The sequence below is a fragment of the Selenomonas sp. KH1T6 genome (assembly GCF_900108415.1).
Taxonomy (GTDB): domain Bacteria; phylum Bacillota; class Negativicutes; order Selenomonadales; family Selenomonadaceae; genus Selenomonas_B; species Selenomonas_B ruminantium_A.
The window spans coordinates 1-53,017 of the sequence record NZ_FNWN01000022.1 but is presented as its reverse complement, the minus strand read 5'-3'; the positions used below and the strand labels follow the sequence as shown (position 1 = coordinate 53,017).

The window sequence follows — 53,017 nt, the reverse complement described above, 5'->3', positions numbered from 1 at the left end:
CAGCAGCCCATGATGCAGCAGGGGCAGCAGATGCAACAGACGCCCCAGGGGCAGCAATCAATGTCACAACAAAATCAGACTCTTCAGCAGGAACCGTTCTTTATGCAACAGCTGCGGATGCAGCATCAGCAGGGGCAGCTCACCCAGCCAAATTCTCCTCAGCAGGAGGCCATGCAGCAGGCCAAGGCACAGCTTATGAGCCAGACTATGGAGAACACTCCTCAGACCATGGAAACCATGAAGGATCTGGCTCAGCTGCTCTTGAAGAACGCCCAGCTTACCCAGCGGGATGCCCAGCTTCTGCAGAATTTTGTCAATGGCCGTCAGAGCACCATGGGGGAGCAGGAGGCCAGACAGCTGCAGCAGCTTATCCGCCTTTGCCAGCAGAACGTGCCCGTCACTGTCCAGCAGGCGGCTTTGCAGCAGAATATACCCGACCTTCCCAGGCTCTATGCCTTTATGCAGCTTTGCGATATGGCTAATACCCGCCAGATGAATGGCAAGCAGCTGAAAAATGCAAGCCGTGACGTAGCGGCTTTCGTGCTGGCCATGCGGGGTTCCATGTCAGGGGATAATTCCGTGGTGCAGGGGCAGCGGGCCCTGAGTTTTATGATGCCCATGTATTTAGGGGAAAATGAGCAGAGCTATCCTTCCTATATTCATGTTTACGACGAGGCCAGGCAGGATCCGGAAACTGGTTATCTGAAAAAGGAAACCTGGCTCAGGCTTTGCGTGCTGACGGAAAATATCGGGGCAGTGGAGCTTACCTGCCGGGTCTTTGACGAAAACCAGCTGGATATGAGGCTTTTCTTCTCGGATTCTGAGATTGCTGATGAATTCCGGGCCAGCATGCAGGATATAAGGCGGGCCCTTAGAGGCTCAGATAATCTGAAACTCAATGAGCTGAAGGTAGGGGCTGTGGGAGAGCGGCGTTTTATCTGAGAAAAGTCTGCCAGCAGGCAGGAATAGCGGGCTGGGAAGCGAATAAGAGCAGAGAGGAAATGGGATAACGAGGTAGGTGAGAGATATGCCCAGGAGGGGGAGCCGTCCCATAGAGGAGCCGGAAACTGATCCTAATGCAGAAGCCAAAGCGGTGGCTCTGCGCTATGATATGGAAAGGGACAGGGCCCCCAAGGTGGTGGCCAAGGGCAGGGGCTATGTGGCGGAAAATATCATGGCGGCGGCTCAAAGGGCTGCTGTGCCGGTATATCAGAACAAGACCCTGGTGAATATGCTGATGGCGCTGGATATAGACAGGGAGATACCCCCGGAGCTCTATCGGGCCATTGCAGAGGTCATGGCTTATGTCTACCGCATAGACAAGCACGCCGGGGAGCGTCGCAAGAAAAACAACCAGAGGTAGAAAAAGAAGGTCCTGCGGATGGATAACAAGAGCCTGGGGAGCCGCGGCGAGGAAGCTGCGGCTCTCTATCTGAAGCGTCACGGCTATGAGATACTTGAGCGGAATTTCAGAGTGCCCGCAGGGGAGATTGACATTGTGGCGGGCATAGGGGATATTCTTGTCTTTGCAGAGGTGAAGACCCGCCGCTCAGGGAAATGCGGCCAGCCTGCCCAGGCTGTGGGCTATCGCAAGCAGCAGAAGATCATCATGACAGCAAAATGGTATTTGAGGCAGAGGCATCTGGAAGAGTGCCCCTGCCGTTTTGACGTGCTGGAAGTCTATGCTCATGGCGAGACCTGCCATATCAGGCATTTGCCGGGAGCCTTTGAAGCGTAGAGGAAAGGGGGAGTAGGATTGTTTGCCAGAACATTCGGAGCGGCTACCCTGGGGGTGGATGGGGTGATCATCACCACGGAGGTTGATGCAAGCTCCGGCTTGCCAGGCATGGATATAGTGGGCTTGCCGGATGCAGCGGTGAAGGAATCAAAGGAACGTGTGCGCACCGCTATCCGCAATACGGGCATCAAGCTGCGGCAGGAGCGTGTCACTATCAACCTTGCCCCGGCAGATCTGAAGAAGGATAGCTCAGGTCTTGATCTGCCCATCGCTGTGGGACTTTTGACGGCCTATGGGACTGTCACCCAGGAAAGTGTGGAGAAGAGCCTTTTTACAGCGGAACTTTCTTTGGAAGGGAAGTGCCGTGGAGTAAAGGGTGTCCTGCCTATGGCGGTGAAAGCCAGGGAGGCGGGCTTTGAAAATATCTTTGTGGCAGAAGAAAATGCAGAAGAAGCTTTGCTGGTAGATGGACTGACGGTGTATGCCCTGAGTGATTTGGGCCAGCTGGTGCGCTACCTGAATGGCCAGGAGGCGCTGGAGCCGGCCAGGCCTCAGCCAGAGGAAAGGGCAGACCGGGATTTTGCGGATGATTTCGCCGATGTGCAGGGGCAGTATCAGGCCAAGCGGGCGCTGGAAATCGCTGCTGCAGGAGGCCACAATGTGCTCATGGTGGGGGTGCCGGGTGCAGGCAAGACTATGCTGGCACGGCGTATGAGTTCTATCCTGCCGGAGATGACCAGGGAAGAAGCCTTGGAAGTGACAAAAATCTACAGCATAGCAGGGCTGCTCTCGGGTAAGGGGCTGGTGAAGGAGCGGCCTTTCCGCAGTCCTCATCATACCAGTTCCATGACGGCCTTGATTGGCGGCGGCAGCGTGCCGAAGCCAGGAGAGGTGACGCTGGCTCATCATGGCGTGCTCTTCCTGGATGAGCTGCCGGAGTTCAGCAAGAAGACTCTTGAAGTGCTGCGCGAGCCCATAGAAGACAGGCAGATCACCATTTCCAGAGTGCATGCTTCCCTGACCTTCCCCTCCAGTTTCATCCTGATCGCAGCTGCGAATCCCTGCCCTTGTGGCTGGGCTGGGGACAAAGAAAAGGACTGCAGGTGCACGCCTGCGGAAATCAAGCGTTACAATCAAAAGATTTCAGGCCCGCTGCTTGACCGCATAGATATCCATATCAGGGTGCCCAGGGTGAAGTATGAGGAGCTTTCTTCCAGGAAGCGGGCGGAATCTTCCAGCCAGATACGCAAGAGGGTCTTGGCGGCCAGAGAGGTACAGCTGAAGCGTTTGGGAGCGTACCATCTGTTCTGCAACGCCCAGATGAATCATGCTCTTTTGCAAAAGCTTTGCAACCTGGAACCTCAGGCGCAGAAGCTTCTTGAGCAGGCTTTCAAAAGCCTGAACCTGTCTGCCAGGTCATATGACCGCATTGTGAAGGTGGCCAGGACGATAGCTGATCTGTCCGGGGCGGAAAATATAGAGGCCGGTCATATAGCCGAAGCCATACAGCTCAGGAATGACAGCGACAGTGAGTTTTAAGTGCATTTGCCTATGGAAAAATCTGAAAAATTATGTTATGCTATTAGCTGATGAGACATCGCTCTTTGAGGCGGGGAGAATTTCCCCACCGGCGGTATAGCCCGCAAGCTCCTGATGGTTGGAGCACGACACGGCGAGATTCCGTGGCCGACAGTGAAGCTTTGCTTCTCCGTAGCAGCTGTTGCGGAATAGTCTGGATGAGAAAAGGCATGTTAGGCTTTATTTTGCATGCAAAGACCTCGCAGAAGAGTTTTCTCCTGCGGGGCTTTTTGGTTTGAAGAACTTTGCCTCATTAAATGATTTATAGCGAGGTGAGTTTGGTGACGGATGAAGATTATATGCGGGAGGCTCTGCGGGCGGCGGAAAACGCCCGGGGTCGCACTTCGCCCAATCCCCTGGTGGGGGCGGTGATAGTCCGGGAGGGGCGCATCATTGCCACGGGCTGGCACCGTGAGGCAGGGACGCCTCATGCGGAAATCCATGCCCTGCGCATGGCGGGTGAGCTGGCCAGGGGGGCAACGCTCTATGTGACCTTGGAACCCTGTGCCCACTACGGCCGCACAGGTCCCTGCGCCAAGGCAGTGGCTGAGGCGGGCATCGCCCGGGTGGTGATAGCCCTGCAGGACCCCAATCCCAAGGTGGCAGGCAAGGGCATTGCCATTCTGGAGGAAGCGGGCATTGAAGTCAAGTGCGGCGTGCTGGCCAGAGAGGCAGCACGGCTCAATGAAGCTTTCCTGAAATGGATTCAGACGGGGCTGCCGCTGGTGGCCATGAAGACTGCCATGAGCCTGGACGGCAAGATTGCCACCTTTACGGGGGGTTCCCAGTGGATTACCGGAGAGGAGGCACGCCGCAGGGTGCACGAGTACCGGGATGTGTATGACGGCATCCTGGCAGGCATTGGTACGGTGCTGGCTGATGACCCCAGCCTCACCACACGGCTGGAAGGCGGCCTGGGAAAAAATCCCGTGCGGATCATCGCAGACAGCATGGCCCGTACGCCGCTTGATTCCAAGCTTTTAACAGATGGTGCGGCACCTGTCCTTATTGCGGTGACGGAAGCTGCCCCTAAAGAAAGAGTGGAAGCTTTGAAGTCGGCTGGCGCTGAGATAATATTGGCCGGCCCCGGTCCTCAGGTGGATATGACTTTGCTCATGAGGGCACTGGGGGAGAGGGACATCACCTCTGTTTTTGTGGAAGGCGGTGGCACAGTAAATTTCTCCCTGCTGAAAGCCGGACTGGTGGACAAGGTTTACGCCTTTGTGGCTCCAAAGATCATTGGGGGCAGGGAGGCCAAGACACCTGTAGAAGGGGAGGGCTTTGCAGAGCTTTCGGAAGCTGCAGAGCTTACCCGCCTGGAGGCCGAGACGGTGGGCATAGATGTGCTGCTCACCGGCTATGTGCAGAAGGAAGATATGCCCCTGTGGCTGCAGATGGACGTGGAAGAAAGCTGAGGTGGGAAGGTTGTTTACTGGCATTATCGAAGAATTGGGCAGGGTAGACAGCATCGGCTCGGGCCGCCTTTCCATTTTTGCTGACAAGGTGCTGGAGGATGTGCAGTTGGGGGACAGCATTGCCGTCAATGGCATCTGCCTGACGGTCACCAGCTTTGACAAGCGGCACTTCACTGCCGATGTGATGCCTGAGACCATCAGGCGCACGGCTTTGCGGGAGCTGAAGAAGGGCAGTCCCGTGAATCTGGAACGGGCCCTGACTCTCTCCAGCCGCCTGGGAGGCCATATCGTCAGCGGCCATATTGACGGTACCGGGGAAGTGGAATCCTTTGTTAGTGAGGGCAATGCGGTCCTGCTGAAGGTGCAGGCGGCGCCGGAAATCCTCCATTATATTGTGGAGAAGGGTTCTGTGGCCCTGGATGGCATCAGCCTGACGGTGGCGGCGGTGACGGAGACGGATTTCACCGTGAGCCTTATCCCCCATACCCGTGAGGTGACCAACCTGCACGCCAAGCAGAAGGGCAGCCCCATCAACATCGAGACGGATGTGCTGGGCAAGTATGTGGAAAAACTCCTGCGGGGGAGCGAGGCTAAGGAAAAGCAAAGCGGCCTTACCCGGGAGTTTTTATTGCAGAATGGATTTTGAGATAGGAAAGGAGCCTAAAAACATGTCTGAACAGGCTGCTGATTACAAGGATAAATTTGCCACGGTGGAACAGGCCATCGAGGACATCAAGCATGGCAAGATGGTAGTGGTAGTGGATGATGAGGACAGGGAGAATGAGGGGGACCTCATAGTGTCCGCCGCTACTGTGACTCCCGAGGATATCAACTTCATGGCGAAATTCGCCAAGGGCCTAATATGCACTCCTATTGACGGCCAGCGCCTGGATGAGCTGAACATCGGCCAGATGGTGGTGAACAATACGGACAACCACGAGACGGCTTTCACCGTGTCCATTGATGCCTTTGATACGGATACGGGCATTTCCGCCTTTGAACGCTGCCAGACCATCAAGAAGCTTCTGGACCCCACCGCCAAGGCCTCCAGCTTCCGCCGTCCCGGCCATGTGTTCCCCCTGCGGGCTGTGGAGGGCGGCGTGCTGCGCCGGGCAGGCCATACGGAAGCCACGGTGGACCTGGCAAGGCTGGCGGGCTTCTATCCTGCAGGTCTCTGCGTGGAGATTATGGACGATGACGGCCACATGATGCGCACCCCGCGCCTCATTGAGTTTGCGGCAGAGCACGGGCTGAACATCATCACTGTCAAGGCCCTCATTGAGTACCGCAAGCGCACGGAGACCTTTATCCAGCGGGTGGCAGATGTGGATTTCCCCAGCAAGTTCGGCCATTTCCGCATCAAGTCCTACGAAAGCAAGCTGGACGGCAAGTGCCATCTGGCCATCGTCAAGGGAGATGTGGCTGGCAAGAAGGATGTGCTGGTGCGCGTACATTCCGAGTGCCTTACGGGAGATGCCCTGGGCTCCCTGCGCTGCGACTGCGGCGACCAGCTGGCCCTGGCCCTGAAGAAGATTGAGGCTGAGGGCGAGGGCGTGGTGCTCTACATGCGCCAGGAGGGCCGCGGCATCGGCCTGGCCAACAAGATGCGCGCCTATGCCCTGCAGGACAAGGGGGCAGATACGGTGGAGGCCAATGTGGAACTGGGCTTTGCCCCGGATCTCCGGGATTACGGCATCGGTGCCCAGATTCTTTCCGACCTGGGCCTCACCAGCATCCGCCTTATGACTAATAACCCGGCGAAAAGGGCAGGCCTTGAGGGCTACGGTCTGGAAATCGTGGAGCGGGTGCCCCTGCAGGTCAAGGCCAACAAGTTCGACAAGCGCTACCTCAGGGTTAAGAAGGCCAAGATGGGCCACAAGCTTTCGGAAGAGACTTTGGAAGGCAAATAAATTCTTATTTCATATACTTAGGAGGAAAAGAAAATGGCAAATGTACTGGAAGGCTATATAACTGGCAAAGGCCTGAAATTCGGCATCGTAGTAGCCCGTTTCAACGAGTTCATCACTTCCAAGCTGCTGGGAGGCGCGCTGGACACCCTGCATCGCCATGAGACGGCTGATGAGGATGTGGACGTGGCCTGGGTGCCGGGAGCATTCGAGATTCCCGTAGTGGCCAAGAAGATGGCTGAGAGCGGCAAGTATGATGCTGTCATCTGCCTGGGTGCGGTTATCCGCGGTTCCACGACCCATTATGATTATGTGTGCAACGAGGTTTCCAAGGGCGTGGCCCAGGTGGGCATGAACAGCGGCATTCCCACCATCTTCGGTGTGGTCACTACCGAGAATATCGAGCAGGCCATCGAGCGTGCCGGCACCAAGGCTGGCAACAAGGGCTCCGACAGCGCCATGGCTGCCATGGAGATGGCCAACCTCTTGAAGAAGATTGGCTAAGGTTTTCTCTGCTGGTGTTTAGGAGGCAATTCCATGAAAATAGGCATTATCAGCGATACCCACGGCCATGAAGGGGCCTGGGCCAAGGCTTTTGACAAGCATTTCCATGATGCGGATATGATTCTCCATGCCGGGGATGTGCTCTATCATGGCCCCCGCAATCCCATGAAGGAGGATTACAATCCCGCAGGCCTGGTGCAGCGTATCAATGAGTGCCCTGTGCCGGTAATCATCGCCAAGGGCAACTGCGATTCCTCTGTGGATGCCAGCTGCCTGGAGCTGCCGGTGCAGGCTCCCTACGCCTATGTGGTGCAGGAGGGACGCCGCATCATCGTCACCCATGGGGACAGCGTCATGTCCAATGAGGAAAAGGACAAGATGGCATCTCACCTGAAGGCCGATGTCTTCATCAGCGGCCATGTACATATCACGGTGCTGGAGAAGCGCGGCAATACCATTTTCCTCAATCCCGGTTCTGCGGCCCTCTCCAAGCGGGAGGACGGACGCCAGACGGCAGCGGTGATGGACGATGAGGGCATCCGCATCTATGATTTGGATACGGACGAAGTTTTGCAGGAGTTGAAGTTTTAATATAATGAAAGACCATTTAGTAAAAGCTACCGCCGAGGGCGTGCGCGTCTATGCGGCGGTGACCACGGAGCTCGTGAATGAGGCAATTTCCCGCCATGACTGCTACCCAGTGGCAGCAGCGGCTCTGGGGCGCACCATGACCGGGGCGCTGCTCATGGCGGCCAATCTAAAGAATGAGGAAGCCATCACTATCAAGTTCAACGGCGGCGGCCCTCTGGGCACTGTGACCGCCGATGCTACCCCTGAGGGCTATGTGCGCGGATGCGTGGGGGAACCCCATGTGAACCTTCCTTTGAACAGCCTGGGCAAGATCGATGTGGGGGGCGGCGTAGGCACGAACGGCCTCGTCACCGTCACCCGCTTCACGGGGCTCAAGGAGCCTGTCTCCGGCAGCTGCGAGCTGACGGACGGGGAGATAGCCGATGACCTTATGAATTACCTCTATGTGTCTGAGCAGACTCCTTCCTCCGTGGGATTGGGAGTGCTGGTGGACAAGGAATTCAAGTGCATCGGTGCCGGCGGCTTCATCATCCAGCCCCTGCCCGGGGCCTCTGATGAGGTTATTGATAAGCTGGAATCGAATCTCAGGAAAGTCAATTCCGTTTCCAGGATGGTGGAGCGGGGACTTGATGCCAAGGGCATCATTGAGGAACTGCTGGAAGGCTTTGAGGTGAGCTGCCTGTCCACCACGGACCTGGCCTTCCGCTGCCACTGCTCCAAGGAGCGCATCGGCGGCGTGCTGGCCAGCCTTGACAAGCAGGATATTGACAGCCTTATCCAGGACGGCCAGGCAGAGGTGGTCTGCCATTTCTGCGGTGAGAAATATCAGTTCGATAAAGAAGAGCTGCAGGCCATAGCATCTTCTTCTAAAAGAGATTAACAAGCGAGGGGCAGGGGCATGGCAGAAGCGGAACGCGTGAAATTTTGCCCCAGGCAAAATTTCAAGTGAAGCTCTGTCATGCCCCTGCCCCGAACGCCTTAGAATGCTTTTTGACTTGTGATAAAAAAGTTTCTGGTAAAACAAAAAAACTCTTGACTAGCATAACCCTTTTCTGTAGAATAGTTCTATGTGATGTCAAGGCAAAGGTTGATCCATTAGCCCCGGACGCCAGTGCTAAGGCAGCGCAATCGAAATGATATTTGAAAACCAATAGGGGGGAAATCGCATGAAGACAACGTTTATGGCAAACGCATCCAATATCGAGCGTAAATGGTATGTTGTAGACGCTGAAGGCCAGACTGTCGGCCGCCTCGCAGCCGAAGTCGCAAAAGTTCTTCGCGGTAAAAATAAACCGACTTTTACTCCGCATGTTGATACGGGTGATTATGTCATCGTCATCAATGCAGAGAAAGTTAAGTTCACTGGAAAGAAGCTCATCAACAAGACTTATTTCCGTCATTCCGGCTACCAGGGCGGCACTACCTTCACCCAGGCAGGCCACATGCTGGAGCGTTTCCCGGAGCGCGTTCTGGAGCACGCTATCAAGGGCATGCTGCCGCACAACCGCCTCGGCGCTCAGATGTACCGCAAGCTCAGCGTTTACGCTGGCAGCGAGCATCCGCATGCAGCTCAGAAGCCCGAGAAGCTCGAGCTTAACATTCGCTAATCTGGATAGGGAGGAACATATTACATGGCACAAGTAAGCTACTACGGCACCGGCCGCAGGAAATCCTCTGTTGCCCGTGTTCGTCTGGTTCCAGGCGAGGGCAAGGTTACGATCAACGGTCGTACCATGGAAGAGTATTTCGGTCTCAAGACTCTCGAACTCATCGTTCGTCAGCCTCTGAACCTCACTGAGACTGTTGACAAGTATGACGTCATCGCCAACGTTGCTGGCGGCGGCGTGTCCGGCCAGGCAGGCGCCATCCGCCACGGCATCACCCGTGCGCTCATGGAGATGGATGCTGAGCTCCGTCCGGCTCTGAAGAAGGCTGGCTTCGTCACTCGCGATCCCCGCGAGAAGGAGCGTCGCAAGTACGGCCTCAAGAAAGCCCGCAAGGCTTCCCAGTTCTCCAAGCGTTAATCCGCTTACAAGAGAATATTGCAAGATCCCGTCAGACATGGTTTGGCGGGGTCTTTTTTATGCTTGTCAGGCCATGGGGCTATGGCAGTCAGTGCTGATTGTTGTGCATGCTGACGAATGTTTTTGTAGAATTTACATCTATTTACAAAAATTAACCCTTGACAAAAGGAGTTAAGGCAGGTATTATAAAGACCATCAGTTGAGGTTACAACTTTACAGCGTTTAAATCGTAGAGCAGAAAGAGTAGTCAGATTGCAGTCCTTCAGCGAGTCGGGGACCGGTTTTCCGGAGGTGGGAGGCCCGATGGACGAGGTTTGATGAATGGTTCTGTGAGAGCTCACCGAAAGCATTGCATAAATGCCAGTAGGCTGGGACGGCTGCCCCCGTTACAGGGCTAGGGCATCGAGCTTTTCTCCGTGCCTGAAATGAGGAGCCTTTCTTTAGGTTTGAATCGGGTGGCACCGCGAAGATATTTCGCCCCGGCAGGAAGAGATATTTCCTGCCGGGGCTTTTGTTTTTAATAATTCCTCTTAGCCTGCCCCGCTTGCGGGGAAGGTGGCAGCCCGCAGGGCTGACGGAAGGGGGAGGAGGCTGTGAGATGATAGTCAAGATATGCGGGATGAAGACAGAGGGGGCTGCCTTGGCGGCAGAAGCTGCCGGGGCTGATCTTTTGGGCTTCATCTTCTACAAGGGCAGCCGCCGCTATGTGGCGCCAGAGATTGTGAAAGAGATTTCCACCGGGATCAGGCATAGCAAGAGAGTGGGCGTCTTCGTGGATGCTCCCTTATCCGAAGTCAATGAGATTGCAGAGTTCTGCAGCCTTGATTACGTACAGCTGCATGGCCATGAAGATGAGGCTTATGCCAGACGGGTAGCAAGGCCGGTCATCAAAGCTTACCGTTATGGAGATAACTTCAACGCTGATGAGGCCGGGCATTATCCAGCAGAAATCATACTGCTGGACAGCTTTGTGAAAGGTGAGGCGGGAGGCACGGGCAAGACCTTCGCCTGGCAGGAAGCCAGCCGGGAGGTGGCCAGCCTTGGGAAGCCCTTGCTGGTGGCAGGGGGGATTTCTGAGGAGAATCTTTCCGAGGTGGCGGAAACCTTTCATCCCTACGGCGTGGATGTGTCCGGCAGCCTGGAGGAGCAGGGAGAGAAATCAGTGAGGCTGATAACTTCCTTCCTGCGGGAGGCAGAGCGATGGCGGGGCTGAAGGCCGTTCCCCCTTCCACCACTAGCGTGGTCCCCCTCCCCCGTAAACGGTGGAGGCTAAATTAAAGACAGAGAGGTGCAAGACCATGAAAGATATATTAGCCGAGATTGTGGCAAAGAAAAAAGAGATTGTAAATGACGCCCGCAGGGAAATGCCTTTGACGGAAATCAAGGCCAGGCTGAATGAGGGCAAGGGGCAGTTCGGACATTTCCGCATGTCCCACAGCTTCCGCCAGCGGGATTGGAATCTGATTGCCGAGTGCAAGCTCCAGTCCCCGGCCAAGGGGAGGCTGAACAAGACCCACTCCGTGGTGGAGATGGCCCATATCTATGAGGCCAACGGGGCGGCCATGCTGTCCGTCCACACTGACCCGCACTTCCTGGGCAGCAATGAATCCTTCAGGGAAGTGCGCCAGGCGGTGGAGCTTCCCCTGCTGCGGAAGGATTTCGTCATTGACGAGTATCAGCTCTATGAGGCCAGGCTCCTGGGGGCGGATGCGGTGCTGCTGATAGCCCGCATCCTTTCTCCCGCCCAGCTCAAGGAGTACCTTTACACCACCTGGAGCCTGGGCATGGATGCCTTGGTGGAGGTCCATGACGAAGAGGATATGGAGGCGGCTCTGTCCACTCCTGCTGAGTACATCGGCATCAACAACCGCAATCTGGTGACCTTTGAGACAGATATCCAGAATACGTTGGAGCTGCTGCCCTATGTGACGGGGGAGCGCAGCCTTATCAGCGAAAGCGGCGTCTTCACCCAGGAGGATGCGGAAATCCTGCAGCAGGCGGGCTGCAAGGGCATCCTGGTGGGGGAGGGACTGGTGAGGGCCAATGATATAGCCCGCCAGACCCGCCTGATGGCAAAGGTTGGAGAAAAGGCCGAGGCTTCGGCTTGACTATATTAGGAAATGAGGAATATCTGATGAATACCAAGGGCAGATTTGGCAAGTTTGGCGGACAGTACGTGCCGGAAATCGTGATGCCGGCTCTGAATGAGCTGGAGGAAGCTTATCTCAAATACAAAGAGGATCCTGAGTTCCAGGAGGAGTTCAGGAGCTACCTGCGGGAGTATGCAGGACGTCCCACCAATCTCTACTATGCAGAGCGGCTGACAAAGCACTATGGCAGGGCCAGGATCTTCCTCAAGCGGGAAGACCTGCTGCATACAGGCGCCCACAAGATCAACAACGCCCTGGGCCAGGCACTCCTGGCCAAGCGCATGGGCAAGAAGCGGGTGGTGGCTGAGACAGGCGCAGGCCAGCACGGTGTGGCCACGGCTACCGTGGCAGCCCTTTTCGGCATGGAATGCCACGTATTCATGGGGGCGGTGGATGTGGAGCGCCAGAAGCTCAATGTGTTCCGCATGAAGCTCCTGGGAGCCAAGGTCATTCCCGTTTCCTCCGGCACCGGCACTCTGAAGGATGCCACCAGCGAGGCCATCCGCTACTGGGCTACCAATATCCAGGATACCCACTACATCATCGGTTCTGCCGTGGGGCCCCATCCTTATCCGGCCATGGTCAGGGATTTCCAGAAATGCATTGGCGAGGAAATCCGCCAGCAGTCCGTGGAGAAGCTGGGGGGGCTGCCGGATTATGTGGTGGCCTGCGTGGGTGGCGGCAGCAATGCCATCGGCACCTTCTATGACTTCCGTGATGATAAGTCAGTGAAGAAGATCGGCGTAGAGGCCGGTGGCCGGGGAGAGGCTGCCGGGGACAACGCCAAGACCCTGTCCGGCACCGGTGAGCCGGGCATCCTGCACGGGGCTTTCAGCTATCTCCTGCAGGACGACGACGGCCAGGTGGTGGAGGCCTACAGCATTTCTGCCGGCCTGGATTATCCCGGGGTAGGCCCGGAGCATTCCTTCTACAAGGACAGCGGCGTGGCCCAGTATGTATCTGTCACCGATGAGGAGGCATTGGCAGCCTTCCAGCGCCTCTCCGGCATCGAGGGCATCATCCCTGCGGTGGAGAGCTCCCATGCCCTGGCATATCTGGAGAAGCTGATGCCTGAGACCAGCCCGGAGGAAACTGTAGTGGTGACGCTTTCCGGACGTGGGGACAAGGATGTGCAGATGGTGGCAAAGGTATTGGGGGAGGAAGCATGATGGCTACGAGGCTGGAAAATAAATTTGCAGAGCTGAAAGACCAGGGCCGCAAGGCGCTGATCATCTATATCACCGCCGGCATGCCCGATGCAGCCGGCACCATCGAGGCAGTGCGCCGGGCTGTGGAAGCCGGGGCGGACATCATCGAGCTGGGAGTGCCCTTCTCTGACCCCATGGCAGACGGTCCTGTCATCCAGACTGCTTCTGTGGAGGCATTGAAGCATGGTATGACCCTGCCCAAGGTTTTTGAAATCGTGAGGGAGATCCGCAAGTTCTCCGAGGTTCCCCTGGTGGCCATGGGCTACATCAACCAGATGCACCACTACGGCTTTGAACGCTTCGTGGAAGATGCCATGGCAGCAGGCATGGACGGCCTCATTGCCCCTGATGTGCCCCATGAGGAGGCCGGGGACATGAGGAAGATAGCTGCTGCTCACAGCTTCCACTTCATGGAGTTCGTCACTCCCGGCACCACAGGGGAGCGCATGAGCGCCACCTGCACCGAAGCCACCGGCTTCGTGTACTGTGTGTCCAACTACGGTGTCACCGGTGTGAAGGAGATTGACTACAGCGTCATTGGCAGAGTCTGCGCCGAGGCCCGCAAGCATACAAAGGTTCCTCTGGCCATCGGCTTTGGCATCGGCACCCCGGAGGCGGCTGCCGCCGCTGCTGCCCATGCAGACGGGGTCATCGTGGGCAGTGCCGTGGTGAAGCGCCTGCTGGACGGCCGGCAGGACGAGGCCATGGAGCTGATCGGCAATATGCGCAAGGCTCTGGACAAGGCTTTTGGCTGAGGTCCTGACAGGAAAATCCTGCTCTCATGACGAATACTCCTGCATGTGGATTTTTGACAGACAGGAGGCAGCAAGATGAGTATTTTTGAGGATTTTGAAAACAAGAAGAAAATAAATATGCAGGATGACCCGGTGGAGCTTTTGAAGAAAGTAAGGGTCAAGGATGGCAACCTCATCACCCGCCGCCATGGCCGCCACACCCAGGAAATCCTGGCAAAGTACAATCAGTCTATTATCCAGTATCAGGAATATATGCGCAGTCACGATGACAACAGGGAGCAGCGGGTCATGCTGTACTCCGAGATCAAGACCCTGGGGTGGGTGCTGGGCAAGCCTGAGAAGGATATCATCAAGGATATCAATACTGCCAAAGTTTAGGGGCGATGTCTATGGAGCTGAAGCCTTCAAGAGAAGAATTCGTAAGCATGTCTGAAAGGGCAAATCTCATTGCCCTTTCTACGGAAATAAATATGGATATGGATACCCCGGTATCGGTCTATGCCAAGCTGGTGGAGGGCAGCCGGGGCTATATCCTGGAGTCGGTGGATACCACCCACCAGCAGTTCGGCAGGTACTCCTTCATAGGAGCGGAGCCCTTCGTGCGTCTCCAGGTCTTCAAGGACCACCTCATGGTGCAGCAGGACGATGTCATGCGCTGCATACAGGGGGAGCCGGTGGCGGCTCTGAAGGAGTATATGAGGGAGTTCCGTCCCCTGCTGACAGATGAACTGCCCTTGGTGAACGGGGGACTGGTAGGCTATTTCAACTACGAGATAGCCGCTGTCTTTGACCGGGTGCGGGGCCTCTCCATTGGGGAAAATGAGATCCTGGGCCAGTTCATGATCTGCCGCCTGCTGGTGGTCTTTGATGCTCTGAAGAACTCTGCCAGGTTAGTGTATCTGGCAGAGTCCCAGGGCAGGGAAGCAGCGGAGGTCTACGACGAGGCTGCCGCCCGCATGGAAGAGGTGGTGAAATGCCTGGAGGGGCCTGTGCCCCGTACTGCTGCAGAAGAAAAGCAGAGGGAACAGAAGCTGGACTTCCAGGCTCTCTATGGTCAGGCACCAAAGGATTTCCTGGAGGCTATCGGCAAGGCCAAGGAGCATATCTTTGCCGGGGATATCTTTCAGGTAGTGCCTTCCCGGCAGTTCCGGGCGTCCATCACCAAGCCCTGCTTTCATTTCTACCGCAGGCTGCGTCAGGTGAATCCCTCTCCCTATATGTTCTATCTGGACTTCGGCCCGGTGAAGCTGGTGGGAGCGTCTCCAGAGATGCTGGTGAAGGTGGCGGGGAGGACGGTCTATACATATCCAATTGCAGGCACCAGGCGCAGGGGAGGCAGCCTCAGGGAGGACGAGGCGCTTTCTGTTGAGCTGAAGGCCGACGAAAAGGAATGTGCTGAGCATTCCATGCTGGTGGACCTGGCCCGCAACGATCTGGGTCGCATCAGCGAGGCTGGCACTGTGCGGGTGACGAAGCTGAAGGAAGTGGAATACTTCAGCCATGTCATGCACATGGTATCAGAGGTGCAGGGAAAGCTCAGGCAGGAGTACGCTCCCATGGATGTGCTGCGGGCTACCTTTCCTGCAGGCACCGTCAGCGGGGCGCCGAAGCTTCGGGCCATGGAGATCATCAATGAACTGGAGCCTGTGCGGCGTGGGTCCTATTCCGGCACTGTGGGCTATATGGACTTTGCCGGGAATATGGACATGTGCATCACTTTGCGCACCATGCGCATCGAAAAGGACAGGGAAGCGGTCATTCAGTCCGGTGCGGGCATTGTGGCTGATTCCGTGCCGGAGAAGGAATATCAGGAAATCCTGCAGAAGTCCAGGGCGCTCTTTGAAGTAGTGGAGGAGGTGGAAAACGGTGATATTGCTTTTAGATAACTACGATTCCTTCACTTACAATGTATATCAGCTGCTTTCGGAACTGGGGGCGGAGGTAGAGGTCATCCGCCACGACAAGATCACGGTGGATGAAATCCGCAGGAAAGGCTATGAGGCCATGGTCATCTCCCCCGGCCCAGGGGTGCCAAAGGACGCAGGCATCAGCGAGGAGGCTGTCCGTGAGCTGGGGAAGGACTTGCCCATCCTGGGCATCTGCCTGGGCCATCAGGCTATTGGCGAGGTATACGGCGGCAAGGTGGTGCGGGCTGGCGAAATCGTCCATGGCAAGCCGTCTCCCATCCATCATAATGGCAAGGGCCTCTATGAAGGCCTGCCCCAGGATACGCCTGTGGCCCGTTATCATTCTCTGATAGTGGAGAGGGAAAGCCTGCCGGACTGCCTGGAAGTCACCAGCGAGCTCTCTGATGGCATCATCATGGGGCTCAGGCACAGGGAATATCCGGTGGAGGGCATCCAGTTCCACCCGGAATCCATCCTCACACCAGAGGGGCACAGGATGCTGCAGAACTTCCTTGGGCAACTTAAGAAAATGTAACTTTGTAACATAATTTTTGCCTTTCTGAATATTCCATGCAGGAATTTTTCAGATTCTCGCGGAATAATATAATCATAGAGAATCGGGGTAACGAGGGATGATTCAGTGACGAAAGCGAGGAGATAGGCTTGGAGAAATTCTACCGATGGCTGCTGTCTAGCGAATGGTCGGAGCGTTTGAAGGCTTATGCTTACATCGAAACGGATTTGCGGCTTCGGGATTGTTATGTCCTGAATGATGACAAATGGAATGATATGAAGATGCTGGTGGGCCAGATACTCTCCATACATTTCAAGAAGTATCCCGCTGAGAGCGTATTGGATTTTTCAGAGCGGATCGTCAGGCTCTATGAAGTGCTGATAAGGCCCCTGTCTGAGGAGCAGAGCAAGCATCACCGTTTCACCATGAAACTGTTGATGGATATTTACGACGAGGATGATAAGGCAGCTCAGCAGGAAATCCGCCAGTATTTCGTGCGGAAAGACCTTGATGAGAATAAATCAGTTCTGGAAAGCCTGTTCAACTGTTATGAAGCGATGATGGAGCGCGTGCGCAGCCGCTATCAGATGACTGCCATGGCCTAGGGCGTGTTGATTAATTCACTAAGCCCATCTTCACGGGTCTTGACTGTCCCTGCTTCGTTGACAAATCCTCGACATAGCACCGCTATGCCTCCGGTTTGTCGCCTTGCAATGGACAGCCAATCCCCGCAAATCTAGGCCAAGTTCATTTAATCAACACGCCCTAATGCGCTGACCATAAGATGTGCCGGAGGAGACCTTCGGCACATTTTCTTTATCAATAAGGTCAAAAAGTCAAGAAAATCATTTGACTTTTTGACCTTATTGTGTTTTAATGAGTACATAAGGAATTGAAATCACTCTTGCAATCAAGATTGGAGGCATATATATGGGACAGGAAAAATTCACGGCCCGCACTTTGGCGGCCTTGCAGTCGGCACAGCAGCTGGCTGCCATGAAATATCATCAGGAAATCACTTCGGCCCATGTGCTGCTGGCGCTGGCCAAGGAGCCGGAGGGGCTTTTGGACACTATCTTTGAGGACTGCCAGACGGATCTGCCTTTGCTGAAGGCCAAGCTGGAGCAGGTGCTCAGCAAGATTCCCGGGGTGAAGGGCACGGACCGCCTCTCTATGGGCATGGATATGGTGCGAGTGCTGGGCAGGGCGGAGGAACTTTCCAAGTCCATGAAGGACGAGTATGTTTCCACCGAGCATCTGCTGCTGGCTCTGGTGACGGATGGCTCAGAAGAGGTGCAGTCCGTCTGCCGGGAGTTCAAGCTCACCAAGAGCCGCATCCAGGACTCCATCAAAAAGAACCGCAAGCAGAATGTCACCAGTGACAATCCTGAGGAGGGCTACAAGTCTCTGGAGAAATACGGCCGGGACCTCACGGACCTGGCCCGTCACGGCAAGCTGGACCCGGTGATTGGCCGTGACGAGGAAATCAGGAGGACTATCGAAATCCTCTCCCGCCGTACCAAGAACAACCCGGTGCTCATCGGTGAGCCTGGCGTGGGCAAGACCGCCATTGTAGAGGGGCTGGCCCGCCGCATTGTGGCAGGGGACGTGCCGGAATCCCTGAAGAACAAGACCCTTTACTCCCTGGACATGGGTGCTTTGGTGGCAGGAGCCAAGTTCCGCGGGGAATTCGAGGAAAGGCTCAAGGGTGTGCTGAATGAGATTGCCAAGTCTGATGGGCAGATTCTCCTTTTCATCGATGAAGTGCATACGGTAGTGGGGGCAGGTGCTGCCGAGGGGGCCATGGACGCAGGCAATATCCTGAAGCCCATGTTGGCCCGGGGCGAGCTGCGTTGCATTGGCGCCACTACCCTCAATGAGTACAGGAAGTACATCGAGAAGGATACCGCACTGGAGCGCCGCTTCCAGCCTGTGCTGGTGGGCCAGCCCAGCGTGGAGGATACTATCTCCATCCTGCGCGGGCTCAAGGAGCGCTATGAGGTGCATCACGGGGTGCGCATCCGTGATGCGGCTCTGGTGGCGGCAGCCACTTTGTCTGACAGGTATATTTCCGACAGGTTCCTGCCGGACAAGGCCATCGACCTGGTGGATGAAGCTGCTGCCAAGATGCGCACGGAAATCGAGTCCATGCCCGGTCCCCTGGATGAACTGCGCCGCAAGATCATGCAGCTGGAAATCGAGGAGCAGGCTTTGAACAAGGAGACTGACGAGGCTTCCAAGGAGAAACTGCAGGGCATCCGTGAGGAAAAGGCCCAGCTCCAGCAGCAGGAGAAGGAACTGCAGGGCAAGTGGGAAAGCGAGAAACAGGCTATCCTGCGGGTCAGGGCCATCAAGAAGGAGATCGACGAGGTAAACGGCCAGATGGAGGCCGCCGAGCGGGCCTATGACCTGAACCGCCTGTCGGAGCTGAAATACGGCAAGCTGCCCCAGCTGCAGAAGACCTTGCAGGAGGAGGAAGCTGCTATTGCCGCCCGCGCCCAGGGTGAGCAGCTCTTGAAGGAAGAAGTGGGTGAGGAAGATATCGCCAAGGTGGTGAGCCGCTGGACGGGCATCCCCGTGTCCAAGATGCTCACGGGCGAGAGGGAGAAGCTGATTCATCTGGAAGATGTGCTCCATGAGCGGGTAGTGGGCCAGGACGAGGCAGTGAAAGCTGTCAGTGAAGCTATCCTGCGGGCCCGGGCCGGCATTAAGGACCCCAACCGTCCCATCGGTTCCTTCATCTTCCTGGGCCCCACGGGGGTGGGCAAGACGGAGCTGGCCAAGACTTTGGCAGAGGCTCTTTTTGACGATGAGCGCAGCATGATCCGCATTGATATGTCCGAGTACATGGAGAAGCACTCCGTGGCAAGGCTCATCGGTGCGCCTCCGGGCTATGTGGGTTACGATGAGGGTGGTCAGCTGACGGAAGCTGTGCGTCGTCGTCCCTATAGCGTCATCCTGTTGGACGAGATAGAGAAAGCACATCGTGATGTGTTCAACGTGCTCCTGCAGATCCTGGACGATGGCCGCCTCACTGATGGCAAGGGCCGGGTGGTGAACTTCAAGAACACAGTCATCATCATGACCAGCAATCTGGGTTCCCATGAAATCCTCAACAAGGATTACGAGGAGGCCAAGGGGGCGGTGAAGGAACTGCTGAAGGAATACTTCCGCCCCGAGTTCCTGAACCGGGTGGATGACACCATTGTCTTCAAGGCCCTGGAAAAGGAGCAGGTAAAGGGCATTGCCGCCATCCTCTTGAAAGCCTTGGACAAGCGCCTGGAGAAGCAGGTGGGCATCACCTTAGCCTGGAGCGAAGAGGCTTTGAACGCTCTGGCAGACAAGGGGTTCGACCCCAACTTCGGTGCCCGCCCCCTGAGGAGGCTCCTGACCCATACTGTGGAGACAGAGCTTTCCAAGGAAATCATCAAGGGCGAAGTGCAGGAAGGGGATACGGTAAGGATCGAGGCAGAAAACGGCGAGTTCGTGTTCCGCAAGGGCTGAGATGTATAGCATAAAATAATGAAGGTTGATTTTGCTGATTTGTTCTTCTATACTGGAAGCAAATCAGCAATTTTTTTTGCAAGGGAGGGGGGAAGGTGTTTCAAGGTATAAGGCATCTGCTTTGGAAACATGGAGCTGAAGGACTTTTTGAAGAATTGTTCGCAAGGTTCCCACTCGTCCTTGCTGGCAAGATATACTACGCGCCTACAGGCTATCCCGGGCAGAAGGCGTATACATTTTTTGATGATGACGGCTCTTACCGCATAGTCATTGACCTTGGTGAGCACACTTCCCAGGAGGATGTGGAAAATTCCGTTTACCATGAGTTCCGCCACCTCATGCAGCATGAGATGCTGGAGGAGGGGTATATCAGGCGGTGCAACAGGCTGAAGCGGGATATGGCCTGGTATCTCTTTTCTCCCACGGAAATAGATGCGCGGGTCTTTGCCAGAACCAGGGGGGAGATAGCAGATAGGCGCATCTTTGAGGAAATTGGCAGGCTGGATGATTTTGCTAATTCCAAGCTGTTTTTATACCGCTGCATGGAAATATCGAGAAAGTATGACGTAGGATAAAGGAAGGAGATCTTGCTGAGATGATACAGGATATATCACCCATGAAACTCAGGAACGAGTACAGGCCGGAAAAGGCGTGCGGACCGAAGGATACGGTAATATGCGTTCAGGGGGGCAGCTTGCTGGTGCGCGAGGGGGTAGCAGAGATATGTTTCCCCCTGCGTGAGGAACTACCGGCAGATGCGTCCTGCCGCTATTTGTTTTCCATAGACGAAAGGGACTTCTATCTGGCAGAGAGTGTGGCAGAATTGCCCTGGTATCATTACCTGAGCCTGAGGGATATACGTTACAAGCTGAAGGGACCGCGTTTTCTGATGTATGCAGCTTATACAGCCTTCCATCTGGCTGTATGGTACCGGGACAACAAATTCTGTGGGCGTTGCGGCAGCAGTACGGTTCATTCAGAAAATGAACGGGCCCTGAAATGCCCAGATTGCGGCCATGTGATTTATCCCCGGCTGATGCCTGCGGTGATTGTGGGGGTTATCAATGGCGACAGCATTCTCATGACGAAATACGCCAACCGCCCCATGTCTTTTTACGCCCTGATTGCAGGCTTCACGGAAATCGGCGAGACCCTGGAGGAGTGTGTGGCCCGGGAGGTCATGGAGGAAGCAGGGCTGAAGGTGAAGAACCTGCGCTATTACAAGTCCCAGCCCTGGGGCAGCGTACAGGATCTCCTGATGGGGTTCTACTGTGATGTGGACGGGGATACGGAAATAAAGCTGGAGAGAAATGAGCTTAAAGAAGGCCGCTGGGTGCCACGGGCAGAAATAGAGGGGCAGACAGATGATTTGAGCCTGACAAATGAGATGATGATGGTGTTCAAGGAAGGCAGAGAGCCAGGCGTGCGCTGAATATACGCAGAAACAGAGTGTGCCTGTTGACAGCTGATACAGGCTGCTCTATAATGAAGATAGCGTAATCGCTTGGTGTGTCTTTATCTTGTGGGGATGTAATGGTCTCGACGGGGATAGATGGTATGTCGATAGCGAGCCGAGACGCCTGATCTCGTTAAAATTGGCAACTAGCTTAAATATAAAAGCTAACGAAGATTACGCACTGGCTGCTTAAAGCCACCTCTCTCTGACTGACTCCCACTAGGACAGAAGAGAGGCCAAATGTGGGATACTTGGCAGGTTTTGTCCGAGGGCCTGCTGGGGAACTTTTTATCGGAATCGGGATGAGGTTCCTTGTTTGTGGGGTGCTGATTCCTTAAACTAATCCACAAACTGCGCTCGGAGAAGTCGGTGTAGCAATATTTTCGGACAGGAGTTCGATTCTCCTCATCTCCACCAAAAGAATAGTACAGAGCCGTCCCGGCAGGGGCGGCTCTTTGACTATGGAAAAATTTGCGGACGTCAAAGCGGCCCCCGGATCTACACTCCGGGGGCCGTTTTGATATGTGTATATGTATATATGGGGCAAGCAAATGTTAGAGAAGCACCTTAGATCTTGAGCTTGGCCTGGGCGGAAACGTGGCGGTTGAAGCCTACATCTTCCTTGCTGAGGCCCAAGGCGAAGCCTACCAGCTGCTGCATGTGCAGGATGGGGACTTCAGCCTGGCTGTGGACGGCCTCGCGGCCTTCCGGCTCGTACATATCAAGCTGCATCTGACAGAGGGGGCAGGGGGTGACGATGGCATCGGCCTCTGCCTTGTTGGCGCTGTCCACAATCTGGCCAGTCACCGTGAGCACGTCGTGCTCTGCTGCCAGCTGGGCGTGGAAGCCGCAGCACTTGCGCTTGGCATCGAATTCCACGCTCTTGGCGCCCAGGGCCTCGATGAGGCGTTCCAGGGATTTGGGATGTTTGCCATCCTCGTGGTTCATGATTTCCTGGGGGCGGAGGATATGGCAACCGTAGTAGCCAGCTACCCGCAGGTCGCTCAAGGGCTTGGTGATCTTGCCCTTCAGGAGGTCAGGGTTCTTGTCCAGCACCCAGAGGAAGTGGGTGATTTCGGAAGTGCCCTTGTACTCGTAAGGATGGCCGCCCTCCTTCAGGATACCGTTGACTTTCTCACGGAGCTTCTCATCCTTGTCCAGGCGATGCTTGGCGGTGCGCAGCTGCAGGGTGCAGGTGTTGCAGACCGTCATGATGGGCAGGCCCATATGCTCGGCGATGGAGATGTTGCGGGCATTGACTGCCAGGGCTGCCAGATCATTGACACCCTGGGCGTGGGAGGCGCCGCAGCAGGTCCAGTTCTCGATTTCCACCAGTTCGATGCCCAGCTTCTCGCAGACTTTGCTCATGGAAGTATAGGCCTCGGCAGCCGCTCCTTTCAGGACACAGCCGGGGAAAAATGCGTACTTCATATTATTCTGCCTCCTTTTCCGCGGCCTTTACAACGGCTTGGATGGTCTTGATATCGGGGTTCACGGGATGGGATTCCAGCGGATTCATCTTGCCCGTGTTCATGAGGCGCAGGGCCATGGGCAGGCGCAGGCCGGCCATGATGAAGCCCTCGGACTTGATGTTGAGCTTGGCTTCATCCAGCATGCCGGAATCGGAGATGTCATCGTAGATGGCCTTGGCGTGCTTGCCGCCTACATCCTGGCTGAGGCCCATCTTGAAGGTAGCCTCCTTGAGCTTCTCGATGGCACCGGCGGGGTCCAGGCCCTTGGGGCACTTGGCAGTGCATTCCTGGCAGTTGAAGCAGCGCCAGAGACCGGCATCCTGCACGGCCTGGAGATGCTGCTTGGGGTCGCGGTTGCGGCTGTCTGCTACCAGGCGCTCTGCCTTGACGAACACGAAGGGATCCAAGAAGTCGTCCTGGTTCAGGGTGTTCTTGTTGCACTCGGAAACGCAGGAGCCGCAGAGGATGCAGCCTGCGTATTTCTTGAATTTGTTGAACTCCTCAGGGCTCTGCTTGCAGCCGGTCTCCTTGGTGAATTCGGGTTTCGGCTCCAGGGCGGGCTTGATCTTCTTGAGGCGGGCATACTTGGGATCCCAGTCCACGATCAGGTCGCGGAGCACCCGGAAGTTGCCCAGAGGCTCGATGGTGAGAGTGTCGGTGTCATAGCGCTTCAGCAGGTTCTCCACGAGAATCTCGCAGGCCAGCTCGGCATTGCCATTGACCTTCACGGCGCAGGCGCCGCAGATGCTGGAGCGGCAGGAGCAGGTGAAGGAGAGGGTGGGGTCCTGGGTCTCTTTGACCACAGTCAGGGCTTCCAGGACAGTCATGCCCACAGTCACGGGCAGCTTGTACTTCTGTACCCACTGCTTGCCCTCTACGGAGCGATGTATATTCAGCGTTACGTCCATTTTAGTACTTCCTTTCCTTCGGCTGATACTTCGTGATGACAACGTCCTTGTACTCGGTGTGGTAGCCGCCATCCTTCTTGAAAATCAGTGTGTGCTTGAGGAAATTCACATCATCGCGCTTCGGATAATCCCGGCGGGAATGGCCGCCGCGGCTCTCCTTGCGGGCAATGGCTCCCTGCACGATGCTGTGGGACACCTGCAGGAGGTTGCCCAGCTCGATGTACTGCTCGAAGGCGGTATTGTACACATGGGAGGTGTCTCCCACATAGCAATGCTCATATTCTTTCTCCAGGGCGGTGAGTTCCTGGGCTGCTTCCAGCAGCTGGTTCTCTTCCCGGAAGACGCCCACCTTGTACCACATGGTGTTGACCATGGCATCACGGATCTCCGGCACAGTCTTGCCTGCGGAGCGGTCACGGGTGGTGACTTCAGTGAACTTGTCCTGCCACTTGGCGCAATCCTGGGCCATCTTCTCCTGATTGCCTTCGTACTTGTGCTCCTTGGCATAGGCTGCGGCGCCGTCGCCTGCGGTATGGCCGAAGACCAGCACCTCGGAGAGGGAGTTGGCACCCAGGCGGTTGGCGCCATGGATGGAAACGCAGCTGCACTCGCCTGCTACGAAGACGCCGGGCACACGGGAGGCGCCGGTGTGGAAGTCGGCCATCTCCAGGCCGCCCATTGAGTAGTGGCAGGTGGGAGCGATGGGCACCATTTCCTTCTTGATGTCCACGCCGGCAAAGCGCTTGGAGAGATCCAAGACCTGGCCCAGGCGCTCGTCGATGCGCTCGGGAGGAATGTGGCGGAAGTCCATGTAGACGCCTGCATGGATGCCTTCGCCGATGCCGCGGCCCTCCAGCATTTCCGTGGCAATGGCACGGGCCACGATATCGCGGGTGGCCAGCTCTTTCTTCTCAGGGGCGTACTTGCCCATGAAGCGCTCGCCGTCCTTGTTGATGAGGAGAGCACCCTCAGCGCGGCTGGACTCGGAGAGCAGCACGCCGTTGGCGGAAAGGCCAGTGGGGTGGAACTGCACCATTTCGGGATCCTTGAAGGGGATGCCGATGTTCATGCCGGCCACGATGCCGTCGCCGGTGGAACTGTAGGGATTGGAGGTGCGGATCCAGTAGACCCGCCCATAGCCGCCGGTAGCTATGATGACGGTCTTGGCAGCCACGCCCAGGAGGTTGCCGCTGCGCATATCCATGGCGATGACGCCGTTGAGTTTGTCGCCGTCCATGCTGATTTCCAGCATCTGGCACTCGGAAATGAAGTCGATATTGTTCTTCAGGCACTGCTCAAAGAGGGCATGCACCATGGCATGGCCTGCGCGGTCCTCGAAGTAAGCAGCCCTGGGGTGGGAGGAACCGCCCATCTTGCGCTGATGGAAGGCGCCGTCCTTCTGGCGGTTGTAGGGATAGCCCATGAAATCCATCTCATATATGTTCTCGCCGGCCCGCTGGGCGAAGTATTCCACTGCATCCTGGTCGCAGAGGTAGTCGCCGCCCTTGATGGTGTCGAACATGTGGGATTCAACACTGTCCTCAGGGTCGGTGACGCCGGTGACGCCGTTCATGCCGCCCTGGGCCATGGTGGATGCGGAGCGGGTGGGGACCAGCTTGGTCATGACGGCCACTTTCAGGTTCTTGTTCTCGGCTGCTGCCAGAGCTGCGCGCATGCCTGCGCCGCCGCTGCCGATGATCAGCACGTCGTAGGTGATATCACCTTTTTGCACAGATTTGGGAATGTTCTGCCCATTCCAGGTGAAGTATGACCCTGCAGCCAAAGCTACGCCCGCAGCTGCCGCACCTTTTATGAATGTGCGGCGTGAGATGGTAGTTGACATAGTACAAGCCCTCCTGTTGCGAAAAAATCATGCAACTCAAAATAACAATACAAAATAAATCGGCTTTATTGTAGCATTCATTATTGTCTATGGTAAAATACATCTTTCTTATATGAGGTATTTGATTTTTCAATAGGTTTGGGAAGGGGCTATTGGAAATTAAAAAGCCTTCCTCTGAGAGGAAGGCGGGTTAGCGTATGAACTGCAGGAATACCTGGGCAGCTTTGGACAGGTGCTGGTTTGCTCCGTAGGCTGCTACCAGTTGCCTGGCCTCTATATTTTCCTTCAGTGCGAAGAAGAAAGGAGTCTCCTTGCGGGCACCAAGCCTGATGAGCATATCCGTGATGAGGGTGGCTCCCATGCCACGGGAGCAAAGCTCTGCGGCGCTCAGGACGCTGTCTCCCTCGAAGACCTCACGGGGCTTCACGCCGGTGGTCTTGCAGAGATGGTCATAAATGGTCCTCATGCACCGGCTGGGTTTCAGGATGATGAAAGGCTCGTCCTGGAAAGCCTTGAAGGAAATGACCGGATAGGGCAGGGGCTGTACCCCGTTGTACTGGCTTACCATGGGGTGGTGCCGCGGCACTGCTACGAACACGCGCTCCTCCATGAGGGGAATGGTGCGGAAAGTATCCGGCAGAGGAGTGTAGAGCAGGGAAAAGTCCACGTGCCCCTGGAGGATATGCTCCTGGAGCCTGGAAGTTGAGCCTTCGACTACGGACAGTTGGATATTGGGATAGCGCTGGTGGAAGGCTACCATGGCATCTGCCAGAACACATACAGAGCGGGTGCGGGAACTGCCTATGCGCACCTGCCCGGAGCGGAGCTCCGAGAGGTCGTCCACCCGGCTCAGGAGATTCTTGCGCAGGTCTTTCATTTGGTGGGCGGCTTCTATATAGATGCGTCCCGCCTCTGTCAGCTGCAAAGGGCTCTTGCTGCGGTCAAAGATCTGCATGCCCAGCTCTCCCTCGATTTTCTTGATGCATTGGGAAAGGGAGGGCTGGGAGATGAAGAGGTGTTTGGCGGCCAGGGAGAAAGTCCCGTCTTTGGCCACTTGCAATACGCTGCGCCATTCGTGTTCATCTATCATAATATCCCTTCCTGTTTTCTTGATTTAAAATCGGCTGGCAGACAAGGCCGCCAGCCGATGGGGGAGCGATTCGGTTTCAGACCTTGAACTTGGTGACGGCCTGGCGGAGTTTCTCAGACATATTGGCCAGCTCCCGGCAGGAGTGAGCCATATCCTGCATGGAGGCTGACTGTTCTTCTGTGGCGGCGGAGACGTTCTCGGATTCTGCCACCACGTTCTTGCTCATATTGTCGATCTCCTGGATGGACTGCTGGCAGCCCGTGGCATCTTCCGTAGCGGAGCGGGAAGCCTGGGCAATGCGGTCAGACTGCTTGGAAATGCTCTCGATGAGCTGGGCAATATCCTGGAATTCGGAGCCGGTCTGGCTGACGCTTTCTTTGGTGGTGACCAGCTGCTGGGTGCCGTCGTTCATGCTGGACACAGCGTGCTTGGTGTCTTCCTGGATCTGCCCGATGAGCTGGGCAATCTGGGAAGCTGCTTCTTCGGACTGGGCAGCCAGTTTCCTGATTTCCTCAGCTACTACGGCGAAACCTCGGCCCTGCTCGCCAGCCCTGGCTGCCTCGATGGCGGCGTTGAGAGCCAGGAGGTTCGTCTGCTCGGCGATGCTGGAGATGGTATCCGTAATCTGGCCGATGGTGTCGGAGCGAGCCCCCAGCTCCCGGATGCGGGCGGCGGAACTCTCCACGGCCTGGCTAAGATGTTCCATGTCGCTGACGGTGCGGGAGACCACCTGCTGGCCGTTCTGGGCGGCCTGGGCAGCCCGGCGGGTATTGGCGGCGGTGTCTTCGGCGCTGCTGGAGACCCGGTTCATGGTCTCTGCCAGCCGGTCGATGGACTGGGTGGCGTCATTGACGGCGTTCAGCTGGTTGTTAGCGGCTCCGGCCACATCGGTGATGGATACGGCTACGCTGTGGCTGGCCTGGGAAGACTGCTCGGTGCGCTCTGTCAGGTCAGCAGCATCGGAGGCTACCTGCTCGGCAGAACTGGTGATGGTGTTGAGAAGACCGCGCATGCTGCCAGCAAGATTGCCTATGGAATGCATCATGCCGCCGATTTCGTCATTGCGGCTCACCCAGTCTTCACGGATGGGTTCCTTGCGGTAGTCGCCTTCGGCAAACTGCCCCAGACGGCGGGTGACGAAGACGATGGGGTCAGCAAAGGCCTGGGCCAGACGCATGCTGATGACCACCACCAGCACTTCAATGATGGCCAGCAGGACAATGGAAATGATAATCTGGCTGTTCAGCTTGCTCTGCATCTCATCGGCGTATGCGTTGGCCCTGGCATCGATGTAGTCGATGTAGGAGCCGGTGTCGATGACCCAGTCATAGGGCTTGAAATAGCCTACATAGGTGCGCTTGGGGGAGTCAGTGCTCTCGCCGGGCTTGGGGAAGGAGTAGTTTACGAAGCCGCCGCCGGCGTCAGCAGCCTTGAACATGTCCTGCATGTACATGACACCCTGGCTGTCCTTGTTCTGGGAGCGGTCCTTGCCCTCTACCTTGGCCCCCTGGATGGGGTGCACCACGCAGATGCCTGTGCGGCGCTCATCTACTGAGAAGTAGCCCTTGCCCTCATCGAAACGGGTGTTGCGGATGGCTTCCATGGCCAGCTTCTTGGCCTCGGCCTCTTGTATGCGGCCGGCCTGCTGTTCCTTGTAGATGCCTTCGATGGCGGAGATGATGCCTTCAGTCTGCATCTTCAGTTCCCGGTCATACTGCTGGGCAAGCTCGACCCTGTAGGTTTCCACCTGCTCATTGTTGCTGCGTATCTGGGACACAATGAAGAAAGCGCCGACGGTCAGGGTCGATGCTGCACTCAGCAGCACGAACAGCACAGTCAGCCTGTCCCGGACGGATTTGAAGTTAAACATAGCCATCCTCCTAGTATTAAAAATGAAAAACGATTCCGTGGTAATGTGGAATAATTCGTTTCAGATGGGAGAAAATCCTTCACCAGACAAAGAAAAATGGTAAATTAGGCAGAATTTTAAGGGATTTTATGTTGGGAATCGTATGTGGTATCATAGATGCCATGGAGGTGGAGAAATGCTCTCCGAAAGACTGAGGAAAATCAAAGCGCAGCTCTTACGCCTTTGGGCCAGGGGCAAGCGTTTCGCAGAAAAAAATCTGGGGCTTATCATGGCCTTGTTCCTGTTGAATTGGTTCACCATCTGCTATCTGAACCTGCAGCATTACAAAGACCAGCAGCTGGGAGTGCTGCTGGTGGATGGCGTCTTCGTGCTGGCGGGGGCAGCTCTGTATGTGGGGCTGCTGGGGCTGGTACCTGCAAGACCTGTCAGGCGCGCGCTGGCCGGCCTGTCCTTTTTTGTCGCGGCGCTCTTGGGAGGGCTGGAGTGCTTTGCTCTATGGAATTACCGCGCTCAGATTGGGGCGGGCATCATCACGGCGGTTATGCAGACCAATCCTCAGGAGGCAGGGGAGTTCTTTGCCCGCTATGTGGGGATTTTCGGTATTGTCCTGGCCTTTGGCTTCTTTGTCCTCTGTGTGGGCATTTGGCATTATATGCAGGCATTGCGCTGGAAATATCCCTCGGGTCACTGGCGCAGTCGTTTGTTGCTGGCTCTGCTGGTGGCGGGAGCCGGGGCGGGAGGCGTGCTTTTACAGCAGTACCACAATTTCATCGTCAACAATGACCTGGATATTCCCGTGGTGAGAGTGGGACTTTCCCTTGACACGGCCATGAACAATATTCGTTCCTATGAAGAAATCATCACTCAGGCCGCCACAGAACCTGAGCTTACCCGCAATAACAGTTCTGTACCCTATGTGGTTTTCATTGTGGGAGAGTCCACTAATCGCCGCCGCCTGCATCTTTACGGTTATCCACTGGAGAATACGCCTAATCTCGATGACCTCTATGGCAAGGGGGAACTGGCAGTCTTTCGCGAGGTCATTGCCCCTCAGGGGGCTACAGCGGCGGTGCTCAGGGAACTCTTCACCTTTGCAGATGCGGAGAACACTGATACCTGGTACAAATACAACAATCTCATAGATATCATGAAGGCAGCAGGGTATAAGACCTCCTGGCTTTCCAATCAGGAAAGCTCTGGCATCTGGGGAAATGTCAGCCAGTTCTACAGCCAGCGCAGTGATTTGAGCCGCTATACCCAGATAAGAGAGTCTCACGAAGAAAGCGGCAGGCTGGATGAGGAGCTTTTCCCTTTGGTGGATGAAGCTCTGGCAGAGGCTCAGCCCGGGCAGAAGCAGTTCATGGTGCTGCATCTGATGGGGGGCCACAGCCTCTACTATCTGCGCTTCCCCTATCTCTTCACAAAATTCAGGGCGGAAGATGTACCTCCGCCCCAGGATGGGCTTTCTGAAGAAAAGCGCACGGAAATCGCCCAGTATGAGAATGCCCTGTTCTACAATGACTTTGTGGTCAGCTCCCTCATTGGCAAGTTCCGGGATAAGGATGCTCTCATCATCTATCTGCCAGACCACGGGGAGGCAGTTTACGACCACGGTTACCGCAGCGGCCATGTGGAGGAGAACCCCACCCAGGAAATGCTGGAGGTGCCGATGGTGTTCTGGGGCTCACCTGAGTTCCGCAGCAAGCACAGTGATAAATGGGAACAGCTCCAGGCAGCAGTGAACCGTCCCTATATGACAGACGATATGATTCATACTGTATTGGATCTGCTGGACATTGCCACGGCAGAGTATGACCCTGCCAAGAGCATTGTGAATCCTGCTTTCAATGAAAAAAGGCCCCGCATGGTGCAGGGCCGGGATTTTGACAAGGAGATATTGGGGAAGTGAATTAAAGTTCGATAACCTGCCTAAACCTATCCAACATACTCAATTCGTGTGTAATAATTACCAGCGTCCTGCCCTGTTCCTGCACTTTTTCAAAGAGTGCCTCAAGCAGCCGGGACGCTGTTTTTTTGTCCAGTCCTGCGGTGGGTTCGTCAAGGAGCAGCAGGGGAGAAGGGGCGGCAAGGGCCAGGGCGGTGAGCAGGCGGTTGCGTTCCCCGCCTGACAGGCTGCTGCCGTCAAAGCCCAAGGGGGTATCAAGTCCCTGGGGGAGGCTGGTCAGGCAGTCTGTAAGTTGTGCTGTTTCCAGGCAGGCCATCATTTCTTCCTTGGGCAGTCCCGGATGCAGCCGCAGGAAGTTCTCCCTGATGGAACCGCTGAAAATGAAGCACCCTTGCAGATTCCCGGCGGGCGGGGCGGAAAGCTTGATAGTCCCGTCCTCTGGCTGGTAAAGTCCTGCCAGCAGATAAGCCAGGGTGGTCTTACCCCTGCCGCTTTCGCCCATGATGGCTGTGTGCTGATGGGGGGCGATGGTGAAGGAGAGGTTATGGAAAAGGGGCTTGTCATTGTAACCAAAGGTCAGGTTATCAACCTGCAATAAATCGCCTTTGCAGGCTGCATTTGAGGCGGAAGTTGAAGCAGCGACTGCAAGAGACTTGCCTGCTGCCCTGGCTTCTTTCATTTGTTCAAGTGCGGGCAGCAACCCGTTGTAATCCTGGCAGAGGGTCAGCAGGAGCAGCAGCCAGACCGCCAGTTCGATGTAATTTATTCTGGCGGGGACCAGCAGGCGGAGCTGGTAGAATAGCAGGGTGAAGCCGGAGTATTTGACAAGGGAGAGGAGAAGCTCCAGCCAGCAGCTTCGCTCTTGCTCCTTTGCCTGTTGCAGCTGCCAGCGTTCAGCACGCTTCTGCAAGCGAATCAAGGAAGGCGGAGCAGAACCTGCTGCCAGCAGTTCTTCCCTGCCTTCTGCCATTTCCAGCAGTTCCTGCCTGTAGGCTGACTTGGCAGGGGATGACCTTGGTTCCCTGGTCAGAAGCCAGCCAAGGGCTGCCATGACTGCGAAGGTTAGGAGCAGGGTCAGGGACAGCAAGGGGTGACAGTCATACAATATCCAACAGAAGGCAATGGTTATGACAAGGTTCAATGCCAGGGGAAGCAGGGCGCGCACATAGGCATCCCGCAGCTGGCTGCAGTCCTTGATAAGCCGTTCCAGCCACAGCCCTTGGGACAGGGCGCCTGATTTCAAGGGAAGTATTGACAAGGCAAGGGCATAAACCGATTCCTGCAGCTCACAATAGGCGTTGAAGGCCAGCTTATGGCCTGAGTACCTTTCCAGATAGCGGAACACTGCCCTGAAGATGCCGCAGGCTCTGACACAGGTAACGCCCAGGGCAAGGGTATAGAGGGGCGGCTGGAGAGCAGCCTTGGCGATGAGCCAGGCTCCGGCACCCATAAGGCCCAGCGCTGTAAGGCTGGCCATCAGCCCTGCCAGCAGGGGAGGGAGCAGGGCCTTCTTTTCCGTATGGGAGAGCAAGAGTTTCAAGGTTTCTGTCATGGCAATAGCTCCTCCCATGTGAATACTTGGTCAGCCCAATCCCTCAGGGCAGGGCGGTGGGAAACTATCAGCAGAGTGCGTCGGTGGCTGAAGGCTTCAAGAGCACGTATTACGGCTGCTTCTGTCTGGCTGTCCAGTCCGTTGGTAGGCTCGTCCAGGAGCACCAGGGGGCGGTTTTGCAGGATAAGACGGGCCAGTCCCAGCCGCTTGCGTTCCCCCTGTGACAGGCTGATGCCTTCTGCGCCCAGCCTGGTAGCAAGCCCCTCAGGCAAAGACTTATGCCAGTTTTCCAGGGAGGCCAGACGCAGGGCCTGCACCATTCTTTCCTTGGGAACGTCCTGAAATAAGGCCAGATTTTCTGCCAAAGTGCCAGAGAAAATCTTTGGCTCCTGGGGCAGATAGCTGATGATTTTCTGACGGCTGACGGGAGCCAGCTTCAGCACATCGCTGTCATTCAGCAGGATTTCTCCAGTGAGGGGCAGGCTCAGTCCTGCTATGGCCTTTAGCAGGGTGCTCTTGCCGCAGCCGCTGGGACCGGTGAGGAGAGCTTTGCAGCCTGCGGGGATAGCAAGACTTAGTCCCTTGAATACAGGCTGCTGACGTCCCTCATAGCCAAGGGAGAGATGGCTTATGCGCAGGGCGGGGGGAATCTGCAGCTGTCCCTTGTGACCTGCAAGTTCGGGAGGTTCTGCCAGATACTTTTCCAGCTTCTTTTCGGCAGTCCGGGCTTCCATAGCCGCATGGAAGGAGGCGCCAGCCTGCCTCAGGGGCTGATAATATAAGGGCGTGATAAGCAGCAGGAAGAAGGCCGGCTCGAACTCCAGGCCGCCTCTCAGCAGGCGGAAGCCGATGCTGACGGCCACAATGGCGATGGAAAGGGTGGTGATGAGCTCCAGGGCAAAGCTGGAGATAAAGGCGGTCTGCAGTACCTGCAGGGAAGCGGCAGAAAAATCACGGCTCAATTCTGCCAGCCGCGACTTTTGTCCTTCACCCTGCCGGAAGAGCTTGATGGAAATCATGCCTGCCAATAGTTCGCGGAATTCACTGGTCAGCCGCAGCAGTTCCTGCCATTGCCTGGCAGTCCGCTCCCTGGTGACTGTGCCAATCAGGTAGAGCAGGAAAGGGGCGATGGGCAGGGTCAGGAGGAACAGTCCTGCTGTTACATAATCAAGGGCCAGGGCAGAAGCCAGCATGATGGGCATGAGAATCAAGATGCTCAAGATGTTGGGCAGCACAGCGGAGAAATACCTGCCCAGGGCTTCCGTGGTTTCCAAGGCAGCGGCTGAAATCTCCTGTATATTCTCAGCGGGGGAAAAGAGACTTTCGTGTAGTTTCTGGCGGCAGTCCATGCGGCAATGGTGGCTTAACGCATTCAGATATTTCCTTTGCTGCCATCGTGCAGGGCTTCGCAGGCACAGCACAAAAAGCAGCACCAGCAAAGCCGGTGCTGCTTCCATATTGCCAGCTCCCAGGGAAAGCTGTCTGGCAGATTCCATCAAATGTGCCAGTGTTCCTGAGGCTCCAAGCAGCAGCAGACTGCCCACAGCTTCAAGAGCGAAAAGGCGGAAGGTTATGTTTTTGTGTTTATGGCAGGTCTGGTAGAGCAGATTGTTTTTCATGGTTCAGTGGTTTCCTAAATCCTTGCCCGTAACCCTGTGCCTGAACACCCAGTAGCACCAGCCCTGATAGATCAGCACGATGGGCACCAGCACCAGGGCTGCCACGGTCATGATGGACAGGGTGTAGGGAGTGGAAGAGGCGTTCTCAATGGTGAGGCTGAAAGCCGGGTTGATGGAAGATACCATCAGCCTGGGGAAAAGTCCCGTGAAGAAGGAGCAGGAGACAGCTACGATGGCCAGGGAGGAGCAGATGAAGCTGCCCCTGAACTTACCCTGTCCCATGGAGATGTAGCCGGCAATGAAGAGCACTCCTGTCAGCACCAGCAGCAGGGCGGCGGGGAAGCTGTGGAAAAGGTCAGTCTTGGTAGCCGTGAGCACGAAGCACAGCACAAAGAAGAAGATGGCTGCAGCCCCGGTTTTCAAGGCAAAATCCCTGGCCCTTAGCACCAGCCCGTAGTCACCCAGCCGCTGGGTGAGGAAGGCGGCCCCGTGGAAGAGGAATACTGTCAGGAAGGTGAAACCTCCCACGATGGTATAGGCGGAAAGCAGATCGTAGAAACTGCCCAGGTAATGCATTTCATTGTTGATGGGCAGTCCTGCGATGAGATTGGTGACCGCCACACCCCAGAGGAAGGCGGGCACGATGCTGCCGAAGGCGATGCAGCCTTCCCAGAACCTGCGCCAGCAGAGGCAGTCAGCCTTGCCCCGCAGCTCGAAGGCTACCCCACGGAGAATCAGGGCCACCAGCATCAGGAACAGGGCCAGGTAGAAGGTGGAGAACATGGTGGAATAAACGTGGGGAAAAGCGGCAAAGAGGGCGCCGCCGGCTGTGATCATCCACACTTCATTGCCGTCCCAGACGGGGCCGATGGTGCGGATAATCATGCCCCGTTCCTCATCGGTGCGCCCCATGAAAGGGGCAAGGCCGCCCACGCCGTAGTCAAAGCCCTCCAGGAAGAAGAAGCCCGTGAAGAGCACGGTAATCAGCACGAACCATAAGACGTTCAGTTCCATCATCCATTCCTCCCTTCTGTCTGCAGGACCTTGGTGCGGTTGATGAAGCGGAAGGCCGCATAGAGGGCGGCCATGGCCAGCAGGAGATAGATTACAGTGAAGCCAATCATGGTAAGCCACACCTCGCCTCCCGTGATATTGGGAGAAACGGCATCGGCAGTTTTCTGCAGGCCTACCACTATCCAGGGCTGGCGCCCTCCCTCGGCGATGAACCAGCCCACGGAATTGGCTATGAAGGGCAGGGGAAGCAGCCAGGGCAGCAGCTTCAGCACGCAGCTGAATCTATCCAGCCTGCCAGTCCAGGCCAAAAAGCCCATGGCACCGGCGATGAAAGCCATGAGGCCGCCCACACCCACCATGATGCGGAAGCTCCAGAAGAGACCTGTCACATCGGGACGGTAGTCGCCGGCCCCGTACTTGGCTACAGCTTCTTTCTGCAAATCGTTGATGCCTTTGACTTCGCCCTCAGGCGCATTGTAGAGCATGAAGGAGAAGAGGGCGGGGACTGCAATCTCAAAGTCATTCTTGCCCTGTTCCTGGTTGATATCCGCCATGATGGCGAAGGGGGCGGGATTTTCCGTCTCCCAGAGTGCTTCCATGGAGGAGAGCTTCATGGGGTTGGCTTCCCGCAGGTACTGGGCATGGAGATGGCCAGTGCCCATGACGCCAAGGGTGCCAACCAGCATGTAGACAGCCCCGGCTTTCAGGGTCTGCTTGAAGGCTTCTTTGGAATCATAGTCATGGGCAATCTTCCAGGCGGATACCGCCAGCACCACGAAGCCGCCGGTGGCAAGACCAGCGCAAAGGGCGTGGGTGTACTCGCCAACCACATAGGGATTGGTCACCAGGGCGAAGAAATCTGTCATCTCAGCCCGGCCGTTGTTCACGGCATAGCCCACAGGGTGCTGCATGAAGGAGTTGGCCACCAGGATCCAGAAGGCGGACAGGTTGCTGCCGATGGCCACCAGCCAGATGCAGGCACAGTGGGCTTTCTCTGACAGCTTATCCCAGCCGAACATCCAGATGCCCAGGAAGGTGGACTCCAGGAAGAAGGCGGTGAGGGCTTCCAGGGCCAGAGGTGCGCCGAAGATATCCCCCATGAAGCGGGAATACTCTGACCAGTTCATGCCGAAGTGGAACTCCTGCACGATGCCTGTGACTACGCCCATGGCAAAATTGATGAGGAAAATAGTGCCGAAGAATTTCGTGAGCTTCTTGCATACGGGCTTCCACTCCGGGTGCTGAGTCCGCACATAGCAGGTCTCCAGCAGAGCCGTGAAGATGGAAAGCCCCAGGGTAATGGGGACGAAGAGAAAATGGTAAACCGTGGTGATGGCAAACTGCCATCTGGATAGCAGCAAGGCTTCCATAAACAACCCTCCTCATAGATATATATGAATAAGTCACGCCCTGAAGGAAATAAGGAGAATGAACACGGCAATCAATAGATTGCCAAGTATTGAAACTACAGGGTCAACGAAGGGAACTCCGAAAGGCGTCAGGGTGTTGGTAGTAGGAAGCATAAGTGCCAGGCAGAGCACCATGGCAATCCTCCGTTGCTGCTTCACCAGTTTCATGCCCAACGCCGCCCTGTTGCGCAGCCTGGCCAGTGCCAGGAAATTGCCTTGGGGAATGCTGATATGGGGCTTGACTGGTGACTGTGCAGCAGCGCTGTCCTTCACCTCCGGCTGGGGAGGCTCATCGGGGAAGTCCGGGTCGGGGCCGGGAGTTTCTTCCTCTGCTTTGCCTTCGGCAGGGGGAGTTTCGCTTTTTTTATCCTGGGCAGGGGGCAGCCAGGCAATGCGCACATCTGCTGCTTCCATAAGTTCTTTGTCCAGTTCACAGTCCCCCAGCACGGCGATGACGTCTTTTCTGGTGCGCATAAGGTGCAGTTCCCGTGTTTTTTGCTCCGGGAAAATCTCGAAGCGTATGTCGTCAATGTTGGTCTGCTTCTTGATATAGCTGGCATTGCGCTTGTTCAGCCCTGTCAGCAACATGAGCTTCAGTCCCAGCTTTTGCAGCCTGTGCAGGGCTGCGATGGTGTCGAAGCTGATTTCCCTCTGAACGGCGATAAGTCCCCGGGAGTATTTGCCTGAGCAGACAAAGACGGGAATCATGCCCTTGAGGGAAAGCTGGTCTGCCCTGGTGAGAAATTCTGCGCTGATATCAGCTTCCTCGCTTTTCAGCCAGGCAGCATTGCCCACCCGTACGGGAATGCGGCTGATGATGGCCTCCGCCCCCTGCCCGGGAAGCTCGTTGAAATTCGTCACCGGCTGGAGCCGCAGACGGCGGTCGGAAGCAGTCTGGCAGATGAGTTGGGCAATGGGGTGAGTGGAGCCTGATTCCACACTGGCAGCCATGGACAGCAGTGTTCCCTGGGAAACGCCCTGGGGAATGAGCTCCGTGATGAAGGCCGCGCCGCTGGTGAGGAAGCGGCTGTGGGTGAGTACCAGCGTAGAGGCAGAAGCCAGCTCCGAAAGGCTTCCTTTCTTATGCACCTTGATGCCCAGTTCCTCAGCCCGGCAGCCAATGCGGTACATGACCAGAGGGCGGGAGGCAATCAGGGGCAGGGGAAGCCCTGCCAGCAGTACAGAGAGGGTAGTGGCTATCACCATCACCAGAGGTGACTGCTGCATCTGTTGCCAGTAGCCTGCTCCAAAGGCAATGAGGATGACAAAGGCCTGCCAAAGTTTGATGATAAGACTATGTCCCATGTTTATGACCTCGATTCTTACTAGGTTTGGGGTAGTTATTCAACTTTTATGCCTGTTTATCCTGCCTGTTGTGTCATTTGCCAGCTGCCTTTTTCTTTTGAAGCTTTTCCGAGCTATCTATTTTTTATAGCCATAGCTATGCCGTTTGTGTTATAATACAGGGACAGTTTTACGGATAAGTTATCAATAAACAGGCAGGAAAAGCCGCAGGGCATGTCAAATAGTAGATATACAAGTGTAATAGAATTGATTTGTGTGACAACTTTGATAAAGGAGAGAAATCAGTTTGGTTGGAATTGTGATAGTCTCCCATAGCCAGACTTTGGCTGAGGGCGTTAGAGAACTGGCAGAGATGATGGCCCGTGAAGTGAAGATTGCCTGCGCTGGCGGACTGGAAGAAGGCCTCAGCGGCGTCAGCTACGAGCGCATCATAAATGCAGTGGAAGAAGTCTGCGGCCGTGATGGTGCAGTGATTTTTGGCGATATGGGCAGCGCTATGCTCACCAGCGAACTGGTACTGGAGGAAATGAAGGATGACAAGCTGCATCTGGTGAACGCTCCTCTGGTAGAGGGGGTAGTGAGGGCGGCGGCTCTGGCCTCCGGCGGGGCCGATGTGGAAACCATCGTTCAGCGGGTAGAAGCAGAATGGAAAAGGCAGGAGGGTGATTGCTATAGTATTTCGTGACCTTGTAAAAGAGGATAAGCCTCTTTTGGACCGCTACTGCCATAGCCAGTATTACGAGAATTCACATTTGAACTTTACTAACCTCTTTATGTGGAGGGAACCCTATCAGATAAAGATTTGTGAAGAAAATGATGTGCTCTACATGATCAGCACCTGGCAGGACGAACTCATGGCCCTCCAGCCCTTGGGGGCAGAGGACAAGATGCAGGAGGCTATTGGCAGGCTCGCAGAGTATTTCAAGGAGCAGGGGAAGCCTTTGGTTTTCAGCGGCATCGAAAAGTTCTTCGTCAGGGAACTGGAGTTCTATCCTGGTGCCAAATTTGACATCAAGTCAGACAGAGACAACTTTGATTATGTGTATCTGGCAGAGAAGCTGATCAACCTCTCGGGCAGGAAGCTCCATTCCAAGAAGAATCACCTGAACGCTTTCAGGAAACTCTATCCCCAGGCGGAATGTCTGCCCATTGATGATGATATCATCACCCTTTGCAAGATAGAGTTGAATAACTGGTATAAGCTGCGTCTGGCTGATGCGCCGGATGACCCTTTTATCGGCTGGGAACGCAAGGCTATCATGGAAATCTTGAACGATTTCCGTTACTTTGACCTGAAGGGCGGTGCCATCCGCCTGGACGGCAGGATTATCGCCTTTACCTTCGGCGAGCAGCTGAACAAGGATACGGCGGTCATCCATGTGGAAAAGGCCGACCCGGATATTCGCGGCGCCTATCCTGCCATCAATCAGGGTTTCGTGGCTCACGCCTGGAGCCACATGACCTATATCAACCGGGAGGAAGATATGGGGCATGAGGGTCTGCGGAAGGCCAAGGAATCTTATAAGCCTGAGAAAATGATTGAGAAATTCACGGCCCGCATGATTTGATGAGACATTGACCATAGGAGAGCATGTTGCGGCTCTCCTTTTTTGTTTGTGATTTTGAATACGAGATGACTGAAAATAAAAACATTAGGACCTGTGTACTTTTTGCACACAAATTGTCGGAGATGTGGTAGAATAAAAAAATCGTGATGTATCTGTGTAGAAGGAGTGTTTTAGAAAGTATGTCAGAGCCGAAAATCGAGAATATCTACCAGTTGGATGGCAAGGTTCCTCTGGGGAAGGCGGTGCCCTTTGGCCTTCAGCATGTGCTGGCTATGTTTGTGGCGAATCTTGCACCCATCATCATCGTGGCGGGGGCTGCGGGAATGGACAAGAGCAGCGTGGCCATGCTCTTGCAGAACGCCATGTTCGTAGCAGGCATCGCTACCCTGATCCAGCTTTACCCCCTGGGCCGGGTGGGGGCGCGTCTCCCCATTGTCATGGGCGTGAGCTTCACCTTCGTCAGCATTCTCTGCTATGTCTCTGCCAGCTATGGTTACGGCGCTGCCGTGGGTGCCGTGCTGGTAGGCGGTATCTTTGAGGGTACGCTGGGCCTCATGGCCAAATACTGGCGCCGCATCATCACCCCCGTGGTGGCGGCTATCGTGGTGACTACCATCGGTTATTCTCTGTTGGGGGTGGGCATTCGCTCCTTCGGCGGCGGCTACAATGAGGGCTACGGTGCCGCAGGCAATCTGGGCATTGCCGCCATTACCCTGGTGTCCTGCCTGCTGTTCAACGTTTTTGCCAAGGGATACTGGAAACAGCTTTCCGTGCTTTTCGGTTTGATTGTGGGTTATGTCATTTCCATCTTTGCGGGGATTGTGGATCTTTCCAGGATTTTCAACAGCGGCATCATCTCTTTCCCCACCTTCCTGCCCTTCACACCGGAGTTCCATGCGGGGGCTATCGTGTCTGTAGCTATCATCTTCCTGGTGTCTGCCGCTGAGACCATCGGCGACACCTCTGCCATGACTATGGCAGGCCTGAAGCGTGAGATCAAGGAAAAGGAGATTTCCGGGTCTTTGGCCTGCGACGGTTTTGCCAGCTCCATTTCCTCTCTCTTCGGCTGCACGCCCATCACCTCTTTCAGCCAGAATGTGGGCCTCATTGCCATGACGAAAGTGGTGAACCGCTTCACCATCATGACTGGTGCGGCCTGCATGATCCTGGCCAGCATGTTCCCTCCCATCGGCGCTTTCTTCGCTTCCCTGCCTGATCCTGTACTGGGGGGCTGCACCGTCATGATGTTCGGTGCCATCATGGTCAGCGGCATTCAGATGATGGCTGCTGCAGGCTTTACCCAGCGCAATGTGACCATTGCCGCCATTTCCCTGTCCTTCGGCATCGGCGCCACCCAGGCCAGCGAGGCTGGCATCTGGCAGGCCATGCCCCAGCTGGTGCAGGACGTCTTCGGCGCCAACTGCGTGGCTGTGGTCTTCGTGATTTCCGTGCTCCTGAGCGCCCTGTTGCCTAAGGATATGGAAATTGCTGCTTTGGGCGAGGAGAAAAATGAAGAGGCTGAGCAGGAAGAAGGAGAAAAGGCATGGAATTACTGAAGCAGAGAATCAAGGAAGAGGGCTTTTGCCTGCCGGGGAATATCCTGAAGGTGGATTCCTTCCTGAACCATCAGATCGATCCCCAGCTATCTCTGGCCATGGGAAAGGAATTTGCCAGGCTCTTTGTTGATGTGAAAGTAGACAAGGTAGTGACGGTGGAGTCCTCCGGTATCGCCATTGCCCTAGCTGTGGCGGCAGAATTGGGCACAAAACTGGTTTTTGCCCGCAAACATCAGTCAGCACTGATGGAGGAAGACCGCTACGCCTGCCCCATCACTTCTTTCACTAAGAAGGAAACCAAGAATGTCTATATCCTGAAAAAATTCCTGACCGCCGGGGAAAAGGTCCTCATAATCGATGACTTCCTGGCCGACGGCAATGCAGCCCTGGGCCTCTGCAATATCGTGGAGCAGGGAGGCTGCGAGGTGGTGGGCATCGGCATCGCCATCGAAAAGTCCTTCCAGCGGGGGGCTGAGAGAATCCGTGAGGCTGGCTACAGGCTGGAGTCTCTGGCCCGCATCAAGTCCCTGTCTGACTGCAAGATTGAGTTCGTAGAAGAATAAAGTGAAATCCTCTCTGCTGACCGACAGCTTGAGCCTGCCGGAATTCAAGAAGGTGTGATCATGGGACAGCATCAGGAACCATTTCTGCTTGGCTTGCTCTTGGCCTTGAGTTTTGGTATCTTCTGCGCCCATAGTGTGACTGTATTGCCGCTGCTGCCGGTATGCCTGCTTATTTGCGGGCTGCTGGGGGCAGCGGCTTTTGGCATCTGGAAAAGCAGGGAGTGGACCTGGCTGCCCTTTATACTGGCGGCTTTTGTCCTGGGGGCCGCCAGGCTCTGGAGTGCGGAGGTACTGCCAGCTGATGATATCTCACACTTTGCCCACGAGGAAGTGCGGGTGACTGGGAAACTGCTGGAGGAGCCGTTCCTCAGGCTGGCCTCCGATGGCTCTTACAGGCTGCGTCTCCATTTGAAGGCTGAACAAATAAAGAAGGGAAAAGCGGAAGCGGTTACGGCTGAAGGCGGCTTGTATGTCTATGCCAGGTTCAATGAAGCGCCCAAGTCATTGCCACGCATTGGTGATGACGTCACTGCCATGGGGAAGGTGCGCCTGCCTCATGGCTACAGGAACCCCGGTCAGCTTGATACGGCGCTGCTCCTGAAAAGCCAGGGCATCACCGCCACCCTTTCTGCCCGGGGAGAAAGCCTGAAGGTGGAGGAACGGGAGGGAGCATCCTTCAAGCGTTGGCTATCCTCAGTGCGGAGTCATTATCTCAGCGCTATGGAGGAAGTAATGCCCAAGGAGGATGCTGTTGCCATCTTTGCCATGCTTTTTGGCGGCTATGGCGGGCTGCAGCCGGAATTGCTGGATGCCTTCACCTCCACCGGCATAGTACACATACTTTCGGTTTCCGGCTCTCACATCAGCCTGATTGCAGCAGTGATGGCGTGGCTGGGCATGGCTTTGCGCCTTTCCAAAGGTTTGCGGGCAGTTTTGGTAATTGGAACTATAGTGGTTTATTCCCTGCTGTCCGGCTGTGTCCCGCCTGTTATACGCAGCGCCATTATGGGCGGGCTGGCGTTTCTGGCCTTGTCGCTGGACAGGGAAAGGGATGCAAGGCGGATTCTGCTGATAACTGGGCTGGTGATGCTGACAGTTTCTCCACTGCTTCTATTTCATATCAGCTTCCAGCTGTCCTTCCTGGCTACGGCGGGGTTGTTGTATCTTGCTCCTGTGATGAGGGAGTGGCTCAAGAAACGTCGTTTGGGTGAGTTCGTTTCCGCAGGCTTTGCCATCACCATAGCGGCGCAACTGTCAACCTTGCCTATATTAGCCTGGTATTTCAACCAGCTTTCTATTTCCTCCCTGCTTGCAAATCTGACCATTGTGCCCATAGTTGAGCTGATCATTGTCATTGGCTTGTTTGGAGGAATAATAGCCTTCCTCGTGCCTTTCCTGGGAAGGATAATCTACGCTGGGGACAGCCTGCTGCTGGGCATTGTTTACGAAATGGCAAGATGGATGTCAAAGCTGCCCGGCAGCATGATCTGGATCCCCACCTTGAACGGTTGGGCAGGGGCTGTTTATTATGCCGTACTGTGCTTTATGGTGACAGATAAGCCTTGGCAGGAAAAAGCATGGGATTTTATGAAGTCCAGGCGGCAATACCTTTTGCTGGCAGGGCTGGTCTTGCTCATGTTCCTGGGCGGACGTTATTTTGCCCACACAGGCGAAATGACTCTGGCGGCAGTGGATGTAGGGCAGGGAGACGCGCTGGTCCTTTGCAGTCCCAAGGGTAGAGTGCTGCTTTTCGACAGTGGAGGCACGCGGGGGGACTTTGATGTGGGGGAGAAGGTCCTGGTTCCTTATTTGAGGCACTATGGCATGAACCGCGTGGAGGCGGTTTTTCTCACTCATGCCCACGATGACCATGCTGGCGGCACTGGGGCGGTACTGAAGAAACTGCCGGTAGGGAAGGTTTATACTGCCTGGGAGGGGCGGGGAGAATATGCCAGGAGCTTCCATCTGAGCCAGGCAGACCCGTTGCTGAATAAACTGGAACCGGCCAGGCAGGGGGCGGCTATGGAACTTGATGGAGTGCGGGTGGAGGTGCTCTATGCTCCGGAAGTTGTGGCCCCCGGCAGCGGCAATGAGGCTTCCAATGTGTATAAGATTACCTATGGGGAGGCGAGCTTCCTTATCACGGGAGATTTGACCAAGGAAAATGAGGCGGTCATTCTGTCCCAGCAAGATCAGGGGAAGCTTCACAGCACAGTACTGAAGGTAGGCCATCACGGTTCAGATACTTCCAGCTCGGAAGAATTTCTCAAAGCAGTTTCTCCAAATTTTGCCATTATCTGTGTGGGCGCAGACAACAGCTTCGGCCACCCAAAGGCCAAAGTGTTGGAGAGACTGCAGCAGGTAGGGGCCGAAATTCACCGTACGGATTTGGAAGGGGAAGTGGTATTCCATACCGATGGGAAGAAGATGTGGGTGGAAAGTTATGCAAAAGAATGAAGAGCTTGATTGTGTTCTAATTTATTTCATGACAAAACCATAACAATAGCGTTATAACTCGGAACAAGATGTCCTTCACTTCCATAGTTGACGATGACGAATATAATAACGGGTTATAAGCATATGTAGCCCGCCTCGTTGAAACACTAATTGGAAGATTTTGCCCACGGCAAAATTTGAACAATTGTGTTATAATATAAAAAGAAAGCTAAAGCATAAATTTCGTAAATCGGAAGGGAGAGCTAGATATACATGTTGGAACTGAAGAACATTTCCTTCCATGTCACCGAGGGCAATAGCCAGGTGGATATTATCCAGGACCTGAGTCTTACTGTGGACAACAGGAAATTTGTGGTCATCACAGGGCCTAACGGCAGCGGCAAGTCCACCCTGGCCAAGATCATTGCGGGCATTGAGCAGCCTACTTCTGGCAGGATTTATTTGGATGGCGAGGATATCACTGACAAGAGCATCACGGAGAGAGCGAAGCTGGGCATCAGCTTTGCCTTCCAGCAGCCTGTGCGTTTCCGGGGCCTGCAGGTCATAGACCTGCTGCGCCTGGCGGCGGGCAAGAAGATTTCTCATATCAAAGCCTGTGACTACCTTTCAGAGGTGGGGCTCTGCGCCAACGACTATCTCAACCGCGAAGTGAACAGCTCCCTGTCCGGCGGCGAGCTGAAGCGTATTGAGATTGCCACCATCCTGGCCCGCAAGACCAGCCTTTCCATCTTTGATGAGCCGGAGGCGGGCATCGACCTCTGGAGTTTCCAGAACCTTATCCGCATCTTTGAGAAAATGCGGGAGGAAATCGAGGAAAGCTCCATCATCATCATTTCCCACCAGGAGCGCATCCTGCAGATTGCTGATGAGATTATCGTGCTGGCAGACGGCAGGGTGCAGGAGCATGGGCCCGGCAAGGAGATCCTGCCCAAGATCATGGATACCGAGGTCAGCATGCCTATGTGCAGGAAGTTTCAGTAAGGAGGCCGCCCAATGCTACAGATGGATGAGATACAGAAAAGACTGCTGCTGGAGGTGGCTGACCTCCATGATGTGCCCATCGGGGCATATAACCTGCGTGCCAACGGCAAGTCCGTGGGGCGTGGCAGCTCTGCCAATATCGAGATAACCTCCAAGGAGGACGGCTCCGGCATTGATATCCGCATCAAGCCGGGCACCAAGAATGAGAGCGTGCATATCCCCGTGGTTATGAGCGAGAGCGGTCTGAAGGAAACTGTTTACAACGATTTCTACATCGGTGAGGGTGCTGACGTGGTCATCGTGGCTGGCTGCGGCATCGATAACTGCGGCAAGCAGGATTCGGAGCATGACGGCGTGCACCGCTTCTTCGTGGGGGAAAATGCCAAGGTCAAGTATGTGGAAAAGCATTACGGCTCCGGCCAGGGGGACGGCCAGCGCATCCTGAATCCCGTCACCGAGGTGACCATGGAAGCAGGCAGCTCCATGGAAATGGAAATGGTGCAGATCAAGGGCGTGGACTCCACCAGCCGCACCACCAAGGCCAATCTCAAGGCAGATGCCAGCCTCATCGTGCGGGAGCGCCTGATGACTCATGGCACCCAGTACGCCTACAGCGAATATGAGGTGAACCTGGACGGTGAAAACTCCAGCGCTGATGTGGTATCCAGAGGCGTAGCCAAGGACAAGTCCTATCAGAAGCTGGACCTCCGCATCGTAGGCAACGCCGCCTGCCACGGCCATACGGAGTGCGACTCCATCATCATGGACGAGGGCAGGATTTTGGCCGTGCCTTCTTTGGAAGCCAATAACGTGGACGCCATGCTGGTGCATGAAGCCGCCATCGGCAAGATTGCCGGCGATCAGCTCATCAAGCTGATGACCCTGGGGCTGACAGAGAAAGAGGCTGAGGAACAGATTGTCAACGGGTTCCTAAAGTAAGTTTATAAGAGCAAACATAAAAAGTCCGATTAAATCAACATTGCGATGCTGATTTGATCGGACTTTTGTCATCAAGGGCGAAGGCAGGATTTACGCAGGCAGCAGAGAATCCTCATGTAGTAAGGATGCAATGCTAAAAATGGGGGAGATGAGGGCTGATGCCATTAGAGATTGTCAGGCACGATATAACGAAGATGCAGGTGGATGCCATCGTCAACACTGCAAATCCCCGTCCTGTGGTGGGCGGGGGTGTTGACCGGGCTATACATAAGGCCGCAGGGACTGGGTTATTGGCAGCGCGGAAGGAAATCGGTGACATTGCCACAGGCAAGGCAGTTATCACCCCTGCCTACGAACTCAATGCCAGGTTCGTGATTCACACGGCAGGTCCTGTGTGGCATGATGGCGGGCAGGGGGAGAGGGAACTGCTGGCAGATTGTTATGCAAACTCCTTGCGGCTGGCAGAGGAGAACGGATGCACTTCTGTAGCTTTCCCGCTTATCTCTGCGGGTGTGTATGGCTGTCCCTCAGAGATTGCCATAGCCGTGGCGACGCAGGCTATACGCGGATTTTTGTCTGACCATGATATGAAAGTCTATCTGGTAGTTTTTGACCAGAAGTCCTTCAGGATATCCAGCAGCTTGTTTGAAGAGGTGCAGAGTTTCCTGGATGAGAGGTATATTGAGGAACTGCTGGACGAGGAATACTTTGGTGATTTCAGGGAAAGACGCAGGATGTTCGCAAAGCCTGTGTATTTGGGAGATGAAGCGCCCGTGGAGGAGGCAGCTATGGCTGCTCCAGCCAAAGCCCGCTCTCTGGACGATTTGCTCAAGGAAATAGACGATACTTTCTCCGAAGCGCTGCTGCGCCTGATAGATGTAAAGGGGAAGACCGACCCTGAGGTGTATAAAAGGGCTAATGTTGACCGCAAGCTGTTCTCGAAGATACGCAACAATCCGGCCTATAAGCCCAGCACGTCCACAGCCATAGCATTTGCGGTGGCCCTGGAGCTGAATCTTGATGAAACCAAGGATTTTATCGGCAGGGCGGGGTATGCCCTGTCTCACAGCAGCAAGGCAGATATAATCGTGGAGTATTTCATAGAGCGGAAGGAGTATGATATCTTTACCATCAATGAGACGTTGTTTGCCTTCCAGCAGCCGCTTTTAGGGTGCTGAAGATACTATGGCAGGAAATTGTGGAGACGGGAAAGAATGAAGAAATGAGGATTTTTAGGACTTTTTTGCGAGGTGAAGAAAGATGTATTTTGGAAAACATGACAAGCACGTCAAAGCTGTGGCTATTATCGGGGCTTCGTTGATTCTCTGCGGCTCGGTGGCGGCCTATGCAGATGTGGCTGAGCCCTGGCCAGGGCCGCGGCCTTATGCCCATGAGGGGCGTGAAGCTGATACTGCCATGCCGGATGTCAACTTCGGCATAGAAGAGAATGGGGTAATGGCGATGTATTTCCATTTCAACGCTCCATGCCAGTATAAGTATGCCATTCGGAGGGCGGATTCTGATGAAATGGTCACTTACGGCAAGGGGGCAGGCAGCAGGGATAGTACGGAGCGGGATGTCTTTTTCTACGAATCGCCGGAAGAGGGCGTGACTTTGCATTATGTGCTGAGAATCGACGCAACTTTCCAGCGCCAGACGCGTTTTGGCAATAAGCTGTCCAACAATTGGCTGGAAAAGCATATCTTCATCCAGAAAGTTGATGGAGAGGATAAGGTCAGCATCTATCTGTAGGGGAGAGAATGAGCATGTTGCTTCTGTATACGCTGCAACACTTTGCCGTGGATGGTGTTTGCGGCGCTGCTTTGGCGGCGTATGCCCTGCGGGAGTTGTATTATGAACCGATTCTCTACTATTTCGGGATGTACAACCTGATAGCCTTTGGCGGTCAGTGGTTGGCAGGCTATCTGCTGGATCGCCGCCCCACCTGGACTTCCTACGGGCTTCTGTTGTCCTTGGCGGCTCTGGGGCTGGGCACGGTGGAAACCTTGGACATTTTTGCCAAGGTCATCTGCCTGGGGCTGGGCAACTGTATCTTCCATGTGGCGGCGGGAAGTATTGTCCTGCGTGGGTATTCCACCTACAAGGAGCTGGGGCTTTTTGTGTCCAGTGGTGCTATCGGGCTGGCCCTGGGGCTGAACCAGCTTTGTGGCGATTATCTGTTCCTGTCGTTGTATGCTGTATTGACCATGGTGGTATTTTACAATCTGCAAAAGGAGGGCGGGCAGGCTCCCTGCGTATGCAAAACAAGCACGCAGGATGCAGCCGGAGTGAATGGGATTGCTCCGCTGGCAGGGATGGCCTGCCTCTTCCTGCTCCTGGGGTGCGTGGTCCTGCGTGGTTTTGGCGGTGGCGGCGGTTCAGAGGAGTACGTGATGCTCTTCCCCTGTGCCTTTGCGCTAGGCAAGGCTCTGGGAGGATGGTGCAGCGACCGCATCGGTTTCCAGCACACGATTGTGCTGATTTTCCTGCTGGGATTTCTGGCGCTGCAGGGAGGCGGACTGTGGTCTGCGGTGCTGCTGGCCTTGGCCTTTAACATGACGATGCCTTTGACACTGCGCCTGGCGCATTGGTGCAGCCCGTCCCATCCCGGCCTGATGTTCGGGCTGGCTGCTGGCTGCCTGTTGCCGGGCGTCTTCCTTTATGACAGCTTCCATATGCCGCCTCATGCCATGATTGTGATCCAGTTCCTATGTCTTTTTGCATCTTTTGCGCTTTTTCGGAGGTTCGGTAAGGAACGGTCGTAAGAATGCAGTTTTTTAGACTATTTTCTTGATGTGAGGTGTGATGGTTTGCTGAAGAAGGGAAGGATAGTTGCGGTCATAGGGATTCTTTTATTTCTCTGCAGTTCCACTGTCGCTTATGCAGATGTAGCGGATCCCCTGCCTGGCTCAAGGTACCTTGATTATATTGCCCAGCCGGAGTCGCTGGAGAATGCCTTGCTGACTGTGATAATTGAGGTGCCGCTTTTTTACCTGCTAGGCTATCGAAGGCTCTATGACTGCGCCTACTTTGCAGGAGTCAACATCATCACCAATCTCCTGCTGAACGAATGCTTGCAGTTTGCCACGGACGATACCTGGTATCTGTGCCTGCTGGTGGTGGGGGAGTGTATGGTGGTGGCGGTGGAATACGCATTATGCATATATGGACTCCATACCGAGGGGAAAAAGCTGTTCCGCACTATTCTGCTCACGAATCTGGCCAGTTTTTTTGTGGGGATTATTTACTATTTCTTTTTCTGATAAAAGCATTGTAGCAAAGGGCGCAATGCTAAATAACTTTATATGTGAATTAGAAAACCTCGGCAATCTAAATGAGAATTGGCAATCATCGGTATTGAGGTGATGTGAAATGCCCTTATACAAGGTTGGAATACCGTAGCTTGAAAGTGTATGGAAAAATTGGCGCAGGATATCCAGCCCTGAAAAATCGAATTTTTTTCAGGGTTCATGCACTCTCACATTTGCGCTCATGCCAAGCATCTACATGAATGACGGACAGTATGGCGAATAATCGAATATACCACATCATGGATGAGCGATGGTGCCCTTCTTCCAGCAGTCCGTCAATCTTTATGCGTTTGTTGGCCCGTTCAGCAGATGTGCGCTTGTTGTAGGCTTGCTTCCATTGAGGTGAGCCTCGTGGAGGATCGCAGAAAAGCCGTGGATCATCCTTGAGGTTTATATTCACGACACGACCATAAGTGGACTTGGTACAGCGATTATCGCACATGCATAACCTTTCGGCGTATTTAGTCTTTGGGCAAATATATTTGGCTCTGTGTCGCTTCTTGTCAGTGCCATTGGGCTTCATGGGAAGTCCCAGAGGGCAGATTGGCACACCGTCATCTCCGACGGTATATCCCTTGTTCTCAGCAGATTTCGTACCGCGAGGGTTCAAGTATATGAAGGGCGTTATGCTGCTTTTGCTGCACATCTTGTACACGGCGGCTGCATCGTGTGCAGAATCAAGGATTAAAGCGGAAATATTCCAGTCAGAGAAAAACGCCTTGATGCAGGCCAGTCCGTGCAGCATGGCAGGAAGGTCATGGCGGGAAGCACGCTCAAGGACAGGGAAGACAGGCAGTCCAGAGTTGGCATCTGTGAAGAGATAGAGGTTATAGCCGTAGTAGAAGAAATTTCTGGACGAATCCCAGCCCCAATTGGCATCAGGCTGGGAGAACCAGCGCTTGTGGCAGCACTTGTCGATGCCCTGCTTATGGCAGTCACAGGTCGAGTGGCTGCGCTCACGGTTTGAGACCACAACGGGAGTGCCGTCACCAGCCAGAACCAACTTCTTGGTATTCAGAAGACCTTTGTGCATTGAGCCAGCCAAGAAGATACGGCTGAAGATTTTGCCGATGATGGAAAGCTTGCTCTTGAGGATGACTCCGGCACCATGCCCATCGAAATATTTGATGATGGTGGCAGCATAATCTTTGTCGAAGGACGGAGACTTTTCACCATTGCCTTTACCTTTAGGCGGTTTCTTCCTGCGATAGCGCAGGTGAGGCAAGAAATTGTTGCAGCCTGGCCATAAGCGGTGGAAGAAGTCATAAAAAGAGGCGAAGGAAGGTGTATGGTCGGGTGAAAAGCCCGAAAGTATGGCCAGAGACTCATCGGACCGCAGACGCTCGGCCCAGTCAACAAGGGAAGTAGACTTAAGGCAGATGGAAAGCAAGTAGGAACGCAGCATCGAGGAAGGGAGACATGCAGGACGACCTTCCTCTGAGTAGAAAGGGGCGCATGATTTCGTCAATGGGTGAAAGATCAAGAGTCAGGAGCCTGGCTGCCAGCTTGCGCTTCTTCTTGTCGAAGCGCTTGAGGTGGCTGTTGTGAATGCGTTGGGAGAGGAGCTGCTTATAAGCAGCGTGGGAGCCGTCTTTAGGTAATCTCAGCATGATGTTCACCTTCTTTTCAAGTACTATTGTACATGTGAAACATCAAACTGAGATGGGGGCTACTCATTCGCAACAGCTTTTGCTACAAATTGTGGGGGCACATTGAATATTATGCCATGGCTCGAGTCTGGCAAATAAATGGCTTTGAGTTTTCTAATTTACATCTTTATAGTAAGAAGAGGATATACAATGTATGGCAAGACTATAGAGATATTTTTATCAAATGGAACTGCTGACGGTATAGTTACGGCTGAAATTTCTAATTGGAACGGCAAGGTTATAAAGATACCAAGGAGCGCCATGGAAGAATGTGGCAAAGAATTTGAAGAGACAAAAGACGTAGGAGTATATTTGCTGCTGGTTAATGATGATGTGACCAATGAATTGACGGATATATATGTGGGAGAATCTGAAAATGTCCTAGAACGATTGAAACAACATATAAACTCGTACAATAGTGAGAATGGAAAAGAGAATTTTTATTGGCATACGGCATTGTCTTTTGTAGGCAAGGACTTAAACAAAGCTAATATACGATTTATTGAAAGTGAATTAAGCAAAACAATAAAACAAAATGGCAGATATAAGGTGCTTAATCAATACGGTAATGATATACCGTTAAAGAAAGCACATAAGGCAGCAGCTCTTGAGTTTATAGATAATATGAAATTGGTGGTTAATGCATTGGGGTATGGTGTACTTAAAGAGGTTGGCGACGGTAAGGAGAATGCAGAATTGCTTAGTTGCAATGTAGACGGTAAGATAGCAACAGGTTTTGTGAGTGCAGGTGGTTTTACGGTATTAAAAGGTTCGGGAGTGTCGGCAGACACGACTTCAACTTTGCATAAAGGCTATAAAAATTTACGTGAAAATTTAGAGCAAAGCAAAATTATTGTTAATGGTGAGTTTGTCAAAGACTATGAGTTTAATTCTCCATCGGCGGCAGCGAGTGTAGTTAAAGGTTTTGCAGCAAGTGGAAATGTTATTTGGAAAAACAAGGATGGTAAAATTTTAAAAGAGATATAAATGTCGCCTGTTAAGCGACCAACTCAGTATATGTTTCTGTTAGAATGGAATCATCAAGGAAAGGAGTGGTCGCAATGTTAGGTGCAATTGTTGGCGATATCGTAGGTTCTGTCTACGAGTGGGACAATATCAAGACAAAGGATTTCCCGCTGTTCAGGGAGGATTGTTTCTTTACGGATGATACTGTGATGACCTGTGCGGTGGCAGAAGCTGTCATGAATGGTGGCGAACGTTATGATTTTGTTGATGCTTTGAAGAAATATGGCAGAATGTATCCTGACGCCGGGTATGGTGTCAGATTTGGCAATTGGTTGATTTCAGATACGCGTAAGCCATACAATAGTTTTGGCAATGGATCTGCCATGCGGGTTTCTCCATGTGCCTGGGTAATAGATTGCGGTTTCTGTGCCAGGACGGGGATGTGGCCTTCAAACGGCAGGGAAAGAGCCAGACTGTCCGCTGAAGTGACGCATAATCACCCTGAAGGCATCAAGGGCGCTATGGCAACTGCTGATGCAATCTTCATGTGTCGCTATTACTTTGGAGGTTATAATGGAGATTATGAGAAACCAATCAGTGATGATCCCGCAGAATGCAAGCGACGCATAAAGAGGTATATTGAAAAAGAGTACGGGTATGATCTGTCCCGTACTCTGGATGAGATTCGCCCTGTATATAAATTCAACGAAACTTGTCAGGAAACTGTGCCGGAAGCGATTATCGCCTTCCTGGAAAGCACAGACTTTGAAGATGCCATACGGAATGCCATATCTATTGGCGGGGATAGCGACACCCTGGCGGCAATTACCGGCAGCATTGCTGAGGCTGCCTATGGCATACCTGATTGGATAAAGGATAAGGCGTATTCCTATATGGATGAGCCTTTGAAAGATGTGCTTCGGCGGTGGAGGAAATTCATCGATGAAAATGATAGAAGACCTTTTGACAATATGATGGCCGATATAAATTACTATCTCAGAAATAAGCATAAAACATAAATTAGATAAACAGGTGTATGGTAACATGAAACTGTCTGAAAATGTAACGCGCGATATGTTGGCAGATGTAATAGAGCAGGCATTAAAAGATTTGGAAGGCCACAGAGTGGAGGCTAGAGTGGCTTACGCTGCTGATAAAAGCGACTCTTTCCACATGTATATGGATGTGATGTTTGGATTGGCAGTTGAGCTGTTGCATTCGCGTCTGTTAACTGTATATGTGAATTAGAAAACTAAGCGTCCTAAATGATAATGACACGTTGGCAACAAGAAGGTGACGAAAAATGTTTTCTTTCAAGACTGGAATACCGTAGTATGGAAGAATTTGAAGAAATGGGCACAAAATTACCAGCCCCCCTGAATAACCAATTTTTCAGAATTCAGGCGGTTTTATGCCAGGCATCTACGTGGATGACGGATATTATGGCAAATAACCGGATATACCACATCATGGAAGAATGGTGATGCCCTTCTTTCAGCAACCCGTCAATCTTTATGCGTTTGTTTGCCCGTTTGGCAGATGTGCGTTTGTTGTATATCTTTTTCCATTGATCCGAACCTCGGGGCGGATTACAGAAAAGCCGTTGGTCATCTTTGAGGCTTATGTTTACAACACGCCCATAAGTGGATTTTGTACAGCGCTTGTCGCACATGCAGAGTCTTTCGGCATATTTGGTCTTTGGGCAGATATACTTGGCTCTGTGCCGCTTCTGGTCAGTGCCGTTAGGCTTCATAGGAAGTCCTAGCGGGCATATGGGCACGCCGTCAG

At 54.5% G+C, this 53,017-nt stretch carries 50 protein-coding genes, 1 other RNA gene, 1 pseudogene and 1 other annotated feature; of the genes and pseudogenes, 40 read left to right on the top strand and 12 right to left on the bottom strand.

Annotated elements, in window-relative coordinates:
• The 24 genes and pseudogenes from BLW59_RS12260 to ssrA all read left to right on the top strand — a co-directional run.
• Positions 1–942 (top strand): annotated as a pseudogene (locus BLW59_RS12260) (hypothetical protein); the annotation flags it as partial.
• 85 nt (positions 943–1,027) lie between these two features.
• A complete protein-coding gene (locus BLW59_RS12255; protein WP_029540387.1) occupies positions 1,028–1,363 on the top strand; it encodes an EscU/YscU/HrcU family type III secretion system export apparatus switch protein in 336 nt (111 codons plus the stop codon).
• A gap of 18 nt (positions 1,364–1,381) precedes the next feature.
• On the top strand, positions 1,382–1,738 hold the full coding sequence (locus tag BLW59_RS12250) for a YraN family protein (protein WP_074698023.1): 357 nt from the start codon (positions 1,382–1,384) through the stop codon (positions 1,736–1,738).
• 18 nt (positions 1,739–1,756) lie between these two features.
• Positions 1,757–3,277 carry a YifB family Mg chelatase-like AAA ATPase gene (locus tag BLW59_RS12245; protein ID WP_029540383.1) on the top strand — a complete coding sequence of 507 codons (1,521 nt, stop codon included), beginning with the start codon at positions 1,757–1,759 and terminating at the stop codon, positions 3,275–3,277.
• 296 nt (positions 3,278–3,573) lie between these two features.
• Positions 3,574–4,731 (top strand): bifunctional diaminohydroxyphosphoribosylaminopyrimidine deaminase/5-amino-6-(5-phosphoribosylamino)uracil reductase RibD, encoded by a 1,158-nt coding sequence (gene ribD / locus BLW59_RS12240; protein WP_074698022.1) that lies wholly within the window; start codon positions 3,574–3,576, stop codon positions 4,729–4,731.
• Positions 4,732–4,741: 10 nt separating this feature from the next.
• Positions 4,742–5,377 carry a riboflavin synthase gene (locus tag BLW59_RS12235; RefSeq protein WP_029540378.1) on the top strand — a complete coding sequence of 212 codons (636 nt, stop codon included), beginning with the start codon at positions 4,742–4,744 and terminating at the stop codon, positions 5,375–5,377.
• A 22-nt stretch (positions 5,378–5,399) separates the two neighbouring features.
• Positions 5,400–6,641 carry a bifunctional 3,4-dihydroxy-2-butanone-4-phosphate synthase/GTP cyclohydrolase II gene (locus BLW59_RS12230; protein ID WP_029540376.1) on the top strand — a complete coding sequence of 414 codons (1,242 nt, stop codon included), beginning with the start codon at positions 5,400–5,402 and terminating at the stop codon, positions 6,639–6,641.
• Between the two features lie 33 nt (positions 6,642–6,674).
• On the top strand, positions 6,675–7,142 hold the full coding sequence (gene ribE / locus BLW59_RS12225) for a 6,7-dimethyl-8-ribityllumazine synthase (protein WP_029540374.1): 468 nt from the start codon (positions 6,675–6,677) through the stop codon (positions 7,140–7,142).
• 33 nt (positions 7,143–7,175) lie between these two features.
• Entirely contained in the window at positions 7,176–7,733 is a 558-nt protein-coding gene (gene yfcE / locus BLW59_RS12220) for a phosphodiesterase (RefSeq protein ID WP_029540373.1), read from the top strand.
• A 4-nt stretch (positions 7,734–7,737) separates the two neighbouring features.
• Entirely contained in the window at positions 7,738–8,613 is an 876-nt protein-coding gene (hslO, locus tag BLW59_RS12215; RefSeq protein WP_074698021.1) for an Hsp33 family molecular chaperone HslO, read from the top strand.
• A 286-nt stretch (positions 8,614–8,899) separates the two neighbouring features.
• Positions 8,900–9,340: a 50S ribosomal protein L13 gene (gene rplM / locus BLW59_RS12210; RefSeq protein WP_029540369.1), complete on the top strand. Its 441-nt coding sequence runs from the start codon at positions 8,900–8,902 to the stop codon at positions 9,338–9,340.
• A 24-nt stretch (positions 9,341–9,364) separates the two neighbouring features.
• Positions 9,365–9,757 (top strand): 30S ribosomal protein S9, encoded by a 393-nt coding sequence (rpsI, locus tag BLW59_RS12205; protein ID WP_026760347.1) that lies wholly within the window; start codon positions 9,365–9,367, stop codon positions 9,755–9,757.
• Between the two features lie 221 nt (positions 9,758–9,978).
• Positions 9,979–10,242: a binding site (T-box leader), on the top strand.
• A gap of 113 nt (positions 10,243–10,355) precedes the next feature.
• A complete protein-coding gene (locus BLW59_RS12200; RefSeq protein ID WP_074698020.1) occupies positions 10,356–10,970 on the top strand; it encodes a phosphoribosylanthranilate isomerase in 615 nt (204 codons plus the stop codon).
• An 85-nt stretch (positions 10,971–11,055) separates the two neighbouring features.
• Complete coding sequence (trpC, locus tag BLW59_RS12195) at positions 11,056–11,865, top strand: indole-3-glycerol phosphate synthase TrpC (RefSeq protein WP_074698019.1); 810 nt, start codon at positions 11,056–11,058, stop codon at positions 11,863–11,865.
• Positions 11,866–11,891: 26 nt separating this feature from the next.
• Positions 11,892–13,076 (top strand): tryptophan synthase subunit beta, encoded by a 1,185-nt coding sequence (gene trpB, locus BLW59_RS12190; protein ID WP_029542954.1) that lies wholly within the window; start codon positions 11,892–11,894, stop codon positions 13,074–13,076.
• Positions 13,076–13,870: a tryptophan synthase subunit alpha gene (gene trpA / locus BLW59_RS12185; RefSeq protein ID WP_029542956.1), complete on the top strand. Its 795-nt coding sequence runs from the start codon at positions 13,076–13,078 to the stop codon at positions 13,868–13,870. Before trpB ends, trpA begins: the two co-directional genes overlap by 1 nt.
• Before the next feature lie 75 nt (positions 13,871–13,945).
• A complete protein-coding gene (locus tag BLW59_RS12180) occupies positions 13,946–14,248 on the top strand; it encodes a hypothetical protein (protein ID WP_318253543.1) in 303 nt (100 codons plus the stop codon).
• Between the two features lie 11 nt (positions 14,249–14,259).
• Positions 14,260–15,756, top strand: coding sequence for an anthranilate synthase component I family protein (locus BLW59_RS12175; RefSeq protein ID WP_074698018.1), 1,497 nt, complete (start codon positions 14,260–14,262; stop codon positions 15,754–15,756).
• Positions 15,737–16,312, top strand: a complete 576-nt coding sequence (locus BLW59_RS12170) for an anthranilate synthase component II (RefSeq protein WP_029542961.1) — start codon at positions 15,737–15,739, stop codon at positions 16,310–16,312. Before BLW59_RS12175 ends, BLW59_RS12170 begins: the two co-directional genes overlap by 20 nt.
• A 128-nt stretch (positions 16,313–16,440) precedes the next feature.
• Complete coding sequence (locus tag BLW59_RS12165; RefSeq protein ID WP_029542963.1) at positions 16,441–16,896, top strand: hypothetical protein; 456 nt, start codon at positions 16,441–16,443, stop codon at positions 16,894–16,896.
• Positions 16,897–17,221: 325 nt separating this feature from the next.
• On the top strand, positions 17,222–19,795 hold the full coding sequence (clpB, locus tag BLW59_RS12160) for an ATP-dependent chaperone ClpB (RefSeq protein ID WP_074698017.1): 2,574 nt from the start codon (positions 17,222–17,224) through the stop codon (positions 19,793–19,795).
• Positions 19,796–19,890: 95 nt separating this feature from the next.
• Positions 19,891–20,370, top strand: a complete 480-nt coding sequence (locus BLW59_RS12155; protein WP_074698016.1) for a hypothetical protein — start codon at positions 19,891–19,893, stop codon at positions 20,368–20,370.
• Positions 20,371–20,390: 20 nt separating this feature from the next.
• Positions 20,391–21,227 (top strand): NAD(+) diphosphatase, encoded by an 837-nt coding sequence (gene nudC / locus BLW59_RS12150; protein ID WP_074698015.1) that lies wholly within the window; start codon positions 20,391–20,393, stop codon positions 21,225–21,227.
• 92 nt (positions 21,228–21,319) lie between these two features.
• Positions 21,320–21,668, top strand: a transfer-messenger RNA (tmRNA) gene (ssrA, locus tag BLW59_RS12145).
• 150 nt (positions 21,669–21,818) lie between these two features.
• On the opposite strand, the gene BLW59_RS12140 is transcribed toward ssrA, so the two are convergent.
• From BLW59_RS12140 to BLW59_RS12120, 5 genes are all read right to left on the bottom strand, one after another.
• Positions 21,819–22,682, bottom strand: a complete 864-nt coding sequence (locus BLW59_RS12140) for a CoB--CoM heterodisulfide reductase iron-sulfur subunit B family protein (RefSeq protein WP_074698014.1) — start codon at positions 22,680–22,682, stop codon at positions 21,819–21,821.
• 1 nt (position 22,683) lies between these two features.
• Complete coding sequence (locus tag BLW59_RS12135) at positions 22,684–23,631, bottom strand: succinate dehydrogenase/fumarate reductase iron-sulfur subunit (RefSeq protein ID WP_074698013.1); 948 nt, start codon at positions 23,629–23,631, stop codon at positions 22,684–22,686.
• A gap of 1 nt (position 23,632) precedes the next feature.
• Positions 23,633–25,474 (bottom strand): FAD-dependent oxidoreductase, encoded by a 1,842-nt coding sequence (locus tag BLW59_RS12130; protein ID WP_074698012.1) that lies wholly within the window; start codon positions 25,472–25,474, stop codon positions 23,633–23,635.
• Between the two features lie 190 nt (positions 25,475–25,664).
• On the bottom strand, positions 25,665–26,564 hold the full coding sequence (locus BLW59_RS12125; RefSeq protein WP_074698011.1) for a LysR family transcriptional regulator: 900 nt from the start codon (positions 26,562–26,564) through the stop codon (positions 25,665–25,667).
• A 76-nt stretch (positions 26,565–26,640) separates the two neighbouring features.
• On the bottom strand, positions 26,641–28,434 hold the full coding sequence (locus BLW59_RS12120) for a methyl-accepting chemotaxis protein (protein WP_074698010.1): 1,794 nt from the start codon (positions 28,432–28,434) through the stop codon (positions 26,641–26,643).
• A 175-nt stretch (positions 28,435–28,609) separates the two neighbouring features.
• Between BLW59_RS12120 and BLW59_RS12115 the strand changes: the two genes are divergently transcribed.
• Positions 28,610–30,343, top strand: a complete 1,734-nt coding sequence (locus BLW59_RS12115) for a phosphoethanolamine transferase (protein WP_074698009.1) — start codon at positions 28,610–28,612, stop codon at positions 30,341–30,343.
• Between the two features lies 1 nt (position 30,344).
• Here BLW59_RS12115 and BLW59_RS12110 read toward each other — a convergent pair whose 3' ends face one another.
• The 5 genes from BLW59_RS12110 to BLW59_RS12090 are packed head-to-tail and all read right to left on the bottom strand — an operon-like array spanning position 30,345 to position 37,239.
• Complete coding sequence (locus tag BLW59_RS12110; RefSeq protein WP_074698008.1) at positions 30,345–31,892, bottom strand: ATP-binding cassette domain-containing protein; 1,548 nt, start codon at positions 31,890–31,892, stop codon at positions 30,345–30,347.
• Positions 31,889–33,511: a thiol reductant ABC exporter subunit CydD gene (gene cydD, locus BLW59_RS12105; RefSeq protein WP_074698007.1), complete on the bottom strand. Its 1,623-nt coding sequence runs from the start codon at positions 33,509–33,511 to the stop codon at positions 31,889–31,891. The genes BLW59_RS12110 and cydD overlap by 4 nt, the downstream gene beginning before the upstream one ends.
• Positions 33,512–33,514: 3 nt before the next feature.
• Complete coding sequence (cydB, locus tag BLW59_RS12100; protein ID WP_029543002.1) at positions 33,515–34,525, bottom strand: cytochrome d ubiquinol oxidase subunit II; 1,011 nt, start codon at positions 34,523–34,525, stop codon at positions 33,515–33,517.
• Positions 34,525–35,895 (bottom strand): cytochrome ubiquinol oxidase subunit I, encoded by a 1,371-nt coding sequence (locus tag BLW59_RS12095; protein ID WP_074698006.1) that lies wholly within the window; start codon positions 35,893–35,895, stop codon positions 34,525–34,527. The genes cydB and BLW59_RS12095 overlap by 1 nt, the downstream gene beginning before the upstream one ends.
• 33 nt (positions 35,896–35,928) lie before the next feature.
• Positions 35,929–37,239, bottom strand: coding sequence for an HAD family hydrolase (locus BLW59_RS12090; RefSeq protein WP_074698005.1), 1,311 nt, complete (start codon positions 37,237–37,239; stop codon positions 35,929–35,931).
• Positions 37,240–37,525: 286 nt separating this feature from the next.
• On the opposite strand from BLW59_RS12090, the gene dhaM reads away from it, so the two are divergent.
• From dhaM to BLW59_RS12035, 11 genes are all read left to right on the top strand, one after another.
• Positions 37,526–37,924, top strand: a complete 399-nt coding sequence (dhaM, locus tag BLW59_RS12085; RefSeq protein WP_074698004.1) for a dihydroxyacetone kinase phosphoryl donor subunit DhaM — start codon at positions 37,526–37,528, stop codon at positions 37,922–37,924.
• Entirely contained in the window at positions 37,902–38,807 is a 906-nt protein-coding gene (locus BLW59_RS12080) for a phosphatidylglycerol lysyltransferase domain-containing protein (protein ID WP_074698003.1), read from the top strand. Before dhaM ends, BLW59_RS12080 begins: the two co-directional genes overlap by 23 nt.
• A gap of 179 nt (positions 38,808–38,986) precedes the next feature.
• Complete coding sequence (locus BLW59_RS12075) at positions 38,987–40,363, top strand: uracil-xanthine permease family protein (protein WP_074698002.1); 1,377 nt, start codon at positions 38,987–38,989, stop codon at positions 40,361–40,363.
• Positions 40,351–40,926, top strand: a complete 576-nt coding sequence (locus BLW59_RS12070; RefSeq protein WP_074698001.1) for a xanthine phosphoribosyltransferase — start codon at positions 40,351–40,353, stop codon at positions 40,924–40,926. Before BLW59_RS12075 ends, BLW59_RS12070 begins: the two co-directional genes overlap by 13 nt.
• Before the next feature lie 60 nt (positions 40,927–40,986).
• Entirely contained in the window at positions 40,987–43,383 is a 2,397-nt protein-coding gene (locus BLW59_RS12065) for a DNA internalization-related competence protein ComEC/Rec2 (RefSeq protein ID WP_074698000.1), read from the top strand.
• Between the two features lie 252 nt (positions 43,384–43,635).
• Positions 43,636–44,364, top strand: a complete 729-nt coding sequence (locus BLW59_RS12060) for an ABC transporter ATP-binding protein (protein ID WP_074697999.1) — start codon at positions 43,636–43,638, stop codon at positions 44,362–44,364.
• A 12-nt stretch (positions 44,365–44,376) separates the two neighbouring features.
• Positions 44,377–45,303, top strand: coding sequence for a SufB/SufD family protein (locus BLW59_RS12055; RefSeq protein WP_029543019.1), 927 nt, complete (start codon positions 44,377–44,379; stop codon positions 45,301–45,303).
• 158 nt (positions 45,304–45,461) lie between these two features.
• The gene (locus tag BLW59_RS12050; protein WP_074697998.1) at positions 45,462–46,481 is read left to right on the top strand and encodes a macro domain-containing protein; all 1,020 of its coding nucleotides are present in this window, start codon (positions 45,462–45,464) and stop codon (positions 46,479–46,481) included.
• 82 nt (positions 46,482–46,563) lie between these two features.
• Positions 46,564–47,055 (top strand): hypothetical protein, encoded by a 492-nt coding sequence (locus BLW59_RS12045; protein ID WP_074697997.1) that lies wholly within the window; start codon positions 46,564–46,566, stop codon positions 47,053–47,055.
• Positions 47,056–47,069: 14 nt separating this feature from the next.
• Positions 47,070–48,068, top strand: a complete 999-nt coding sequence (locus tag BLW59_RS12040; RefSeq protein ID WP_074697996.1) for a hypothetical protein — start codon at positions 47,070–47,072, stop codon at positions 48,066–48,068.
• Between the two features lie 45 nt (positions 48,069–48,113).
• The gene (locus BLW59_RS12035; protein ID WP_074697995.1) at positions 48,114–48,566 is read left to right on the top strand and encodes a hypothetical protein; all 453 of its coding nucleotides are present in this window, start codon (positions 48,114–48,116) and stop codon (positions 48,564–48,566) included.
• Positions 48,567–48,771: 205 nt separating this feature from the next.
• Here the strand turns inward: BLW59_RS12035 and BLW59_RS12030 are convergent, their stop codons facing one another.
• Both BLW59_RS12030 and BLW59_RS12025 read right to left on the bottom strand, forming a co-directional pair.
• Complete coding sequence (locus tag BLW59_RS12030) at positions 48,772–50,019, bottom strand: transposase (RefSeq protein ID WP_074697994.1); 1,248 nt, start codon at positions 50,017–50,019, stop codon at positions 48,772–48,774.
• Positions 49,985–50,224: a hypothetical protein gene (locus BLW59_RS12025; protein WP_074697993.1), complete on the bottom strand. Its 240-nt coding sequence runs from the start codon at positions 50,222–50,224 to the stop codon at positions 49,985–49,987. Before BLW59_RS12025 ends, BLW59_RS12030 begins: the two co-directional genes overlap by 35 nt.
• Before the next feature lie 189 nt (positions 50,225–50,413).
• Here BLW59_RS12025 and BLW59_RS12020 point away from each other — a divergent pair, with 189 nt between their 5' ends.
• The 4 genes from BLW59_RS12020 (at position 50,414) to BLW59_RS17785 (ending at position 52,713) form a co-directional block, all read left to right on the top strand.
• A complete protein-coding gene (locus BLW59_RS12020; protein WP_074697992.1) occupies positions 50,414–51,250 on the top strand; it encodes a GIY-YIG nuclease family protein in 837 nt (278 codons plus the stop codon).
• A gap of 74 nt (positions 51,251–51,324) precedes the next feature.
• Positions 51,325–52,248, top strand: coding sequence for an ADP-ribosylglycohydrolase family protein (locus BLW59_RS12015; RefSeq protein ID WP_074697991.1), 924 nt, complete (start codon positions 51,325–51,327; stop codon positions 52,246–52,248).
• Positions 52,249–52,273: 25 nt separating this feature from the next.
• Positions 52,274–52,477, top strand: coding sequence for a hypothetical protein (locus tag BLW59_RS12010; RefSeq protein ID WP_074697990.1), 204 nt, complete (start codon positions 52,274–52,276; stop codon positions 52,475–52,477).
• 86 nt (positions 52,478–52,563) lie between these two features.
• Positions 52,564–52,713, top strand: coding sequence for a hypothetical protein (locus BLW59_RS17785; protein ID WP_175463432.1), 150 nt, complete (start codon positions 52,564–52,566; stop codon positions 52,711–52,713).
• Positions 52,714–53,017 lie beyond the last annotated feature (304 nt).

What these genes read in the sequence shown, in the direction of transcription:
- BLW59_RS12255 (WP_029540387.1), top strand. Translation starts at nt 1,028, where the DNA reads ATGCCCAGGAGGGGGAGCCGTCCCATAGAGGAGCCGGAAACTGATCCT.
- BLW59_RS12250 (WP_074698023.1), top strand. Translation starts at nt 1,382, where the DNA reads ATGGATAACAAGAGCCTGGGGAGCCGCGGCGAGGAAGCTGCGGCTCTC.
- ribD (WP_074698022.1), top strand. Translation starts at nt 3,574, where the DNA reads ATGATTTATAGCGAGGTGAGTTTGGTGACGGATGAAGATTATATGCGG.
- BLW59_RS12230 (WP_029540376.1), top strand. Translation starts at nt 5,400, where the DNA reads ATGTCTGAACAGGCTGCTGATTACAAGGATAAATTTGCCACGGTGGAA.
- ribE (WP_029540374.1), top strand. Translation starts at nt 6,675, where the DNA reads ATGGCAAATGTACTGGAAGGCTATATAACTGGCAAAGGCCTGAAATTC.
- yfcE (WP_029540373.1), top strand. Translation starts at nt 7,176, where the DNA reads ATGAAAATAGGCATTATCAGCGATACCCACGGCCATGAAGGGGCCTGG.
- hslO (WP_074698021.1), top strand. Translation starts at nt 7,738, where the DNA reads ATGAAAGACCATTTAGTAAAAGCTACCGCCGAGGGCGTGCGCGTCTAT.
- rplM (WP_029540369.1), top strand. Translation starts at nt 8,900, where the DNA reads ATGAAGACAACGTTTATGGCAAACGCATCCAATATCGAGCGTAAATGG.
- rpsI (WP_026760347.1), top strand. Translation starts at nt 9,365, where the DNA reads ATGGCACAAGTAAGCTACTACGGCACCGGCCGCAGGAAATCCTCTGTT.
- BLW59_RS12200 (WP_074698020.1), top strand. Translation starts at nt 10,356, where the DNA reads ATGATAGTCAAGATATGCGGGATGAAGACAGAGGGGGCTGCCTTGGCG.
- trpC (WP_074698019.1), top strand. Translation starts at nt 11,056, where the DNA reads ATGAAAGATATATTAGCCGAGATTGTGGCAAAGAAAAAAGAGATTGTA.
- trpB (WP_029542954.1), top strand. Translation starts at nt 11,892, where the DNA reads ATGAATACCAAGGGCAGATTTGGCAAGTTTGGCGGACAGTACGTGCCG.
- trpA (WP_029542956.1), top strand. Translation starts at nt 13,076, where the DNA reads ATGGCTACGAGGCTGGAAAATAAATTTGCAGAGCTGAAAGACCAGGGC.
- BLW59_RS12180 (WP_318253543.1), top strand. Translation starts at nt 13,946, where the DNA reads ATGAGTATTTTTGAGGATTTTGAAAACAAGAAGAAAATAAATATGCAG.
- BLW59_RS12175 (WP_074698018.1), top strand. Translation starts at nt 14,260, where the DNA reads ATGGAGCTGAAGCCTTCAAGAGAAGAATTCGTAAGCATGTCTGAAAGG.
- clpB (WP_074698017.1), top strand. Translation starts at nt 17,222, where the DNA reads ATGGGACAGGAAAAATTCACGGCCCGCACTTTGGCGGCCTTGCAGTCG.
- nudC (WP_074698015.1), top strand. Translation starts at nt 20,391, where the DNA reads ATGATACAGGATATATCACCCATGAAACTCAGGAACGAGTACAGGCCG.
- BLW59_RS12140 (WP_074698014.1), bottom strand. Translation starts at nt 22,682, where the DNA reads ATGAAGTACGCATTTTTCCCCGGCTGTGTCCTGAAAGGAGCGGCTGCC.
- BLW59_RS12135 (WP_074698013.1), bottom strand. Translation starts at nt 23,631, where the DNA reads ATGGACGTAACGCTGAATATACATCGCTCCGTAGAGGGCAAGCAGTGG.
- BLW59_RS12130 (WP_074698012.1), bottom strand. Translation starts at nt 25,474, where the DNA reads ATGTCAACTACCATCTCACGCCGCACATTCATAAAAGGTGCGGCAGCT.
- BLW59_RS12125 (WP_074698011.1), bottom strand. Translation starts at nt 26,564, where the DNA reads ATGATAGATGAACACGAATGGCGCAGCGTATTGCAAGTGGCCAAAGAC.
- BLW59_RS12120 (WP_074698010.1), bottom strand. Translation starts at nt 28,434, where the DNA reads ATGTTTAACTTCAAATCCGTCCGGGACAGGCTGACTGTGCTGTTCGTG.
- BLW59_RS12115 (WP_074698009.1), top strand. Translation starts at nt 28,610, where the DNA reads ATGCTCTCCGAAAGACTGAGGAAAATCAAAGCGCAGCTCTTACGCCTT.
- BLW59_RS12110 (WP_074698008.1), bottom strand. Translation starts at nt 31,892, where the DNA reads ATGACAGAAACCTTGAAACTCTTGCTCTCCCATACGGAAAAGAAGGCC.
- cydD (WP_074698007.1), bottom strand. Translation starts at nt 33,511, where the DNA reads ATGAAAAACAATCTGCTCTACCAGACCTGCCATAAACACAAAAACATA.
- cydB (WP_029543002.1), bottom strand. Translation starts at nt 34,525, where the DNA reads ATGGAACTGAACGTCTTATGGTTCGTGCTGATTACCGTGCTCTTCACG.
- BLW59_RS12095 (WP_074698006.1), bottom strand. Translation starts at nt 35,895, where the DNA reads ATGGAAGCCTTGCTGCTATCCAGATGGCAGTTTGCCATCACCACGGTT.
- BLW59_RS12090 (WP_074698005.1), bottom strand. Translation starts at nt 37,239, where the DNA reads ATGGGACATAGTCTTATCATCAAACTTTGGCAGGCCTTTGTCATCCTC.
- BLW59_RS12075 (WP_074698002.1), top strand. Translation starts at nt 38,987, where the DNA reads ATGTCAGAGCCGAAAATCGAGAATATCTACCAGTTGGATGGCAAGGTT.
- BLW59_RS12070 (WP_074698001.1), top strand. Translation starts at nt 40,351, where the DNA reads ATGGAATTACTGAAGCAGAGAATCAAGGAAGAGGGCTTTTGCCTGCCG.
- BLW59_RS12065 (WP_074698000.1), top strand. Translation starts at nt 40,987, where the DNA reads ATGGGACAGCATCAGGAACCATTTCTGCTTGGCTTGCTCTTGGCCTTG.
- BLW59_RS12060 (WP_074697999.1), top strand. Translation starts at nt 43,636, where the DNA reads ATGTTGGAACTGAAGAACATTTCCTTCCATGTCACCGAGGGCAATAGC.
- BLW59_RS12055 (WP_029543019.1), top strand. Translation starts at nt 44,377, where the DNA reads ATGCTACAGATGGATGAGATACAGAAAAGACTGCTGCTGGAGGTGGCT.
- BLW59_RS12050 (WP_074697998.1), top strand. Translation starts at nt 45,462, where the DNA reads ATGCCATTAGAGATTGTCAGGCACGATATAACGAAGATGCAGGTGGAT.
- BLW59_RS12045 (WP_074697997.1), top strand. Translation starts at nt 46,564, where the DNA reads ATGTATTTTGGAAAACATGACAAGCACGTCAAAGCTGTGGCTATTATC.
- BLW59_RS12040 (WP_074697996.1), top strand. Translation starts at nt 47,070, where the DNA reads ATGTTGCTTCTGTATACGCTGCAACACTTTGCCGTGGATGGTGTTTGC.
- BLW59_RS12030 (WP_074697994.1), bottom strand. Translation starts at nt 50,019, where the DNA reads ATGCTGCGTTCCTACTTGCTTTCCATCTGCCTTAAGTCTACTTCCCTT.
- BLW59_RS12025 (WP_074697993.1), bottom strand. Translation starts at nt 50,224, where the DNA reads ATGCTGAGATTACCTAAAGACGGCTCCCACGCTGCTTATAAGCAGCTC.
- BLW59_RS12020 (WP_074697992.1), top strand. Translation starts at nt 50,414, where the DNA reads ATGTATGGCAAGACTATAGAGATATTTTTATCAAATGGAACTGCTGAC.
- BLW59_RS12015 (WP_074697991.1), top strand. Translation starts at nt 51,325, where the DNA reads ATGTTAGGTGCAATTGTTGGCGATATCGTAGGTTCTGTCTACGAGTGG.
- BLW59_RS12010 (WP_074697990.1), top strand. Translation starts at nt 52,274, where the DNA reads ATGAAACTGTCTGAAAATGTAACGCGCGATATGTTGGCAGATGTAATA.
- BLW59_RS17785 (WP_175463432.1), top strand. Translation starts at nt 52,564, where the DNA reads ATGGAAGAATTTGAAGAAATGGGCACAAAATTACCAGCCCCCCTGAAT.